Annotated in this window: 51 protein-coding genes and 4 pseudogenes (1 of these 55 running past the window's edge); 32 read left to right on the top strand and 23 right to left on the bottom strand. The window is 71.8% G+C overall.

Annotated elements, in window-relative coordinates; all coding sequences use genetic code 11:
• Window positions 1-141: the 3' end of a family 16 glycoside hydrolase gene (locus ABZ078_RS30905; RefSeq protein ID WP_356580667.1), read on the top strand. Its footprint begins 2,073 nt before the window's first position; only the last 141 of its 2,214 coding nucleotides appear in the window; the start codon falls outside the window, past its left edge; its stop codon occupies window positions 139-141.
• On the opposite strand, the gene ligD is transcribed toward ABZ078_RS30905, so the two are convergent.
• Complete coding sequence (ligD, locus tag ABZ078_RS30900; protein ID WP_356580666.1) at window positions 128-1,162, bottom strand: non-homologous end-joining DNA ligase; 1,035 nt, start codon at window positions 1,160-1,162, stop codon at window positions 128-130. The genes ABZ078_RS30905 and ligD overlap by 14 nt on opposite strands.
• A gap of 122 nt (window positions 1,163-1,284) precedes the next feature.
• On the opposite strand from ligD, the gene ABZ078_RS30895 reads away from it, so the two are divergent.
• Window positions 1,285-1,515 (top strand): hypothetical protein, encoded by a 231-nt coding sequence (locus ABZ078_RS30895; RefSeq protein ID WP_356580664.1) that lies wholly within the window; start codon window positions 1,285-1,287, stop codon window positions 1,513-1,515.
• A 33-nt stretch (window positions 1,516-1,548) separates the two neighbouring features.
• Here the strand turns inward: ABZ078_RS30895 and ABZ078_RS30890 are convergent, their stop codons facing one another.
• Entirely contained in the window at window positions 1,549-2,100 is a 552-nt protein-coding gene (locus ABZ078_RS30890) for a hypothetical protein (protein ID WP_356580662.1), read from the bottom strand.
• A gap of 87 nt (window positions 2,101-2,187) precedes the next feature.
• Between ABZ078_RS30890 and ABZ078_RS30885 the strand changes: the two genes are divergently transcribed.
• On the top strand, window positions 2,188-3,258 hold the full coding sequence (locus ABZ078_RS30885; RefSeq protein WP_356580660.1) for an ATP-dependent DNA ligase: 1,071 nt from the start codon (window positions 2,188-2,190) through the stop codon (window positions 3,256-3,258).
• A gap of 76 nt (window positions 3,259-3,334) precedes the next feature.
• On the opposite strand, the gene ABZ078_RS30880 is transcribed toward ABZ078_RS30885, so the two are convergent.
• Complete coding sequence (locus ABZ078_RS30880; protein ID WP_356580658.1) at window positions 3,335-4,525, bottom strand: zinc-dependent alcohol dehydrogenase; 1,191 nt, start codon at window positions 4,523-4,525, stop codon at window positions 3,335-3,337.
• Between the two features lie 269 nt (window positions 4,526-4,794).
• On the opposite strand from ABZ078_RS30880, the gene ABZ078_RS30875 reads away from it, so the two are divergent.
• A complete protein-coding gene (locus ABZ078_RS30875; protein WP_356580681.1) occupies window positions 4,795-5,754 on the top strand; it encodes a DUF3048 domain-containing protein in 960 nt (319 codons plus the stop codon).
• Between the two features lie 47 nt (window positions 5,755-5,801).
• On the opposite strand, the gene ABZ078_RS30870 is transcribed toward ABZ078_RS30875, so the two are convergent.
• Window positions 5,802-6,266, bottom strand: coding sequence for a MarR family transcriptional regulator (locus ABZ078_RS30870; RefSeq protein ID WP_356580656.1), 465 nt, complete (start codon window positions 6,264-6,266; stop codon window positions 5,802-5,804).
• 209 nt (window positions 6,267-6,475) lie between these two features.
• On the opposite strand from ABZ078_RS30870, the gene ABZ078_RS30865 reads away from it, so the two are divergent.
• From ABZ078_RS30865 to ABZ078_RS30830, 8 genes are all read left to right on the top strand, one after another.
• The gene (locus ABZ078_RS30865) at window positions 6,476-7,255 is read left to right on the top strand and encodes a CoA transferase subunit A (RefSeq protein ID WP_356580654.1); all 780 of its coding nucleotides are present in this window, start codon (window positions 6,476-6,478) and stop codon (window positions 7,253-7,255) included.
• A gap of 2 nt (window positions 7,256-7,257) precedes the next feature.
• A complete protein-coding gene (locus ABZ078_RS30860) occupies window positions 7,258-7,902 on the top strand; it encodes a CoA transferase subunit B (protein ID WP_356580652.1) in 645 nt (214 codons plus the stop codon).
• The gene (locus tag ABZ078_RS30855) at window positions 7,899-9,101 is read left to right on the top strand and encodes a thiolase family protein (protein ID WP_356580650.1); all 1,203 of its coding nucleotides are present in this window, start codon (window positions 7,899-7,901) and stop codon (window positions 9,099-9,101) included. The genes ABZ078_RS30860 and ABZ078_RS30855 overlap by 4 nt, the downstream gene beginning before the upstream one ends.
• Before the next feature lie 28 nt (window positions 9,102-9,129).
• Window positions 9,130-9,903 (top strand): protocatechuate 3,4-dioxygenase subunit beta, encoded by a 774-nt coding sequence (gene pcaH, locus ABZ078_RS30850; RefSeq protein WP_356580648.1) that lies wholly within the window; start codon window positions 9,130-9,132, stop codon window positions 9,901-9,903.
• A 6-nt stretch (window positions 9,904-9,909) separates the two neighbouring features.
• Window positions 9,910-10,515, top strand: coding sequence for a protocatechuate 3,4-dioxygenase subunit alpha (pcaG, locus tag ABZ078_RS30845; RefSeq protein ID WP_356580646.1), 606 nt, complete (start codon window positions 9,910-9,912; stop codon window positions 10,513-10,515).
• Window positions 10,512-11,837 (top strand): 3-carboxy-cis,cis-muconate cycloisomerase, encoded by a 1,326-nt coding sequence (pcaB, locus tag ABZ078_RS30840; protein WP_356580644.1) that lies wholly within the window; start codon window positions 10,512-10,514, stop codon window positions 11,835-11,837. Before pcaG ends, pcaB begins: the two co-directional genes overlap by 4 nt.
• Window positions 11,834-12,961, top strand: a complete 1,128-nt coding sequence (pcaD, locus tag ABZ078_RS30835; RefSeq protein ID WP_356580642.1) for a 3-oxoadipate enol-lactonase — start codon at window positions 11,834-11,836, stop codon at window positions 12,959-12,961. Before pcaB ends, pcaD begins: the two co-directional genes overlap by 4 nt.
• Before the next feature lie 70 nt (window positions 12,962-13,031).
• Entirely contained in the window at window positions 13,032-13,823 is a 792-nt protein-coding gene (locus ABZ078_RS30830) for an SDR family NAD(P)-dependent oxidoreductase (RefSeq protein ID WP_356580640.1), read from the top strand.
• Between the two features lie 50 nt (window positions 13,824-13,873).
• Here the strand turns inward: ABZ078_RS30830 and ABZ078_RS30825 are convergent, their stop codons facing one another.
• On the bottom strand, window positions 13,874-16,549 hold the full coding sequence (locus ABZ078_RS30825) for an AAA family ATPase (protein ID WP_356580639.1): 2,676 nt from the start codon (window positions 16,547-16,549) through the stop codon (window positions 13,874-13,876).
• A 212-nt stretch (window positions 16,550-16,761) separates the two neighbouring features.
• On the opposite strand from ABZ078_RS30825, the pseudogene ABZ078_RS30820 reads away from it, so the two are divergent.
• Together ABZ078_RS30820 and ABZ078_RS30815 are read left to right on the top strand one after the other, a co-directional pair.
• A pseudogene (locus ABZ078_RS30820) lies at window positions 16,762-16,944 on the top strand (hypothetical protein); the annotation flags it as partial.
• A gap of 49 nt (window positions 16,945-16,993) precedes the next feature.
• Window positions 16,994-18,070: a DUF2510 domain-containing protein gene (locus ABZ078_RS30815; protein ID WP_356580637.1), complete on the top strand. Its 1,077-nt coding sequence runs from the start codon at window positions 16,994-16,996 to the stop codon at window positions 18,068-18,070.
• A 205-nt stretch (window positions 18,071-18,275) separates the two neighbouring features.
• Here ABZ078_RS30815 and ABZ078_RS30810 read toward each other — a convergent pair whose 3' ends face one another.
• Window positions 18,276-18,890 carry a TetR/AcrR family transcriptional regulator C-terminal ligand-binding domain-containing protein gene (locus ABZ078_RS30810; RefSeq protein ID WP_356580635.1) on the bottom strand — a complete coding sequence of 205 codons (615 nt, stop codon included), beginning with the start codon at window positions 18,888-18,890 and terminating at the stop codon, window positions 18,276-18,278.
• 366 nt (window positions 18,891-19,256) lie between these two features.
• Window positions 19,257-21,308 (bottom strand): phosphocholine-specific phospholipase C, encoded by a 2,052-nt coding sequence (locus ABZ078_RS30805; protein WP_356580633.1) that lies wholly within the window; start codon window positions 21,306-21,308, stop codon window positions 19,257-19,259.
• Window positions 21,309-21,469: 161 nt separating this feature from the next.
• On the opposite strand from ABZ078_RS30805, the gene ABZ078_RS30800 reads away from it, so the two are divergent.
• Window positions 21,470-22,768, top strand: a complete 1,299-nt coding sequence (locus ABZ078_RS30800) for an MFS transporter (RefSeq protein ID WP_356580631.1) — start codon at window positions 21,470-21,472, stop codon at window positions 22,766-22,768.
• 15 nt (window positions 22,769-22,783) lie between these two features.
• Here ABZ078_RS30800 and ABZ078_RS30795 read toward each other — a convergent pair.
• Window positions 22,784-23,166, bottom strand: a pseudogene (locus ABZ078_RS30795) (substrate-binding domain-containing protein); the annotation flags it as partial.
• A 163-nt stretch (window positions 23,167-23,329) separates the two neighbouring features.
• Here ABZ078_RS30795 and ABZ078_RS30790 point away from each other — a divergent pair.
• From ABZ078_RS30790 to ABZ078_RS30780, 3 genes are read left to right on the top strand one after another with little or no spacing between them, the layout of a single operon-like run.
• Window positions 23,330-24,397, top strand: a complete 1,068-nt coding sequence (locus ABZ078_RS30790) for an aromatic ring-hydroxylating dioxygenase subunit alpha (RefSeq protein WP_356580629.1) — start codon at window positions 23,330-23,332, stop codon at window positions 24,395-24,397.
• Window positions 24,394-24,621 carry a hypothetical protein gene (locus tag ABZ078_RS30785; RefSeq protein WP_356580627.1) on the top strand — a complete coding sequence of 76 codons (228 nt, stop codon included), beginning with the start codon at window positions 24,394-24,396 and terminating at the stop codon, window positions 24,619-24,621. The genes ABZ078_RS30790 and ABZ078_RS30785 overlap by 4 nt, the downstream gene beginning before the upstream one ends.
• Window positions 24,618-25,553 carry a PDR/VanB family oxidoreductase gene (locus ABZ078_RS30780; RefSeq protein WP_356580625.1) on the top strand — a complete coding sequence of 312 codons (936 nt, stop codon included), beginning with the start codon at window positions 24,618-24,620 and terminating at the stop codon, window positions 25,551-25,553. Before ABZ078_RS30785 ends, ABZ078_RS30780 begins: the two co-directional genes overlap by 4 nt.
• Here the strand turns inward: ABZ078_RS30780 and ABZ078_RS30775 are convergent.
• Window positions 25,468-26,319 (bottom strand): IclR family transcriptional regulator C-terminal domain-containing protein, encoded by an 852-nt coding sequence (locus tag ABZ078_RS30775; protein WP_356580623.1) that lies wholly within the window; start codon window positions 26,317-26,319, stop codon window positions 25,468-25,470. The genes ABZ078_RS30780 and ABZ078_RS30775 overlap by 86 nt on opposite strands.
• Window positions 26,320-26,511: 192 nt before the next feature.
• On the opposite strand from ABZ078_RS30775, the gene ABZ078_RS30770 reads away from it, so the two are divergent.
• The 4 genes from ABZ078_RS30770 to ABZ078_RS30755 are packed head-to-tail and all read left to right on the top strand — an operon-like array spanning window position 26,512 to window position 29,859.
• Complete coding sequence (locus ABZ078_RS30770) at window positions 26,512-27,486, top strand: ABC transporter substrate-binding protein (protein WP_356580621.1); 975 nt, start codon at window positions 26,512-26,514, stop codon at window positions 27,484-27,486.
• Window positions 27,483-28,256: an ABC transporter permease subunit gene (locus ABZ078_RS30765; protein WP_356580619.1), complete on the top strand. Its 774-nt coding sequence runs from the start codon at window positions 27,483-27,485 to the stop codon at window positions 28,254-28,256. Before ABZ078_RS30770 ends, ABZ078_RS30765 begins: the two co-directional genes overlap by 4 nt.
• Window positions 28,253-29,032 carry an ABC transporter permease subunit gene (locus tag ABZ078_RS30760; RefSeq protein ID WP_356580617.1) on the top strand — a complete coding sequence of 260 codons (780 nt, stop codon included), beginning with the start codon at window positions 28,253-28,255 and terminating at the stop codon, window positions 29,030-29,032. Before ABZ078_RS30765 ends, ABZ078_RS30760 begins: the two co-directional genes overlap by 4 nt.
• Window positions 29,033-29,052: 20 nt before the next feature.
• A complete protein-coding gene (locus ABZ078_RS30755; RefSeq protein WP_356580615.1) occupies window positions 29,053-29,859 on the top strand; it encodes an ABC transporter ATP-binding protein in 807 nt (268 codons plus the stop codon).
• 50 nt (window positions 29,860-29,909) lie between these two features.
• Here ABZ078_RS30755 and ABZ078_RS30750 read toward each other — a convergent pair.
• The 8 genes and pseudogenes from ABZ078_RS30750 to ABZ078_RS30715 form a co-directional block, all read right to left on the bottom strand.
• Window positions 29,910-30,084 (bottom strand): annotated as a pseudogene (locus ABZ078_RS30750) (LacI family transcriptional regulator); the annotation flags it as partial.
• Window positions 30,085-30,230: 146 nt separating this feature from the next.
• Window positions 30,231-30,935 (bottom strand): GntR family transcriptional regulator, encoded by a 705-nt coding sequence (locus ABZ078_RS30745; protein ID WP_356580613.1) that lies wholly within the window; start codon window positions 30,933-30,935, stop codon window positions 30,231-30,233.
• Between the two features lie 53 nt (window positions 30,936-30,988).
• Window positions 30,989-31,990 (bottom strand): proline racemase family protein, encoded by a 1,002-nt coding sequence (locus tag ABZ078_RS30740; protein ID WP_356580612.1) that lies wholly within the window; start codon window positions 31,988-31,990, stop codon window positions 30,989-30,991.
• 58 nt (window positions 31,991-32,048) lie between these two features.
• Entirely contained in the window at window positions 32,049-32,945 is an 897-nt protein-coding gene (locus tag ABZ078_RS30735) for a dihydrodipicolinate synthase family protein (protein ID WP_356580610.1), read from the bottom strand.
• A gap of 51 nt (window positions 32,946-32,996) precedes the next feature.
• On the bottom strand, window positions 32,997-34,433 hold the full coding sequence (locus tag ABZ078_RS30730) for an FAD-dependent oxidoreductase (protein ID WP_356580608.1): 1,437 nt from the start codon (window positions 34,431-34,433) through the stop codon (window positions 32,997-32,999).
• Window positions 34,426-34,728, bottom strand: a complete 303-nt coding sequence (locus tag ABZ078_RS30725; protein ID WP_356580607.1) for a (2Fe-2S)-binding protein — start codon at window positions 34,726-34,728, stop codon at window positions 34,426-34,428. The genes ABZ078_RS30730 and ABZ078_RS30725 overlap by 8 nt, the downstream gene beginning before the upstream one ends.
• Window positions 34,725-35,876, bottom strand: coding sequence for an FAD-binding oxidoreductase (locus ABZ078_RS30720; RefSeq protein WP_356580605.1), 1,152 nt, complete (start codon window positions 35,874-35,876; stop codon window positions 34,725-34,727). Before ABZ078_RS30720 ends, ABZ078_RS30725 begins: the two co-directional genes overlap by 4 nt.
• 127 nt (window positions 35,877-36,003) lie before the next feature.
• Window positions 36,004-36,666, bottom strand: coding sequence for a hypothetical protein (locus ABZ078_RS30715; RefSeq protein WP_356580603.1), 663 nt, complete (start codon window positions 36,664-36,666; stop codon window positions 36,004-36,006).
• A 223-nt stretch (window positions 36,667-36,889) separates the two neighbouring features.
• On the opposite strand from ABZ078_RS30715, the gene ABZ078_RS30710 reads away from it, so the two are divergent.
• From ABZ078_RS30710 to ABZ078_RS30700, 3 genes are all read left to right on the top strand, one after another.
• On the top strand, window positions 36,890-37,540 hold the full coding sequence (locus ABZ078_RS30710; protein WP_356580601.1) for a helix-turn-helix transcriptional regulator: 651 nt from the start codon (window positions 36,890-36,892) through the stop codon (window positions 37,538-37,540).
• A gap of 39 nt (window positions 37,541-37,579) precedes the next feature.
• Window positions 37,580-38,104 carry a toxin-antitoxin system, toxin component gene (locus ABZ078_RS30705; protein ID WP_356580679.1) on the top strand — a complete coding sequence of 175 codons (525 nt, stop codon included), beginning with the start codon at window positions 37,580-37,582 and terminating at the stop codon, window positions 38,102-38,104.
• Between the two features lie 170 nt (window positions 38,105-38,274).
• Window positions 38,275-38,505 (top strand): hypothetical protein, encoded by a 231-nt coding sequence (locus tag ABZ078_RS30700; RefSeq protein WP_356580599.1) that lies wholly within the window; start codon window positions 38,275-38,277, stop codon window positions 38,503-38,505.
• A 41-nt stretch (window positions 38,506-38,546) separates the two neighbouring features.
• Here the strand turns inward: ABZ078_RS30700 and ABZ078_RS30695 are convergent, their stop codons facing one another.
• Entirely contained in the window at window positions 38,547-39,227 is a 681-nt protein-coding gene (locus tag ABZ078_RS30695) for a 4'-phosphopantetheinyl transferase superfamily protein (RefSeq protein WP_356580597.1), read from the bottom strand.
• Window positions 39,224-40,084, bottom strand: coding sequence for a metallophosphoesterase (locus ABZ078_RS30690; protein ID WP_356580595.1), 861 nt, complete (start codon window positions 40,082-40,084; stop codon window positions 39,224-39,226). The genes ABZ078_RS30695 and ABZ078_RS30690 overlap by 4 nt, the downstream gene beginning before the upstream one ends.
• Before the next feature lie 268 nt (window positions 40,085-40,352).
• On the opposite strand from ABZ078_RS30690, the gene ABZ078_RS30685 reads away from it, so the two are divergent.
• The gene (locus ABZ078_RS30685) at window positions 40,353-41,486 is read left to right on the top strand and encodes an ATP-grasp domain-containing protein (RefSeq protein ID WP_356580593.1); all 1,134 of its coding nucleotides are present in this window, start codon (window positions 40,353-40,355) and stop codon (window positions 41,484-41,486) included.
• Window positions 41,487-41,696: 210 nt separating this feature from the next.
• Here ABZ078_RS30685 and ABZ078_RS30680 read toward each other — a convergent pair whose 3' ends face one another.
• From ABZ078_RS30680 to ABZ078_RS30665, 4 genes are all read right to left on the bottom strand, one after another.
• Window positions 41,697-42,947, bottom strand: coding sequence for an alpha-L-fucosidase (locus ABZ078_RS30680; RefSeq protein ID WP_356580591.1), 1,251 nt, complete (start codon window positions 42,945-42,947; stop codon window positions 41,697-41,699).
• 4 nt (window positions 42,948-42,951) lie between these two features.
• Window positions 42,952-46,005 (bottom strand): glycoside hydrolase family 38 C-terminal domain-containing protein, encoded by a 3,054-nt coding sequence (locus ABZ078_RS30675; protein ID WP_356580589.1) that lies wholly within the window; start codon window positions 46,003-46,005, stop codon window positions 42,952-42,954.
• 97 nt (window positions 46,006-46,102) lie between these two features.
• Complete coding sequence (locus ABZ078_RS30670) at window positions 46,103-47,443, bottom strand: 6-phospho-beta-glucosidase (protein ID WP_356580587.1); 1,341 nt, start codon at window positions 47,441-47,443, stop codon at window positions 46,103-46,105.
• A complete protein-coding gene (locus ABZ078_RS30665; RefSeq protein ID WP_356580677.1) occupies window positions 47,440-48,204 on the bottom strand; it encodes a DeoR/GlpR family DNA-binding transcription regulator in 765 nt (254 codons plus the stop codon). The genes ABZ078_RS30670 and ABZ078_RS30665 overlap by 4 nt, the downstream gene beginning before the upstream one ends.
• Window positions 48,205-48,330: 126 nt before the next feature.
• On the opposite strand from ABZ078_RS30665, the gene ABZ078_RS30660 reads away from it, so the two are divergent.
• The 6 genes and pseudogenes from ABZ078_RS30660 to ABZ078_RS30635 form a co-directional block, all read left to right on the top strand.
• Entirely contained in the window at window positions 48,331-49,350 is a 1,020-nt protein-coding gene (locus ABZ078_RS30660; protein WP_356580585.1) for a carbohydrate kinase family protein, read from the top strand.
• Between the two features lie 88 nt (window positions 49,351-49,438).
• Window positions 49,439-50,725, top strand: coding sequence for an extracellular solute-binding protein (locus ABZ078_RS30655; protein ID WP_356580583.1), 1,287 nt, complete (start codon window positions 49,439-49,441; stop codon window positions 50,723-50,725).
• Entirely contained in the window at window positions 50,725-51,684 is a 960-nt protein-coding gene (locus tag ABZ078_RS30650; RefSeq protein WP_356580581.1) for a sugar ABC transporter permease, read from the top strand. Before ABZ078_RS30655 ends, ABZ078_RS30650 begins: the two co-directional genes overlap by 1 nt.
• 12 nt (window positions 51,685-51,696) lie before the next feature.
• Window positions 51,697-52,536: a carbohydrate ABC transporter permease gene (locus tag ABZ078_RS30645; RefSeq protein WP_356580579.1), complete on the top strand. Its 840-nt coding sequence runs from the start codon at window positions 51,697-51,699 to the stop codon at window positions 52,534-52,536.
• Entirely contained in the window at window positions 52,533-55,454 is a 2,922-nt protein-coding gene (locus ABZ078_RS30640; RefSeq protein WP_356580577.1) for a glycoside hydrolase family 2 TIM barrel-domain containing protein, read from the top strand. The genes ABZ078_RS30645 and ABZ078_RS30640 overlap by 4 nt, the downstream gene beginning before the upstream one ends.
• 53 nt (window positions 55,455-55,507) lie before the next feature.
• A pseudogene (locus ABZ078_RS30635) lies at window positions 55,508-55,886 on the top strand (Tat pathway signal sequence domain protein); the annotation flags it as partial.

Raw genomic sequence — 55,886 nt, 5'->3', positions numbered from 1 at the left:
GGCGGCCTGGACTTCTCCCCGCCCCGCTCGGACGACCCGGGCACGGACGGGCGGCGGTTCGCCTCCGGCTACATCGGGCTCCAGGTGCACGGCACGACGGACGTGGTGTCGTACCGGGACATCCGCGTCAAGGAGCTGTAGGAGGCGCCTCGGGTGCCTTCTTGGCCCGGCTCGGCTGCACCCGCTTGGGTTCCCCCGGCATCTTCGGATACTCGGGCGGGTACGGCAGATCGCCGAGCCCGTGGTCGCGCTCGTCCTGGTTGGCCAGCTCCAGCAGGGCCTCCAGGGAGAAGCGGTGGTCGTCCATGTCCGCGTGCACGTCGCCGAGTTCGGCGAAGCGCGCGGGCATGGTCGCGATGTCGAAGTCCCGGGGGTGGGCCTCGCCGACCTCCTCCCAGCGCAGGGGGGCCGAGACGGGGGCGTGCGGGCGCGGCCGTACCGAGTAGGCGGAGGCGATCGTGCGGTCGCGGGCCGTCTGGTTGTAGTCGATGAAGATGCGCTCGCCCCGCTCCTCCTTCCACCACTTGATCGTCACGTGGTCCGGCATCCGCCGTTCCATCTCCCGCCCCACGGCGATCGCGGCCCGCCGCACCTGGGTGAAGGTCCAGCGCGGTTCGATCGGCACGAAGACGTGCAGGCCGCGGCCGCCGGAGGTCTTGGGCCAGCCGCGCAGGCCGCCGAACTCGTCGAGGACGGCGCGCAGTTCGTGGGCGGCGCGGACGGCGTCGGCGTAGTCGGTGCCGGGCTGCGGGTCGAGGTCGATGCGGAGCTCGTCGGGGCGGTCGACGTCGTCGCGGCGCACCGGCCAGGGGTGGAAGGTGAGCGTGCCGTACTGGGCGGCCCACAGGACGGCGGCCTCCTCGGTGGGGCACATCTCGTCGGCGCTGCGGCCGCTGGGGAAGGTGATGTGGGCGGTGGGGATCCAGTCGGGCATGTTCTTGGGCGCCCGCTTCTGGAAGAACCACTCGCCGGTCAAGCCGTCCGGGTAGCGCTCCAGGGTGGTGGGGCGGTCGCGCAGGGCGCGCAGGATCCCGGGGCCGACGGCGACGTAGTACCGGGCGAGATCCAGCTTGGTGAAACCGCGCTCCGGGAAGAAGATCTTGCCCGGATTGGACAGGCGCACGGTTCTGCCGCCCGCCTCCAGCTCCACCGCTTCTCCCATGCGAGCCACGGTAGGCGGACCGGGTGGACCTCGCATACCGGGCGGCGGCCGCCGTGGGCCGACGGCGTTCCTGCCCGAGCCGCCCGGATGCGGACCGGGTGGCGCCGCATGATCCTGGTGCCATGCAGACGCCGCCCCCGCCTCCTGTGATCGTGTACCCGCCCGCCGAGGACGGCGGCCGGCGGGTCCGTGCCGGTGAGCACTTCCTCGGGATGGCGTACACGCTCCTGGACATCGTCGAGTTCCTGCGCCGCTTCGGCCACGAGGACGTCGAGCCGGAGGACGTCGCGGTGGCCACGTGGGTCGAGTGGCGGGGTGGCGGTCCGGAGGTCTGGACCGGGACCGCCGGGTGAGACCGAACCTTGATCGGCGCGCGGGCCGGCCCGTCAGCCGGTCTTCTCCCAGGTCTGGCACCCGGTGGTCTGGAAAGCCTCGTCACCGGCCGAGATCGTCACGGTGGTCGGACCGGCGGTGTTGCCGTTGGCGATGATCTCGTCGAATTCGCCGGACGTCCCACTGAGCCTCGCCCAGTAGCAGTTCGGTAGGGCCGTCTCCTCAGGGCCTGCGGTGCGATAGGTGCCGGGTTCGATGTCCTGGCCCACGACGTACGTGCCGTCACCAGGGATCTCGTCGGCGGGACCGGCTGGAGTCGTCGTCCTGCCGGCCGTGGGTGTGTCTTCTTCCGGCGCCGGGGCCGGTGCCGTTGTCGTTGCCGTCGCGGTCTCCGTCACTGTTGCGGTGGCCGTGGCCGTGGGCGGGGGCGGCGTGCTCTCGGTGCCGGAGTCGCCCGCGGTGCTCGCCCCGATGACCCCACCGATGATGAGGCCCAGGACGACGGCCAGTGTGTGCGTGAGGGCGCTCCTCGCGGAGCGTGACGTGCGTGGTGCGGGAGCTTGCGGCGGCCCCCACTGCTGACCTGGGGCGTCATTGCCGTTCATGTACTCAGCGTGCGCCTGTGGGACTGACCTCGCTCGGCAACGCTTCCGGGGCAGGCGGGCTTCGGGAACCGCTCGTAGAGTCGGAGCATGGACCTGCCGGTGATGCCGCCCGTGAAGCCGATGCTCGCCAAGTCGGTGGCGAGGATCCCACCGGGCATGCAGTACGAGGCGAAGTGGGACGGCTTCCGGGCGATCGTGTTCCGTGACCGGGACGAGGTTGAGCTGGGGAGTCGGACCGGGAAGCCGTTGACCAGGTACTTTCCCGAGCTGGTGGCGGGGCTGAAGGAGCGGTTGCCGCAGCGGTGCGTGCTGGACGGGGAGATCGTGATCGCGCGGGAGGGGCGGCTGGACTTCGACGCGCTCACCGAGCGCATCCACCCCGCCGATTCCCGGGTGCGGATGCTGGCGGAGAAGACCCCCGCGTCGTTCGTGGCCTTCGACCTGCTGGCGCTGGCGGACCAGTCGCTGCTCCAGACCCCGCTCGCGGACCGGCGGGCGCTGCTCACCATGGCGCTGTCCGGGGTGACGGCTCCGGTGCATGTGGCACCGGCGACGACCGACATCGAGACGGCCCAGGGGTGGTTCGAGCAGTACGAGGGGGCCGGGCTCGACGGGGTGATCGCCAAGCCGCTCACGCTGCGCTACCTCCAGGACGAGCGCGCCATGTTCAAGATCAAGCACGAGCGGACGGCGGACGTCGTCGTCGCCGGCTACCGCCTGCACAAGAGCGGACCGGTCGTGGGGTCACTGCTCCTCGGTCTGTACGACGACCGGGGCACCCTCCAACACGTGGGCGTGTCCGCCGCGTTCCCGATGAAGCGGCGCGCGGAGCTGGTCGAGGAGCTGGAGCCGTTGCGCATGGAGGACGTCCAGGGGCACCCCTGGGCCGCCTGGTCCGACGAGGCGGCACACGAGTCGGCCCGGCTGCCGGGCGCGCCGAGCCGCTGGTCGGGCAAGAAGGACCTGTCCTGGGTTCCGCTCCGGCCGGAGTGGGTGGCCGAGGTGGCGTACGACCACATGGAGAACGGCATGCGCTTCCGGCACACGGCCCGCTTCCGCCGCTGGCGCCCGGACCGCACGCCCGAGAGCTGCACGTACGCCCAGCTGGAGGAGCCGGTGCGCTACGACCTCGCGGAGATCTTCGCGCCGCAGACCTGAGACGCCGCAGACCTGAGACGCCGCAGACCTGAGACGCCGCGGACCTGAGACGCCGCGGACCTGAGCCCGGGGTCGGTCAGGGCTTCATCAGCACCTTGACCGCGCCCTCCTGCTTGCGCTGGAACATCTCGTACGCGTGCGGGGCGTCGCTCAGCGGCACGCGGTGGGTGGCGAAGTCGTCGACGCCGAGGGGGTCCTCGTCCGTCAGGTACGGCAGGATGTCGTCGCTCCAGCGGCGGACGTTGGCCTGGCCCATGCGGATCTGGATCTGCTTGTCGAACAGGGTCAGCAGCGGCAGCGGGTCGGCCATACCGCCGTACACGCCGGACAGCGAGAGGGTGCCACCGCGTCGCACCAGGTCGATGGCGGTGTAGAGGGCGGCGAGCCGGTCGACGCTGAAGCGCTCGGCCATCGGGCCGCTCAGCTTGCGCGGCAGCAGGGCGGACGTGCTCTGCACCAGGCGGGCCACCGCGCTGCCGTGGGCCTCGGTGCCGACCGCGTCGATCACGGCGTCGGGGCCGCGACCGTCGGTCTGGTCACGGATCGCGGCGACGAGTTCCTTCTCGTCGTCGAAGGACCTGAGGTCGTACGTCTCCACGCCGCGCTCGCGTGCCCGGCGCAGCCGTTCCGGTACCAGGTCCACCCCGAACACCCGCCCGGCGCCCCGCACCTGGGCGACCCGGCAGGCCATGTCGCCGATGGGCCCGAGGCCGAGCACGGCGATGCTGCCGCCCTGCGGGACCTCGGCGTACTGGACCGCCTGCCATGCGGTGGGCAGGACGTCGGAGAGGTAGACGAACCGGTCGTCGGGCGGCCCTTCGGGGATCTTGATCGGGCCGAACTGCGCCTGCGGGACCCGCAGGTACTCGGCCTGGGCACCCGGCACCGAGCCGTACAGCCGGGTGTAGCCGAACAGGGCGGCACCCATGCCCTCGCCGCTGACCTGGGTGGTCTCGCACTGGGTCGGCAGCCCGGTCAGGCACATCCAGCAGTTGCCGCAGGCGATCTGGAACGGCACCACGACCCGGTCGCCGACCTGGAGGTCCGGCACCGCGGCGCCGACCTCCTCGACGATGCCGATGGGCTCGTGGCCGAGGATGTCCCCCGGTGTCATGAACGGGGTGAGCACCTCGTACAGATGCAGGTCGGAGCCGCACAGTCCGCTGGACGTGACGCGGATGACCGCGTCCGTCGGCTCCTGGATCCGCGGGTCCGGCACGTTCTCCACGCGCACGTCGCGCTTGCCCTGCCAGGTCACTGCCCTCATCGCCCCGTGCTCCCTCCGTCGCCTGTGCGCGTCCGTTCGTACGGTGGCCCGCCGGGTACCCCTGGGCTCCCCCGCCGAACCGCTCGACGGACCCGATCGGCCGTCCGTGCCGTCGGCCGATAGGCGGACTACCGCGCACAGTCGGGCCCGATCGGGTATGTGCACCTATGAACTGATAAGCGCACAATTGACGACACGGACTGGGCGGGTGGGTGCGGGTGACGACAGTGCACAGGCGACGAGGGGCGCGCACCAGACGCGCGACGACCATGGCGGGCCTGCTGGCCGTCGCGCTGACGGCCTCCCTGACGGCGGGCTGCACCACGTCCGACGGTTCCCGCGACGACGGCCGCGGCCAGGAGCAGCCGGCGTCGCCGGGCGAGCGCGCGAGCGAGTCCCTCGCGAACGGGGAATCGGTGCTCGCCGTGAAGCTCGACAATGCCCGCGCCGCTCTGCCCCACACGGGCCTGAACGCCGCGGACATCGTGTATGTCGAGGAGGTCGAGGGCGGGCTGAGCCGCCTGATGGCGGTGTACGCGCAGAAGCTGCCGAGGGCCGTCGGGCCGGTGCGCAGCGCACGCGAGACCGACCTGGAACTGCTGCGCCAGTTCGACCGGCCGATGCTCGCCTACTCGGGGGCGCAGGGCAAGCTCAAGCCGCTGATCGACAAGGCCCCGTTGCAGGCGAGGCCGGCGCCGGCCGGCAAGACGTCCGGCACGTACTTCCGCTGGTCGAAACGGCCCTCGCCGCACAACCTCTATCTGCGCCCCAAACGGCTGATGCCCACCGCGCCGGGCACGGACGTCCTGACGACCGGCTTCCTCTTCGGTGCGGCACCGCCGGGCGGCAAGGCCCGCGCCTCCCAGACGGTGCGCTACCCGGCGGCCCGGTTCACCTTCACCTGGTCCAGGAGTCAGGACCGGTGGCTGGTCGCCATGGACGGCAAGGCCGCCAGGACGACGGACGGGAAGCGGGTGACGGCAGGGACGGTCATCGTGCAGTACGTGAAGGTGCGCCCGTCCGCCTTCCACGACGCCCTCGGCAACAACACGCCGTACACCGAGACGGTGGGCTCGGGGAAGGCGAGGGTGCTGCGCGACGGGCTCGCCTACGACGTGCAGTGGAAGCGCCCCAGGGCCAGTGCCGGCACGACGTTCACGACCGCCGCCGGCAAGCCGATGAGGTTCCAGCACGGCCAGGTGTGGGTGGTGCTCGCGAAGGCGCCCTGAGCGTGCGGGGCGACGGGCGTCCGGGCCGACTAAGGCCGCAACCGGCCCTAGGGGTGCCCGACGAGGGGTTCCGCCGGGTTGCGGAGCCCTTCGGCCGCGTCGGCGACGCGCCGGATCAGGTCGAAGAACAGGGTCTGCTCCTCGGCCGAGAGCGGAGCCAGGAAGACCTGGTTCATCCGGGCCGTGCGGACGGTCAGCTTGCGGTGGGTGCGCAGGCCGTCGTCCGTCAGGCGCAGCAGGAAGCGGCGGCCGTCCTGGGGATCGCGCACCTTGTCCAGCAGCCCGCGACGGCCGAGCCGGCTGATCACCTCGGCGATGGTGGACCGGTCGAGCCCCACCCGCTCCCCCACCGTCCGCTGGTCCAGTCCCGGCTCGGCGACGAGGGTGTTGAGGACGGCGAACTGGGGCGAGGTGATCTCCTCGGAGACCATCGTGTTCCACAGCAGGTAGTGCGCCTGCTGGAGCCGGCGGGCCAGATGCCCGGGGTGGGTCGTGAGGTCCACGGCGGCCATCCGCGCTCCCAAGGTCGAAATAGTCGGTGCACTGAACGATACCCGACGCCCATGCGGCTGTCCCGGGCATGTACGCTCCGGCAGACCGCTATTTATCGAGGTCTTGACGGCTCTCCGTCGCAGTGGCAGCGTGGGGACCAACCTCGCAGTAATAATCAGTGCCCTGACTAACTCGGGCGCTGACGCTCGGAAGAGATGGGGCTTCTCGGATGGACAAGGTGGTCGCCACGGCCCTGGAGGCGGTGGCCGATGTGGGCGACGGCGCGTCGCTCGCGGTGGGTGGCTTCGGGCTGAGCGGTGTGCCGAACGTGCTGATCCAGGCGCTGTACGAGCGCGGCGTGTCCGGGCTGTCGGTCGTCTCCAACAACTGCGGGGCGATGGAGTCCGGGCTGGCGGTGCTGCTGTCGGCGGGGCGGATCGCGCGGGTGACCGGCTCCTACATCGGGGCGAACAAGGAGTTCGCCCGCCAGTACCTGGGCGGGGAGCTGGAGGTCGAGATGATCCCGCAGGGCACGCTGGCCGAGCGGCTGCGTGCGGGCGGGGCGGGGATCCCCGCGTTCTACACGCCGGCCGGGGTGGGCACACAGGTCGCCGAGGGCGGACTGCCCTGGCGCTACGACGGCTCCGGCGGGATCGCGCTCGCCTCGCCGCCGAAGGAGGTACGGGAATTCGACGGCACCGAGTACGTGCTGGAGCGGGGAATCCGTACCGATTTCGCGCTGGTGCGGGCGGCGAAGGGCGACCGGCACGGGAACCTGGTGTTCAACAAGTCCTCCCGGAACTTCAACCCGCTGGCCGCGATGGCCGGGCGGGTGACGATCGCCGAGGTGGAGGAACTCGTCGAGCCCGGTGAGATCGATCCGGACGCGGTGCACCTGCCGGGGATCTTCGTGCGGCGGGTCGTGGCGCTCACGCCGGAGCAGGCGGCCGACAAGGGTATCGAGCGGCGCACGGTTTCCGCGCCCGCGGCACAGGGGACGGTGAGCTGACGATGGCGTGGACGCGTGAGGAGATGGCCGCGCGGGCGGCCCGCGAGCTGGAGAACGGGCAGTACGTCAATCTCGGCATCGGTCTGCCGACTCTGATCCCGAACTACCTGCCGCCGGGCGTCGAGGTCGTCCTGGAGTCCGAGAACGGCATCCTGGGCACCGGCCCCTACCCCACCGAGGACCAGGTCGACCCGGACCTGATCAACGCAGGCAAGGAGACCGTCACGGTCCTGCCGGGCGCCTCCTTCTTCGACTCGGCGCTGTCCTTCTCGATGATCCGGGGCGGGCACATCGACGTCGCCGTGCTCGGGGCCATGCAGGTCTCCGAGAAGGGCGACCTCGCGAACTGGGCCATCCCCGGCAAGATGATCACCGGGATCGGCGGCGCGATGGACCTCGTCCACGGCGCCCGCACGGTCATCGTGGTGATGACGCACACCGCCAAGGACGGCTCGGCGAAGATCCTCTCCGAGTGCGCGCTGCCGCTCACCGGCAAGGCGTGCGTGAACAGGATCATCACCGACCTCGGCGTGCTGGACGTCACCGCCGACGGACTGCTGCTCGTGGAGACCGCGCCCGGAGTGACCGTCGACGAGATCACCGCCAAGACCGACGCCGAACTCACCGTCACGGGGAGCCTGCTGTGAACACCGTCTACCTCGTCGACGCGGTACGCACCCCCATCGGCCGCTACAACGGCGCGCTGGCGGGCGTGCGCCCGGACGACCTGGCCGCCCACACCATCCGCGAACTCCTCGGCCGTACGCCCGACCTGGATCCCGCGCGCATCGAGGACGTCTACTTCGGCAACGCCAACGGCGCCGGTGAGGACAACCGCAACGTCGCCCGCATGGCCGCGCTCCTCGCGGGCCTGCCCACCTCCGTGCCGGGCGTGACCGTCAACCGGCTGTGCGCCTCCGGGCTGGAGGCCGTCGTCCAGGCGGCCCGCGCCATCGCCGTCGGGGACGCCTCCGTCGCCGTGGCAGGCGGTGTCGAGTCGATGACCCGGGCGCCCTATGTGCTGCCGAAGTCCGACAAGCCGTTCCCGGCCGGGCACGCCGAGCTGTACTCGACCACCCTGGGCTGGCGGATGGTCAACCCGAGGATGGACCCGCAGTGGACCGTCCCGCTGGGTGAGTCGGCCGAACTGATCGCCGAGAAGCACAAGATCAGCCGGGCGCAGCAGGACGAGTTCGCCCTGCACAGCCACCGCAAGGCGGCCAAGGCCCAGGCGGACGGCCTGTTCGACGTCGAGCTCGTGCCGGTGGGCATCCCACAGCGCAAGGGCGATCCGCGGGTCTTCGGCGCCGACGAATGCGTACGGCCCGATGCCTCGCTGGAGGCGATGGCGGGGCTCAGGCCCTCGTTCCGCAAGGAGAACGGCACCGTCACCGCGGGCAACGCCTCGCCGCTCAACGACGGCGCCGCCGCCCTGCTGCTGACCGACGAGGACGGCCTGAAGGCCACCGGCCGCGAGCCCCTCGCCCGGATCTCCGCCACGGGTGTGTCCGCCCTCGACCCGCACTACTTCGGCCTCGCCCCCGTGGCAGCCGTCAACCGGGCCCTCGCGAAGGCGGGCAAGGGATTCGCCGACCTGTCGGTGCTGGAGCTCAACGAGGCGTTCGCCGCCCAGGTGCTGGGCTGTGTCGCCGAATGGCCCGAGTTCGACCCGGCGATCCTCAACCCGCAGGGCGGTGCCATCGCCCTCGGCCACCCGCTGGGCGCCTCCGGAGCCCGCCTCGCCGGCACGGTCGCCCACCAGCTCGCCCGCAAGGGCGGCGGGGTCGGCGTCGCCACCCTCTGCATCGGCGTGGGCCAGGGCCTCGCCCTCGTCCTCGAACGCTGAGACCACCCAGGAACCCGCAGGGACCCCCATGACTCTCACCCAGCACGACATCGACCAGGAGATCGCGGCCGAGCACGCCGCGTACGAGAAGCGGATCGCCGACGGCGCCCCCGTCGAACACCACCCGCGCCGCGACTACGCGCCGTACCGCTCCTCCGTTCTGCGCCACCCCAAGCAGCCGCCGATCGCGATCGACGTCACCAAGGACCCGGAGCTGGTGGAGCTGTCCTCCCCCGCCTTCGGGGAACGCGACATCACCGAGATCGACAACGACCTCACCAGACAGCACAACGGCGAGCCGATCGGCGAGCGCATCACCGTCTCCGGCCGGCTCCTCGACCGCGACGGCCGCCCGATCCGCGGCCAGCTCATCGAGATCTGGCAGGCGAACTCGGCCGGCCGCTACGCCCACCACCGCGAGCAGCACGACGCCCCGCTGGACCCGAACTTCACGGGCGTCGGCCGCACCCTGACCGACGACAGCGGCTGCTACGAGTTCACCACCGTCCAGCCGGGCCCGTACCCGTGGCGCCAGCACGTCAACGCCTGGCGGCCGGCCCACATCCACTTCTCGCTGTTCGGCACGGCGTTCACCCAGCGGCTCGTGACGCAGATGTACTTCCCGAACGACCCGCTGTTCCCGTACGACCCGATCATCCAGTCCGTGACGGACGACGCGGCCCGGCAGCGGCTGGTCGCGACCTACGACCACAGCCTGTCGGTCCCGGAGTTCTCGATGGGCTACCACTGGGACATCGTGCTCGACGGCCCGCACGCCACCTGGATCGAAGAAGGACGCTGACCTGTCATGACGAAGATCGACACGAGCCGTCCGGAGACGGTGCTGCCCACTCCGTCGCACACGGTCGGCCCCTTCTACGGCCACGCCCTGCCCTTCCCCGGCGGCGGTGACATCGCCCCGGTCGGCCATCCGGACTCCATCGCCCTCCAGGGGTACGTGCTCGACGGCGAGGGCGACCCGCTGCCGGACGCCTTCGTCGAGCTGTGGGGCGCCGACCCGGACGGCAACCTGCCCCAGGTCGACGGCTCGATGCGCCGCGACCCGGCGAGCGGCGGCTTCCTCGGCCGCAACGGCGTGGAGTTCACCGGCTGGGGCCGGATCCAGACGGACACCAACGGACACTGGACCGCATGGACGCTGCGGCCCGGGGCGCGCGGGCACAGCGCGCCGTACCTCAGCGTGTGCGTCTTCGCCCGCGGGCTGCTGGTGCATCTGTTCACCCGGATCTACCTGCCGGACGACGAGGCGGCGCTCGCCGCCGACCCGCTGCTCGCCCGGCTGGACCCGGAACGCCGCGACACGCTGATCGCGGTGGACCAGGGCAACGGGACCTACCGTTTCGACATCCGCCTTCAGGGCGAAGGCGAGACGGTCTTCCTGGAGTTCCAGTGACACCACCTGTCGATCCCGTCGAAGCCGAAGCCGAAGCCGAGGCCGACACCGGGCTGCTCGCCCCGGGGTGGGCCGGCTCCCCCGCCGCCACCGCGACGAGCGACGCCGCGTACCTGCGCGCGCTGCTCGACGCCGAGTCCGCGCTGACCCGGGCCCAGTGGGCGCTGGGGCTCGCCCCGGCCGAGGCGGCGACGGCGGTGACCGAGGCGGCCGACGGCCACGTCTTCGACGTGCGGTCCCTGGCCGCTCGGGCCCGCACGGGCGGCAACCCGGTCATCCCGCTGGTCGCGGAGCTGACGAAAGCGGTCGGCGACGCGTACGGGCCCTACGTCCACCGGGGCGCGACCAGCCAGGACATCATGGACACGGCGACGATGCTGGTCGCCGTGCGCACGCTCGACCTGATCCTCGGCGACCTCGCCCGCACGGAGCGGGCGCTGGCGGGGCTGGCCACCGAGCACCGCGACACCGCGATGCCGGGGCGGACGCTCACCCAGCACGCCGTGCCGACGACGTTCGGACTGAAGGCGGCCGGGTGGCGGGCGCTGGTGCTCGACGCGCGGGACCGGGTGACGGCCGTACGGGACTCGCTGCCCGCCCAACTCGGCGGCGCGGCAGGGACGTTGGCGGCCTTCGGGGCGTACGGCGCGAGCGATCCGACCGCGCTGCCGGCGGCGTACGCCCGCGAACTCGGCCTGCGAACGCCCGACCTGCCCTGGCACACCCTGCGGACACCTGTCGCCGATCTCGCCGGGTGCCTCGCCTTCACGGCGGGCGCGCTCGGCAAGCTCGCCGTGGACGTCCTCACCCTCTCCCGCACCGAGATCGCCGAGGTCGCGGAGGGCAGCGGCGGGGGCTCCTCCGCCATGCCGCACAAGTCCAATCCCGTACGGTCCACCCTCATCGCCTCCGCCGCGCGCCGGGCACCTCAGCTCGCGGCCACGCTGTACGGGTCGCTGGCGGCGCAGGACGAGCGGCCGGCCGGGGCCTGGCACACCGAGTGGGAGCCGCTCAGGGACCTGCTGCGGCTGGTCGGCGGTGCCGCCCGGGACGCCGTCGAGCTGGCCGAAGGGCTGCGGGTCCGGGCCGATGTCATGCGGCAACACCTGGACCTCACCCATGGGTTGATCGTCTCCGAGCGGCTGTCCGCCGAACTGGCCCCGGTGCTGGGCCGTGCCCGCGCCAAGGAACTGCTCACCAGGCTGGCGTCCGAGGGAAAGCCGCTCGCCCAGGCACCGGAGTTGGCGGACGTCGACCTCGACCCCACGCACTACACCGGCTCCGCCGGAGCCCTCACCGACCGCGCTCTGGAGCGACGTTGAACCTGCTCAACCACCGTGCCGAAGGGCCCACTTGCGCGCCCCCGCTGCTGCTCGGACCCTCGCTCGGCACCTCGTACGCCCTGTGGGACAAGGTCGCGCCCGAGCTGTCGATCACCCATCGGGTGGTCCGCTGGGATCTGCCGGGGCACGGCGGTTCGGCGGCCGGTCTCATCGCGGCGGGCGCGACGGTCGGTGACCTCGCCGGCCTGGTGCTCGCGCTCGCCGACTCGCTCGGCATCGAGCGGTTCGCGTACGCGGGCGTGTCGCTCGGCGGCGCCGTGGGACTGCACCTCGCCGTGCACCATCCGGAGCGCGTCGCGTCGCTTGCCGTGATCTGTTCGTCGGCCCACTTCAACGGCGCCAAGCCGTGGGAGGAGCGGGCCGCGCTGGTGCGGCGCGACGGGCTGTCGGGGCTCGCCGAGAGCGCGGACGACCGCTGGTTCACCTCCGGGTTCACCGTGCCGGAGCTCGTCCAGGACCACCGGGACGCCGATCCGGACGCGTACGCCGCCTGCTGTGACGCGCTCGCCGCGTTCGACCTGCGTGACCGGCTGCCCGCGATCGGCTCGCCCACCCTCCTGATCGCCGGCCGCGAGGACCCCGCGACCCCGCCCGCCCATCTGCGGGAGATCGCGGACGCCGTACCCGGAGCCGCGCTCGTCGAGATCCCCGGCGCCTCGCACCTGGCGCCGGCGCAGTGCCCGGAGGCGGTCCTCACGGCGCTCAGGGCGCACTTCGACGGTGCCGCCGAGCGAGGCATGGAGGTGCGGCGGGAGGTGCTCGGCGACGCGCATGTCGACCGCGCGCAGGCCCGGCAGACGCCCTTCACCGCGCGCTTCCAGGACTTCATCTCGCGCTACGCCTGGGGCGAGATCTGGACGGACCCGACGCTCACCCGCCGCGAGCGCAGCATGATCACCCTGACGGCCCTGGTCGCGCACGGCCACTACGACGAACTGGCCATGCACGTGCGGGCGGCCCGGCGCAACGGTCTGACCCCGGACGAGATCGGGGCCGTACTGCTCCAGACGGCCGTGTACTGCGGCGTTCCGGCGGCGAACTCGGCGTTCGCGGCGGCCCAGCGGGTGCTCGCCGAGGAGCCCGGGGCGGACGCCGGCGCCTGAGGGTGACTCCGGCGGTCGTACCTCCGGCCGCACCTCGCTCATGCCCGCACCCCGTGCCTACCGTGGAGGCATGTCCACCATCCTGATCACCGGCGCCACCTCGGGACTCGGCCGCCATGTCGCCTTCGAGCTGGTGCGGGCCGGGCACCGCGTCCTCGCGCACGGGCGGGACGCGACACGCGCCGAGGGGCTCGTCGAGGAGCTGCGGGCCGAGGGCGAGGCCGAGGCATTCGTCGCCGATCTGGCCTCGCTGGGGCAGGTGCGGGAGCTGGCGGCGCATGTCGCCGGGGCGCATCCCGAACTCGACGTGCTGATCAACAACGCGGGTGTGGGCGGCGGGCCGCCCGGGTCCGGACGGGAACTCAGTGTCGACGGGCACGAACTGCGCCTGGCCGTCAACTACTTGGCGCCGGTCGCGCTGATCCGCGCCCTGCTCCCGGTGCTGCGCTCCAACGCGCCCGCGCGGATCGTGAACGTCGGCTCGGCCGGCCAGGAGCCCCTGGACCTCGACGACCCCGAGCTGACCCGCGGCTACGACGGCCTCTCGGCGTACTGCCGCAGCAAGTTCGCCCTCGCGGCGTACACGTTCGTCCTCGCCGGGGAACTTCGGGGCACCGGCGTCTCGGTGAACGTGCTGCACCCGGCGACCCAGATGGACACGGCGATGGTCCGCGAGGGCGGCTTCACACCCCGGCACACGGTCGCCGACGGCGCTCGCGGCGTCCTCGCCCTGGCCGTCCGGGACCTCGGGACGGGCCGGTACTTCGACGGCACGCGTCCGGCGCGGGCGCACGAGGGGACGTACGATCCCGAGGTCCGCGAGCGGCTGACCGCGGTCACCGCCCAGCTGCTGGCCCTCTGACCGACCCCCCGCACCCTGCCGGAGCCCGCCTCACACCACTCCCACCGGCCTCACATCAGTCCCGTGGCCAGCGCCGCCTCCGCCTGTGCCACCAGCCCGTCCGCCCCGCAGGACCGCGCCAGCGTCAGTCCGCGCCGGAGCTCCGTGGACGAGCGGGCGGCGATGCCGTACTCGACGCGGGCGGCCGCGTGCTCGTACTGGCAGGGCGATGCCTCCAGATAGGCGACGGCCTGCTCGGCGAGGCGTACCGCGCGCTGACCGGTCTCCAGGGCGGCGGCGCAGCGCAGGGCCTCGCCGATGGCGGTGTCGGTGCCGAAGCGCTCGGCGTGGCGGCGGACGTCGGTGGCGAGCCGGGCGGCGCGCGCCGGGTCCACGCAGGCGAGGGCGCGGGCCAGGTCGACCGCCCAGGGGGCCAGCACCGAATTGTGGTGGACACGGACGGCCGCCGCCTTCTCCGCCTCCTCCAGTTCGTTGATGCCCTCCTGGGTGCGGCCGACCGCGAGGAGCAGACGGCCGCGGACCGAGCGCGGGTCGGGCAGGACGATGGTGGACGGGTACGGCGGGGCGAAGCCGTGCTGCTCGGCGATCTCCCAGGCAGCCTCGACATGGCCGCGGGCGAGCAGGGTGTCGACGAGGTTGCAGCTCGCGGACCAGTGCAGGGGCAGTCGGCGGCCGACGCGCTCGGCGAGCGCCAGCGACTTGCGCAGGGACGCCTCGGCCTCGCGGAGCCGTCCGCGCCTGCGGTGTCCGAGGCCGACGTAGGCGTGGGCCAGGGAGAGGTGGCCGCCGCTCCAGCCGGCGGACTCGTAGGCGTGCAGGGCCTCGTTGTAGAGGGACTCGGCCCGGTCGAGGCGGTCGGTGAACGCGTAGGAGCTGGCCAGCATCATCGGCAGTTCGAGGCCCCACTCCGGGTCGGTCCAGCCGAGTCCGGGCGCGAGGCGGCCGTTGATGAGGACACGGTCGCACAGTTCGACGACCTCCTCGGCGTTCTCGCCGCGGGCCATGGCGTCGAAGCCGCGCAGGATGAGCAGGGCGCGCTCGGAGTTGTCGCGGCCGGTGCAGGTCCTGGCGAGTTCGGCGAGGCGCGCGGAGCGTCCCGGGGAGGTCGCCTCGCCCGCGTGGATGCCCTCCCACATGAACTGCACGGCCTGCAGCCGCAGCTTGGTGGGCCCGTCCGGATGCCGGGCGGCCTCCGCCTCGACCGTGCGGACGGCCTCCTCCAGCTGGTCGTTGTGGAGCAGGGCCTGGGAGAGGCGGTAGACGGCGTCGACGCGTTCGTCGCCGTCGAGGCCCGGCATGGCGAGGGCGGTCTGGAGGTGGTCGATGGTGGTCGCGGGAGCGGTGAGGAGGGTGACGCAGCCGAGTTCGTGCAGCACCCGCGCATGGACCTCGGGCAGGGGCGGCTCCAGCAGGGCGCGCTCCAGGCAGCGGCGGGCCGCGTCGGGGGCGCCGACGGCGAGGTGTTCGCGAGCGGCCTCGCGGAGCTGCTCGACGAGTTCCTCGTCGCTGTCCGGGTGGACCTCCAGGAGGTGGCGGGCGGCGACGGCGGCTCCACGGCCGTTGTCGGTGACGACTCGGGCGGCGATGCCGTGCATCGCGGTGCGCAGGGCGTCGGGGATGGAGTTGTAGACGTCGGTGGCGATCAGCGGGTGGACGAACTGGAGCTCGCCGTCGTCCAGTTGGGCGCCCGCCGGGTCCGGCTCGGTGAGGATGCGGTGGGTGCGCAGCAGGTCGGCGCAGCGCTCGGCGTCGTCGAGGCTCATGGTGGCGAGCTCGGCCACCAGGTCGACCGAGATGCCGGTGCCGAGGATGGCGGCCGCCCAGGCGAACCGGGTGGCGTCGACGCCGAGCTTCTCCAGGCGGGCGACGAGTCCGCCGCCGCGCGCCGTCCGGTTCAGGGCGCGCAGTTCGCCGGCCGCGGACTCGGTGGGCTCGAACTCGCTGTCCCGCACCTTGGCGAGGAGTTCGACGGTCTCGTACGGGTTGCCGCCGGTGACGGCCCAGACCTCGCGGCAGAACGGGGCGTCGGCGTGTGCGCCCAGGGCGGCGCGGGTGAGACCGGCGGTGGCGTCCGGGGTGAGGGCGCTCAGGCTGGCGACGGAGCTGCCCGCGGCGGCGACCGTGTCCAGGTGGCGGGCGCTGTCGCCGCTGACCTCGCCGGGGCGGCGGGCCACCACGACCAGGACGTTCTGCTCGCCGACCCGTTCGGCGAACGCGGCCAGCCAGCGCAGGGTCTCCTGGTCGGCCCAGTGGGCGTCGTCGATCAGCAGCACCAGCGGCCAGTCCCGCCGGGCCAGGCGGCGCACCGCGGTCACCAGGCCGTCGCACACGCCCTGCGGGTCGGCCTGGCGCTCGCCCGGCTCCGTTATGCCGAGGGCGGGTCCGGCGATGTCGTACCAGTCCCCGAGGTACTCGCGTGCCTCTTCGGGCATCAGTGACAGCAGGGCGGGCTGCATCAACTGCCGTACGACGTTGAAGGGGACGGATCTCAGGGTCTCGCTGCCACGGGCCGACCACACCGTGCAGCCTCGGGTTTCGGCCATGCGGCGTGTCTCGGCCAGCAGCGCGGTCTTGCCGAGTCCCGCCTCGCCCCGGAACACCAGGAGGCTGCCCGAGGAGGACCTGTCCGCGCGCAGGGCGTCGAGCGCCCGCTCGACGGCGGCGAGTTCCTCGTCGCGCTCCCACAGGGCAGCCGAGGCGGCCTGCGTGGGCCGTACCTCCGTCATCCCGCTCCCTCCCCAAGTCGCCCGAATGACGTACAGACCTTGAGCGTAGCCGTCCGATTGCCTGAGTGGAGGCCGGTCGGGGCAGCTGTTGCCGTGATGGGTGACGGCGGGTGCGGGCAGGCGACGCACAGGGCCCGCGACCTGCCCCGGTGGAACTTACCGAAAGTCAAAAACCGATCCTCGGAAGGCCCGGGATGACGCCGACTCTCCACCACGGCTTGCCCGGCACCGAGCCGACGTCCACGAGCGCCCGCCACGCGCGCGTACTCGGCTCCCTCACGCCGGGCCAGGCCGGCCTGCGCCTGCCACGGCCTGTTCGGGAGCGGCCGGTACGGCTGGTTCTGGGGTCACTCGGGCCGAATCGGTTGCGGGGAGGGCCGACGTACGCGGGTTGATGCCGGTTCTTCTCATCCGGCTTTCACCGATGCCTCATACGGTGGACCCATGACGCAGGTGACTCCCCCCGGCTGGTACCCCGACCCAGGCCGGCAAAGTGACGGTCCGCCCACCGAGCGCTGGTGGGACGGCAAGGCATGGACGGACCAGGTCCGGCCCGCGGGGTCGGCCGCCGCATGGGCTCCGCCGGGCCGGCCGCCGACGGAGGCGACTCCCCCGGCGCAGCCACCGGCCCCGGGAACTCCTCCGGCGCAGCCACCGGCCCCGGGAACTCCTCCGGGCGCGTTGCCGGCCCAGGGGACCGCTCCGGCGTATCCCGGGTATCCGGTGCACCCGGGGTATCCCGGTCAGGTGCAGTCGGGCGGGCGGCGTGGGCTGCGTACGGGCATAGCCGTGGGCGTGGCCGCCGTAGTGCTCGCGAGCATCGGCGTCGGCGTGTACGCGCTGACCGCCGACGACGGCTCGGGCGGCGGCACCGCCCACTCCGAGCGGCGGGGCCCCGGCGGGCAGGGCGGCCCCTTCGGTGACTCCGGCGGGGGCAGCGGCGGCGGTTCCGGTGGGCAGTCGCCCTCCCCTGACGGGTCCGGGGCGCCGCGAGTGGAGAGCGGCTCGGTGGCGGACCCGGTGAACGGGATCAGCCTGCCCGTGCCGGACGGCTGGTACGGCCAGAAGATCGACTGGGGCGCGCAGGTCGCGTCCGAGGAGACGTACAAGTGCCCCGACGGCACCTCCGACAGCTGCATGAAGGGCGGCGCCTACTCGGCACCCGCGCTCGCGCTCGGCATCAGGGGCGACACGGCCGAGGAGATCGCCAAGGCGGACATCGCGAAGAACGCCGAGCAGTCCTACGGCAAGGGATACGGCGAGATCACCTCGCACGAGGTGCTGGCCTCCAAGGCGGTGACCGTGGCCGGGGAGAAGGGGTACATGGTCCGCTGGAAGGCGGTCACCAGCAAGGGCGCCGACGGCTACGTCGAGTCGCTCGTCTTCCCGTCGCCGGTCACCGAGCAGCAGATGGTCGTGGTCCGGCTCGGTGTGGACGTCGGGGAGGGGCAGGCGGTCCTCGACGAGATCACCAAGGGCATCAAGGTGTCCACCGGCGGCGGCAACGGACAGGACGTCTAGGGCCTGTTGCGAACAGTGGCGTCGCGCGGCAGGCGCCGCTTTCGCAACCGGCCCTAGACGGTCCCGGACGTCAGGCGGCCGGGTGGGGCGCCCCTCCGCTCAAGAGGAACCCCACCCGGCCGGGGGGTGCGCGCCGCCCCCGTCCCCACGGTGCGGCGCGGTCACAGGTCGCCGTCCGGTCATCCCGTGGACGGCGGCCTGAGTCTCAGGTCAGGCCCAGGCACGGCAGCACGGCGGCCTCCACGAAACGGACCAGGTAGGCGGGATCCGCGTCCTCGCCGTCCAGGATGGGACGCGCGCGCAGCACGCCGAAGATCTGGGCCGGGACGTACTCCAGCGCCGGATGGTCGGCGACGACCTCGCCCCGCGCGACCCCGCGCCTAAGGATCTCCTTCAGCGCCTCGATCTCGGGTTCGACGAGCGCCTCACGCAGGGCGCACCGGAGTTCCGGGTCCTGCGTCGCGGCATGGCCGAGCGCCTGCAGGAGCCGGGTGTCCTTGTCCGACCACGCCCCCGCGACCCGCGCGGCCTGGCGCAGGTCCTCGGCGAGGGTTCCGGTGTCGATGCCCTCAAGGCGGCTGCGGCGGCTGGCGCGCAGGGCGGCAGCCACGAACTGCGGCTTCGTCTTCCACTGCCGGTAGAGCGTGGACTTGCTGCAGCGCGTGCTGGCGGCGACGCCCTCCATGGTGACGGCGTCGTACCCGCACGCGCGGATCCGTTCGAGCACGGCGTCGAAGAACTCCCGCTCACGCTCGGGCGTGATCTTGGAGCGGCGCGAGGCGATGACCGTCTCCGGTCCGTCCGCGGCCTGCGACGTCATGACTCTTCTCCTCGCTCAGGTGCGACAGCCGGCCCTCTGCGGCGGGGCCCGTCTTCCAGTGTGGCGTACATCTATCGATACGCGACTGTACCGGCACGCCCACGTATCGGTACCGTAACGTATCGATACAGGATCGTTTCGGTACGCTGCCGTATCGATGAGTTCGGCGAGCCCGCGCAGGACCCTGACACCACCTCGCCCTCCCACGCTCCGGGCGCCACGCCCTCCCACGGGTCCGACGACGAGCACCCCGTGGCCGCCGTGCTGGCGCCGCGGCCCGACTCGGCGGCGCCGGAACCGGCGCTCGTGCCCCGGCGGCCGGAACCGGGGCACCTCACGGCGCGGTGAACGGCCCGTCGGCCCCGACTACTCGGTGATGATCGCCGGGTCGCTCACCCCCGGCCGCCCGTTCTCGACGTGCCCGGCGAACCGCCGCAGGAACGCGGGGTCGGCGTCGGAGGTGACGGTCAGGTCGTACCAGCGCCGGCTCCGGGCCAGGTCGAGGGTCCGGCGGACCGTGGCGCCGGACCGCACCGTCACCGTCGTGGCGCGACCGCCGTAGCCGTTGGTGACCTTCAGGCGGACGCTCGCCGTTGCCTTGTTGGTGAAGGTCAGCTCGACGTCGTCACCGGCGTGCCGGGCGGTGACCTCGGGGCCCGCCGCCTTGTTCGAGCCCTTGAAGGCACGCACGAAGCCGTTCGGGCCGTGCACCGTCAGGTCGTAGGAGCCGCCCGAGTACGCCGAGTTCCAGGTGTCGGCGATGGTCTTGCCGGCCTCGGTGGTGTACGTCCAGGGGCCGTCGGTGCGGTTGCCGGACGTGACGTGGAAGGCGGCTGCGGCCTTGGCGCCGGAGGCGAAGGTGAGCGTGAACCTGCCGGTCGCCGCGTCGACGGAACCGTCCACGTGCGGGGCGTACCGGAGCGGACGGGTGGGTCGCGTGCCGCGCTCCTGCCGGGGCATGTCCGGGTCGGCGGGCGGCGTCGGCCGGTAGTCGGGGTGACGCTCGCGGTCCGGCGGCTCGTACGCGTCGGTCTCCGGCAGCGCGGCCGGGCGGCTGTCCTTGCGGGAGAAGTCGAAGGCCGAGGTGAGGTCGCCGCAGACGGCCCGCCGCCAGGGCGAGATGTTGGTCTCCTCGACGCCGAAGCGGCGTTCCATGAACCGCAGGATCGAGGTGTGGTCGAGGGTCTCGGAGCAGACGTAACCGCCCTTGCTCCACGGCGAGACGACCAGCATCGGCACCCGCGGACCGAGCCCGTACGGGCCGGCCGGGCGCTTGCTGTCGCCCGGGTAGAGGTCGAGGGAGACATCGACCGTGGACTTGCCCCGGGAGGCGTCCTTCGGCGGGAGGGGCGGCACCACGTGGTCGAAGAAGCCGTCGTTCTCGTCGTAGGTGACGAACAGGGCCGTCTTCGACCAGACCTCGGGGTCGGCGGTGAGGGCGTCCAGGACCTGGGCGATGTACCAGGCGCCGTAGTTGGAGGGCCAGTTGGAGTGCTCGGAGAAGGCCTCGGGGGCGGCGATCCAGGAGATCTGCGGCAGCCTGCCGGCCTTGACGTCGGCCTTGAGCCGGTCGAAGTAGCCGTCGCCGTTCTTGACGTCGGTGCCGGTGCGGGCCTTGTCGTACCAGGGGTCGCCGGGCTTGGCCTCGCGGTACTTGTCGAAGTACAGCAGCGAGTTGTCGCCGTAGTTGCCGCGGTAGGCGTCCTCGATCCAGCCCCAGGAGCCGGCCGCGTCCAGTCCGTCGCCGATGTCCTGGTAGATCTTCCAGGAGATACCGGCCTTTTCGAGCCGCTCCGGATAGGTCGTCCAGGCGTAGCCGAGTTCGTCGTTGCCGAGGACCGGGCCGCCGCCCGTGCCGTCGTTGCCGGTGCAGCCCGTCCACATGTAGTAGCGGTTCGGGTCGGTGGAGCCGATGAACGAGCAGTGGTAGGCGTCGCAGACGGTGAAGGCGTCGGCGAGGGCGTAGTGGAAGGGGATGTCCTCGCGGGTCAGGTACGCCATGGTGGTGGTGCCCTTGGCGGGGATCCACTTGTCGTACTTGCCTCCGTTGTAGGCCTGCTGGCCGTCGGTCCAGCCGTGCGGCAGGCCCTCCAGGAACTGCATGCCGACGTCGTCGGCGTCCGGGTGGAACGGCAGGATGTCCTTGCCGCCGTCCGACTGGTGCCAGTTCGACCTGCCGTTGTCGAGCTTCACCGGGCGCGGATCGCCGAAACCGCGGACGCCGCGCAGCTTGCCGAAGTAGTGGTCGAAGGAACGGTTCTCCTGCATCAGGACGACGATGTGCTCGACGTCGTCGATCGACCCCGTGCGGTGGTTGGCCGGGAGCGCGGCGGCACGCTGGATGCTGCTCGACAGAGCCGAGAACGCCGTGGTCGCGCCCGCGAGTTGAAGGAATCTGCGCCGGTTGACTTCGGGCATGAGCGAGGGACCTCTTCCCATTGAGGGTGTTATGACCGGCCGTTGGTGACGGAATGCGCGCGGAAGGAGTGTTCCAGGAGCACCAAACGTCAGGGAAGGGTCCGGTGGCGCTCATGTGAAAGTCGCCGGTACGGGAGGTGTGCCGGGGCCGGAGCGCGGGGATGGTCGCGATCATGACAGAGACGACGCGCACGGACTCCCCGCCGGCGAACCGGCCCGTACGCCAGCTCCTCGCCGCCTCGGTGGGCAACGCAGTGGAGTGGTACGACTGGTACGCCTACACCTTCCTGGCCACCTACATCGCGGCCCAGATCTTCCCCAAGGGCGCGGACAACTCCCTGGTGCCGCTGCTGTCGACGTTCGCGGTCTTCGCGGTGGGCTTCCTCATGCGTCCGGTGGGCGGCCTGCTCATGGGCGCGGTCGCCGACCGCCGCGGCCGGCGGGCCGCGCTGACGGTCACCATCCTGCTGATGGGCGGCAGCAGCCTGCTGGTCGGCCTGACCCCGACGTACGAGTCGGCCGGAGTGCTGGCTCCGGTGATCCTCGTGATCGCGCGGCTCCTGCAAGGTCTGTCGGTCGGCGGCGAGTTCGCGGCGTCGACGACCTTCCTGGTCGAGTCGGCCGGACCCGGCCGCCGGGGGCTGTTCTCCAGCTTCCAGTACGTCTCGACGACCATCGGTCAGCTGGCCGCGTCCGGCGTCGCGGCCTTGCTGGTGGACACGTTGAGCGAGGGGCAGATGAACGGCTGGGGCTGGCGGGTGCCGTTCGTCCTCGGCGCCGTGCTCAGCCTGGTCGGCTTCTGGATCCGGCAGGGCGCGGAGGAAACGCGCAGCGCCGAGCAGCAACAGGCGCCGCGCCCGGGCCTGTTGGAGGCGCTGCGCCGCCACCCGCGCCAGTCCCTGCTGATCTGCGGGATCACGGCGGGCGGCACGATCGCGTACTACACCTGGACGTCGTACCTGCCGACGTACGCCGAACTCAACGCGGGCATCGAGAAGTCCGACGCGCTGCTCGCCGGCACGATCTCGCTGGCCTTCTTCGCCCTGCTCCAGCCCCTCGGCGGCCTCCTCTCCGACCGGTTCGGACGACGCCCCCTGCTCCTCTTCTTCGGTCTGGGCTTCGCCCTCCTCACCGTTCCCCTGCTGCACGCCCTGCGCGACTCCTTCGCGGTGCTGCTGCTCGTGCAGTGCGCGGGCATGGTGCTGCTGACCGGGTTCACGTCGATCAGCGCGGCCGTGAACGCCGAGGTGTTTCCGCCGCGGGTCCGGGCGGCGGGGATCGGGTTCCCGTACTCGCTGACGGTGGCGCTGTTCGGGGGTACGGCGCCGTATGTGGGCACGTTGTTCAAGGAGTTGGGGCACGCGCCTCTCTTCCCCTGGTACGTCGCCGTGCTGTGCCTCGGCTCCTCGCTCGTGTACCTGCGGCTTCCCGAGACCGCGCACCGGACCCTGGAGCGATGACCGCGTCGCTTCGGGTCAGCGGGGCGTGGCGATGGTGCCGCGGACGACGAGCCGCGGGGTGAGGACCACCTCTCGGGGCTCGGTGCGGTCCTGGTCGAGAGCCGGCCACGGACACCTCGCCGGGGACACCCACTCCGGCGCGCGTGAGCGCGGCCAGAACGCCGATGGCGCACTGGTCGTCGAAGGCGAGGACGGCGGTGGGAAGGTCGCCGGAGTCGAGGAGCTCGCGGGCGGCGCGCTCGCCGGCGGCCTCGGTGTTGTCGCCGCGCACCACCCTGATGTGGGCGTCGAGGGTCATGCCGGCGCATGGCGGTGCGGTACCCGCGGCGCCGGTCCGTCGCGATCACGCCCTTGCCGCCGTCGACGTGGGCGATCGCGCGGTGGCCGACGACGATGACGGGGGCCTTGCGGTCCCCCTTCTGACCGAGACGCGCAGCGAGGCGTACGCCGGGCCTTCCGTCTGACGGAAGCCGCCTTGCCGAGCAGCGGGGGGCGTCAGGACGCTGAGTCCAACCACGGCTCGCGGGGCGACGACGCCTCGCTCTCAGAGACGGGAACGCCATGCCGCACATGACCGCCTTCGCCAGGAACCAGTGGTACGTCGCCGCCTACAGCCACGAGGTCGGACGCGAGTTGCTCGGTCGGAAGATCCTCGGTGAGACGCTCGTTCTCTACCGCACGGAGGAGGGGACGCCGGTCGTCCTGCACGACCGCTGTGTGCATCGCCGCTACCCGCTGTCCGAGCCGCCGACCCGGCTCGACGGCGACCGGATCGTGTGCGGGTACCACGGGTTCACGTACGACACGACCGGTACGTGCGTGTACGTGCCGGGGCAGAAGCGGATCCCGCGGACGGCGCGGGTGGCCCCGTACCCCGTCGTCGAGCAGGACTCCCTGATCTGGGTGTGGATCGGTGACCCGGCGCTCGCCGACCCGGGGGGCATCCCGCGGGCCAGGCATCTGGACTCCCCCGGCTGGATCACCGTGCGCGGCATGGAGCCCATCGACTGCGACTACGGCCTGCTCGTCGACAACCTCCTCGACCTGTCCCACGAGACCTATCTGCACGGCGGCTACATCGGCACCCCCGAGGTCGCCGAGACCCCGATCACCACCGAGGTCGACGAGGGCGCCGGCATCGTACGGGTGAGCCGGCACATGGACGACGCCGAGTGCCCGCCGTTCTACGCCAGGTCGACCGGCATCCAGGGCCGGATCACCCGCTGGCAGGACATCGAGTACCACGCGCCCTGCCTGTACCTGTTGCACAGCCGCATCGCCCCGGTCGGTGTGCTGCCGGAGGCGGACGGCAGCGACCCGAACGGCTTCCACACGGAGATCACGTACTGCATCACGCCGTCCGGCGACGGCAAGGTGTACGACTTCTGGGCAGTCTCTCGCGACTGGGCGACGGACGACGACGAGGTCACCGAGTTCCTGCGCGGCAACAACCACACCGTCGTCATGCAGGACGTCACCGCGCTCAACCTGCTCCAGGAGACCCTCGGCACCGAACGTCACGGCTACCAGGAGCTGAGCATCAACATCGACACCGGCGGCCTGGCCGCCCGCCGTATCCTCGCCCGGCTGGTGGAGGAGGGCGCGAAGCCGATGGAGAAGGTCCAGTGACGTCGCCCTCGCCCTTCGGGACCGGAGAGATCTACCGCATCGACTGGCTGCCGGGCACGGACGTCCTGCACGGCACCTGTCACTGCGGCCGCGAGCACACCGCGCAGGACCCGGTGGAGATGTGGGAGTGGATGCTCGCACACCCCCAGGGACACCAGCCGCAAGGAAACCAGCCGCAAGGAAACCAGGCGCAAGGAAACCAGGCGCAAGGAAACCGCTCATGACCGGGTACGAAGCCGAACTGGTCGTCAGCCGAAGGGAAACCGCGGCCGACGGCGTGCTCGCCCTCACCCTGCGCCACCCGCTGGGCGAGCCGCTCCCGGCGTGGGAGCCCGGCGCCCACATCGACGTCGTGCTCGGGCCGGGGCTGGAGCGGCAGTACTCGCTGTGCGGCGATCCGGCGGACCGGACCCGGTGGCGGATCGCCGTGCTGCGGGAACCGGACGGGCGCGGCGGCTCCGCCCATGTGCACGAGCAGTTGGGGCAGGGCGACAAGGTCCGCGTGCGCGGTCCGCGCAATCACTTCCGGCTGGAGCCGTCCACGGCCTACCGCTTCGTCGCCGGCGGCATCGGCATCACCCCGATCCTGCCCATGCTGGCCGCGGCCGAGGCGGCGGGGGCCGAGTGGACGCTGCTGTACGGCGGGCGGTCCCGTCGATCCATGGCGTTCGTCGAGGAGTTGGGGCGGCACGGCGACCGGGTGACGATCGCCCCGCAGGACGAGACCGGTCTGCTGGACCTGGCCTCGGTCCTGGACGACGTGCCGGGCGGCACGCTCGTCTACTGCTGTGGTCCCGGTCCGCTGCTCGACGCCGTCGAGGAGCGGTGCCCGTCCGGGGTGCTGCGCGTCGAGCGGTTCCAGCCGAAGGAACAACCGGCGGGCGAGGAAGGGGAGTTCGAGGTCGAGCTGGCGCAGAGCGGACTGACGCTCACCGTCGCGCCGGGGGTCTCCGTGCTGGACACGGTCCGGGCGGCCGGTGTGGAGGTGCTCTACTCCTGCACCGAGGGCACCTGCGGGACCTGTGAGACCGACGTCCTCGACGGCACCCCGGAGCACCGGGACTCCGTGCTCACGGCTCAGGAGCAGGAGAGCGGCGAGACGATGATGATCTGTGTGTCCCGGTGCCGGGGGAAGCGGCTGGTGCTGGATTTGTGATGCGCAGGTCGGCCTCGATCCGGGCGACGGTCGCCAGCAGGTGCGGCAGCAGATCGCGGCGCACGGAGTCGACGGAGGTGCGGCCGGCGTGCACGGCGATGTTGGCGGCCGCGACCACCTCGCCGTCCCGGTCCCGCACCGGGACGGCGACCGACCTCAGCCCCTCCTCCAGCTCCTGGTCGACGACGGCGTATCCCTGTCGGCGCACCCGGCCGAGCTCCGTCCGCAGGGCGTCCGGCGAGGTGATGGTGCGACCGGTCAGAGGCTTCAACTCGGCTTTGGCGAACCTGAGTTCGGCGTCCTGCTCCGGCAGGTGGGCGAGGATCACCCGACCCACCGAGGTGACATACGCGGGGAAACGCGTGCCGACCGTGATGGACGCCGTCATGATGCGGCGCGTGGGGACGCGGGCGACGTACACGATGTCGTCGCCGTCGAGGACGCACAGCGACGACGACTCCCGTACCTGCGCGACGAGTTGCTCCAGATGCGGCTCGGCGATCTGCGGCAGGGTGTAGCTGGAGAGGTAGGAGTAGCCGAGTTCCAGCACGCGCGGGGTGAGGCGGAACCGGCGGCCGTCGGTGTGGACGTACCCGAGGTCGGCGAGGGTGAGCAGGAAGCGGCGGGCGGCGGCGCGGGTCAGCTCGCAGGCGCGCGCCACCTCGCTCAGCGTCCGCGTCGGATGCTCGGCGTCGAAGGCACGGATCACGGCGAGGCCGCGCTCGAAGGACCGGACGAAATGCGGTGCGCGGGTTTCAGCGGACATCCTGGCCTCCGGGCGTGACGTACGACCGTACGCCCTGCGCACGCTAGGAGTGCGGATCTCGTGATGTCAACGGCCCGTAGGCACACAGGCATTGACCATGAATCGGGCTCGGCCTTACGTTCTCGCTGAGCACAAGCGTGCTGTCTGCGCACAGCCTGTCGGAGCACCAGCGTCGGTCCCACAGGGGGATTCATGCGTCGTCGTCTGTTTCTGGCTCTCACGGCCGCGTCCGTCCTGGTCTCCGCGACGGCCTGCGGCTCGTCCGGCGGCGGGGACGCCTCGGACGCGGGCGGCTCGTCCGGCGGGGTGACCACCGTCAAGGTCGGGCTCATTCCCATCGTCGATGTGGCGCCGCTCTATCTCGGCCAGGAGAAGGGCTTCTTCGAAAAGCGCGGCCTGCAGCTGGAGTTCACCGCGGCGCAGGGCGGCGCGGCGGTCGTGCCGGGCGTGGCCAGCGGTCAGTTCCAGTTCGGTTTCTCCAACGTCACGTCGCTGATGATCGCCCAGTCCAACAACGTGCCGATCAAGGCCGTCGCGAACGCGATCGCCTCGACCGGCGTCGAGGGCGAGGACTTCAGCGCGATCACCGTCGCCGAGGACAGCCCGATCAGGACGCCGAAGGACCTGGAGGGCAAGCGGGTCGCCATCAACACCCTGAAGAACATCAACGAGACGTCCGTGCGCGCGTCCGTGCGCAAGGCGGGCGGCGACCCGGACAAGGTCGAGTTCGTCGAGCTCGCCTTCGACCAGATGCCCGCCGCCCTCGACAGCGGGCAGATCGACGCCGCCCAGGTGGTCGAACCCGCCCTCGCCGGGGTCAAGAGCCAGGGCGGACGCGTCATCGCCTCGCCCCTGGTCGACGTGGCACCCGACCTCACCGTGGCGCTGTACTTCACCTCGACGCGGTACGCCCAGCAGAACCCGGAGGTGGTGAAGAAGTTCCAGGAGGCCACCGCCGAGTCCCTCGCCTACGCCGACGCCCACCCGGACGAGGCCCGCCAGATCGTCACCACGTACACGAAGATCCCGGCGGCGGTGCTGGAGAAGGTGACCCTGCCGAAGTGGCCGGCCGAGCCGAACCGCGCCTCCATCGAGGCGCTGATGAAGCTCGGCGAGGAGGACGGCCTGTTCAAGTCGACGCCGGACCTGGACAAGCTGCTGCCGTGAGGGGCCTGAACGTCGCACTCGGTGCGGCCGGGCTCGCGGCCTTCCTCGCCCTGGGCGAGGCGGTGCCGCGGCTCGGCCTGGTCAAGGAGGCCTACTTCCCGCCGACCAGCCGTATCGCCGAGGCGCTCGCGGACGAGGTCGCCGAGGCCGCCTTCTGGACGGCGCTCGGCGACACGCTCACCGGCTGGGCACTGGGGCTCGCGATCGCGTCCTGCGCGGGCATCGTGGTGGGCGTCGTCGTCTCGGTCGTGCCGTATCTGCGCGAGGTGACGGCCTCCACGATCGAGTTCCTGCGCCCGATCCCCTCGGTCGCGCTGATCCCGCTGGCGGTGCTGCTGTACGGCACGGAACTGCGCTCGGTGCTCCTGCTCGTCGTCTACGCGTCGTTCTGGCAGGTGCTGATCCAGGTCCTGTACGGCGTCCAGGACGTCGACCCCGTCGCGGACGAGACGGCGCGGTCGTACGGCCTCGGCACCTGGGCCCGGATCCGGCATGTGCTGTGGCCGACCGCGCTGCCGTACGTCATGACCGGCGTCCGGCTGGCGGCGGCCGTCGCGCTGATCCTCGCCATCACCGCCGAACTCGTCATCGGGGCACCGGGGTTGGGCAGGCGGATCGGGGTGGCGCAGACCTCGCAGGCCGTGCCCGAGATGTACGCGCTGATCGTGGTGACCGGGCTGCTGGGGCTGCTGATCAATGTGGGCGCGCGCTCGGTGGAGCGGCGGGCGCTGGCCTGGCACCAGTCGGTGCGCGGGGAGGTGGCGGTGTGAGGCTCCTGCTGCTGCGGCTGGTGTTCGTGTGCGCGCTGCCGGCGGTGCTGGTCGCGCTCTGGTGGGTGGCGTCCGCCGGCAGTACGGACGTGTACTGGCCTGCCTTGCGCACGATCCTGGAGACCTTCCCGGACGTGTGGACGGCGGAGCGCCTACGGGAGGACGTCCTGCCCAGCGTGCTGCGCCTGACCGGCGGTTACGCGCTGGCGGCGGTCGTCGGCGTGGCGCTCGGTACCGTCATCGGCTCCTGTCGGCGGGTGCGGGCGGTGTGCGAGCCGGTCCTGGAGTTCCTGCGGGCGGTGCCGCCGCCGGTGCTGGTGCCGGTCATCATGCTGTTCGCGGGCATCGGCGACACGATGAAGGTCACGGTGATCGCGAGCGGCTGCGTGTGGCCGATCCTGCTCAACACGGTGGAGGGCGTGCGGGCGGTGGACCCGGTGATGGCGGAGACGGCACGCTCGTACGGGATCACGGGCGTGGCGCGCCTGAGGCACGTGGTGCTGCGCTCGGCGAGCCCGCAGATCTTCGCGGGCCTGCGGCAGGCCCTGTCCATCGGCATCATCCTCATGGTGATCAGCGAGATGTTCGCCGCGAGCAACGGGCTCGGCTTCACCATCGTCCAGTTCCAGCGCGGTTTCGCGATCCCGGACATGTGGACCGGCATCCTCGTGCTCGGTCTGCTCGGCTTTCTGCTGTCGGTCGTCTTCCAACTGGTCGAGCGGCGGGTGCTCGGCTGGTACCACGGTCTGCGCGCCTCGGCCAGGCGGTCCCCGTGACACTCACGAAAGGGCGATCCATGCTCGACGTACGAGGCCTGAAGAAGGTCTACGAGGGGTCGGGGCGCCGGGTGGAGGCGGTCCGCGATCTCAGCTTCATCGTCGAGGCGGGCGAACTGGTGTGTCTCGTGGGCCCGTCGGGCTGCGGCAAGACGACCTTGCTGAAGTGCGTGGGCGGACTGCTCACTCCGACGGCGGGTGAAGTACGACTGGCCGGGCAGCGGGTCAGTGGTCCGCCGCCCGGTATGGCGTTCGTCTTCCAGGAGTACGGACGCAGCCTGTTCCCGTGGATGCGGGTCGCCGACAACGTCGAACTCCCCCTCAAGCAGAAGGACCTGCGCAAGGAACGACGCCGGGACCTGGTCACCGACGCGCTGGAGTCGGTCGGGCTCGCGGACGCCGCCGGGGCGTACCCCTGGCAGCTCTCCGGCGGGATGCAGCAGCGGGTCGCGATCGCCCGCGCCCTGGCCTACGAGCCTCAGGTCCTGCTGATGGACGAGCCGTTCGCGGCGGTGGACGCCCAGACGCGCGCCGATCTGGAGGACCTCGTACGGGGGCTGTGGCGGGAGCGCGGGATCACGATCCTGTTCGTCACCCACGACATCGACGAGGCCGTGTACCTCGGCCAGCGGGTGATCACGCTCTCCGCCTCACCCACCGTCGTCCGCGAGCAGCTCAAGGTCGACCTGCCCGACGAGCGGGACCAGGTGCACACGCGCGTGTCCCCGCGCTTCGCCGAACTGCGGACCCATGTGTACGAGCAGATCCAGTCGGCGAAGCGCGGAACGACTGCCGTCGCCGAGGCGGACACGCCTCCACCTCACTGAACCGCGCCCGCCGGGCCGACCCGTGTTCCGTCGTGGGGGACCACGTCGGACCGGGCGGCGGCCCGTCCGCGCGCCGAGGGCACGCGGTCGGCCGCCCCGAGGACGAGTCCGACGCGCTCGTGGCCCAGCGAGACCAGGTGCCGCCGGGCCTGCCCACGGCCACCGCGTCGTCGCAGGTCACGCCTGGGAAGCCAGGTGCTCGATGGCCGCGTCGACCAGCACCACCGTTGCGGCAACGGCGCGACGAGGTCGGCCTCGGAGCCTCGTCCTTGGTCCGCGTGCTGACTCCGGCCTCACTCGCCGCCTCAGCCGGTCGTCGCGTCCTGCGCGCAAGAGCAGCGCGAAGAACGCGGACGGCTTGCGCAGGCGCGTCAACGATCTCCGCGCGCTGCCCACAGTCCGCGGACGTGCCCGAGGTGCCGGGTCATGATCTCGCGTACGGCCTTCTCGTCACGCGCGATCAGGGCGTCGAGGAGTTCGAGGTGCTCCTCGGCGGACGCCAGCAGGCGGCCCGCCTCGACGAGCGCGGTGAGCCCGTAGAGGCGGGAGCGCTTGCGCAGGTCGCCGACGACCTCGACGAGGTGGGCGTTGCCGGCGAGGGCGAGCAGGCCGAGGTGGAAACGGGTGTCGGCCTCGACGTACGCGATGAGGTCGGCGGAGACGGCGGCCTGCACGATCTCCCGGGCGGCGGGACGCAGCGCCTCCAGGGAGACCTTGTCGGCGGTCCCGACCAGCGCGACCACCGTGGGGATCTCGATGAGCGCGCGGATGTGCGTGTACTCGTCGAGCTGTCTCTCGGAGACCGCGGTGACCCGGAAGCCCTTGTTGGGGACGGTGTCGACCAGTCCCTCCTTGACCAGGTCCAGCATGGCCTCGCGCACCGGCGTCGCCGAGACGCCGAAGCGGGCGGCGAGCGTCGGCGCGGAGTACACCTCGCCGGGAAGCAGTTCGCCCGCGATCAGCGCGGCCCGCAGGGCGTCGGCGACCCGCTCCCGGTAGCTGCGCTTCTTGCCGCCCAGGGTGGGCAGCGCCGGGGCGGCTGCGGTGGACGGGGCGCCGGTGCGCTGGGCGGCCATGGGTCTCCTAGCTGTGCAATGTCACGCGTTACCCGCCTCATTATCCTCGACGCTCACAGCACGAACCCGGCCGGGAACGGATCGGACGGGTCGAGCAGGTACTGCGCGGTCCCGGTGATCCAGGCGCGGCCGGTGAAGCTGGGCAGGACGGCCGGCACGCCGCCGACCTCGGTGGTGCCGAGGAGGCGTCCGGTGAAGCGGGTCCCGATGAAGGACTCGTTGACGAACTCGGTGTGCAGGGGCAGTTCGCCTCGGGCGTGCAGCTGCGCCATCCGCGCGCTGGTCCCCGTGCCGCAGGGCGAGCGGTCGAACCAGCCGGGGTGGATCGCCATGGCGTGCCGGGAGTGCCGGGAGGTCGCGCCGGGGGCGATCAGATGGACGTGGTGGCAGCCGCGGATGGACGGGTCCTCGGGGTGGACGGGCTCCTCCTCGGCGTTGATCGCCGCCATGAGGGAGAGGCCGGCCTTGAGGATGTCGTCCTTGCGGGAGCGGTCGAAGGGCAGTCCGAACTGGTCCAGCGGCAGGATGGCGTAGAAGTTGCCGCCGTACGCCATGTCGTAGGTCACCGTGCGCCCGTCGGGCAGGGTGATCTTGCGGTCGAGGGCGACGGAGAAGGACGGCACGTTCTGGAGGGTGACCGCCTTCGCGGCGCCGTCCTGAACCGCCACCTCGGCGACGACCAGGCCGGCCGGGGTGTCGAGCCGGATCGTGGTGACCGGCTCGACGACCTCGACCATGCCGGTCTCGACGAGCACGGTCGCCACGCCGATGGTGCCGTGTCCGCACATCGGCAGATAGCCGGAGACCTCGATGTAGATCACGCCCCAGTCGCAGTCGGGGCGGGTGGGCGGCTGGAGGACGGCGCCGCTCATCGCCGAGTGGCCGCGCGGCTCGTTCATCAGGAGCTGCTTGATGTGGTCGCGGTGCTCACGGAAGTACAGGCGCCGCTCGTTCATGGTGGTGCCGGGGACGGTGCCGACGCCGCCGGTGACGACGCGGGTGGGCATGCCCTCGGTGTGCGAGTCGACGGCGTGCAGGACGAGTTCGCTGCGCATGTCCGGCCTCCTTTGCGGTTGCGCGTGCGGGTACGCGAGTGCGACGGCGCCGGTGCGGTTACGCCAGCCCCGCGGCGACGGCCTTCTCGGTGGCGGTGCGGACCGCCGCCTCCTGCTCGGGCAGCAGCGGGACACGCGGCGGGCGGACGGGGCCGCCGTGCCGGCCGACGATGTCCATGGACAGTTTGATGGCCTGCACGAACTCAACCTTCGAGTCCCAGCGCAGCAGCGGGTGCAGCTGCTCGTACAGCTTCTTGGCCGTGCCCAGATCGCCGGCGACCGCGGCGCGGTAGAGCTCCACGGAGGACTTCGGCAGCGCGTTCGGGTAGCCGGCCACCCAGCCCTTCGCCCCGGCGATCGCGAGCTCCAGCAGCACGTCGTCGGCGCCGATCAGCAGGTCCAGTTCCGGGGCGAGCTCGGCGAGCCGGTAGGCGCGGCGGACGTCGCCGGAGAACTCCTTGACGGCGTGGATGTACCCCTCGGCGTGCAGCTTGGCGAGCAGTTCGGGCACCAGGTCGACCTTGGTGTCGATGGGGTTGTTGTACGCCACGATCGGTACGCCCGCCTTGGCGACCTCGGCGTAGTGGGCGAGGACGGAACGCTCGTCGGCGCGGTAGGCGTTGGGCGGCAGCAGCATCACGGACGCGCAGCCCGCGTCGCGCGCCTGCTCGGCCCAGCGGCGGGCCTCGGCGCAGCCGTAGGCGGCGACGCCGGGCATCACGCGCGCGCCGCCGAGTGTCGCGACGGCCGTCTCGACGACCTTGGCGCGCTCCTCGGGAGTGAGGACCTGGTACTCGCCGAGGGAGCCGTTCGGTACGACGCCGTCGCAGCCGTTCTCGACCAGCCAGGCGCAGTGCTCGGCGAACTTGCCGTGGTCGACGCAGAGGTCGTCGTCGAGCGGGAGCGCGGTGGCGACGAGGACGCCGCGCCAGGGACGGTTCTCGGTGGCGGTCATGTGGGTCCCTCTCGATCGGAGCGATACGGTGTGACATTTCACTGCGACATTTCACTGCGACCATTCACTGCGACACTGCCGGTCTGGCTCTCCGGCACGGGCCAGCACCCCGAGGGGCACGGGCCGGGCGAAGGGCCGCCGCGACGGAGTGGGTTCGCACCCGGCGAGTCCCGCCACCGCGGGCCCGCACACCCGGCCCTGGCACCAGCCCATCCCGGCCCGCGTCAGCAGCTTCACGGTCCGCGGATCACCGGCGCCGAGCTCCGCCACGGCCTCCCGGATCGCACCGCCGGTGACCTCCTCGCAGCGGCAGACGACGGTGTCGTCGGTTACCTGCTCGGTCCAGTGCGCGGGCGGCGCGTACACGGAGTCGAGCGCGACGGAGAACGCCCGCAGCCGGCTACGGACCTCGGCGGCCGCCGCCCATGCGCCCGGGTCGGGTTCGGTCCCGAACAGACACGCCGCGGCCGAGCGTCCTGCGATGTGCCCCTCGGCGAGCGCGAGGGCGGAGCCGCCGATGCCGGTGGTCTCCCCGGCGGCCCAGACGCCGGGCACGTCGGTGCGCTGTTCGTCGTCGACGTGCACGGCGAGTCCGTCGAGCCGGCAGCCCAGCGTCTCGGCGAGATCGGTGTGCGGGAGCATGCCGTGCCCGACGGCGAGGGTGTCGCAGGGGATACGGCGCCCGGTGCCGGGCCTGACCCGCCCGTCGCCGTCGAGCGCGGCGACGGTCACCGCCTCGAGCCGCTCGGTGCCGTGCGCCTCGACGACCGTGTGCCGGGCGAGGACCCGCACCCGATGACGCAGCAACCGAGCCGCGTATCCGGCGCCTTCGGCGACCTTCCCGGGCTCCGCTGCCAGCGCGCGGGACCGCCGTACGAGGGTCTTGGGGTCGGCGGACTCGACGAGCGCGGCCACGTCGACGCCGGCCGCGGCGAGTCCGGTCGCCACGGGGAGCAGCAGCGGGCCGGTCCCGGCGACCACGGCGGTGCGGCCGGAGACCGCGAGGGTGCCCTTGAGCATGGCCTGGGCGCCGCCCGCGGTGACGACACCGGGGAGGGTCCAGCCGGGAAACGGCAGCACCTTCTCGTATCCACCCGTCGCCAGGAGCACGGCGTCGGCGCGCACCTCGACCGGGTCCTCCTGCTCCGGGCCGAGGAGCGCGTGCACGGTGAAGCCGTCGCCGCGCCGCTGCGCACACCAGACATGATGGTCCGTCAAGTGCCGTACGGCACCGGCCCGGACGTGGGTGCGCAGCCCTTCGCTGAGTCGTTCCCAGGTGCGCCACTGGTGGTGCAGGGCCTGTGGGCGGCGGGCGCCCAGTTCGGCGGCGGGCTGCCGGTAGAACTGCCCGCCGGCTTCCGTGGCCGAGTCGAGGAGCGTGACCCGTACGCCATGGGCGGCGGCCGCGACACTTGCCGCGAGACCGGCCGGGCCGGCGCCGATCACCGCCAGATGCGGGCGTGCCCCTCGACGGTCCGGGTCAGTCATCGTGGCCCGTCCCCTCCTGCGTGCGGATGGCGTCGCCGGGCCGCACGGGCACGAGGCAGGCCCGCTGGTTCGGCCGGTCGTTGACGGTCACGAGGCAGTCGAAGCAGACGCCGATGCCGCAGAAGACGCCGCGGGGACGGCTGTCGCCCCGGGTGCTGCGCCATGAGGTGACTCCGGCCGCCCAGAGCGTGGCGGCGACGGTCTGGCCGGGCAGTGCCTCGATCTCGCGGCCGTCCAGGGTGACGGTGAACGCGGGGCCCGGTCGGGCGGCGGCCAACTCCACGGGGGATCTCACGCGGCCTCCTCGGCGAAACGGTCGGGGCGGAAGGGCGCCAGGTCCAGGTCGGGACTCTGGGCGGTGAGGGCCTGGGCGATCAAGTGGCCGGTGCCGGTGGCCAGTCCGATGCCCGCGCCCTCGTGGCCGCAGGCGTGGTACAGCCCCGGGGCGCGGGGGTCCGGTCCGACGGCGGGGAGGTGGTCGGGCAGGTACGGGCGGAAGCCGAGGTAGGAGCGCATGGCCCGCACCCGCTCCAGGAACGGGAACAGCCGGGTCGCCCCGGCCGCCAGGGCACGGACGACCGGCAGTGAGAACGTCCGGTCGAAGCCGACCCGCTCGCGGCTGGCCCCGATCAGGATCGGTCCCGCGGCCGTGCCCTCCACGACCGGTGAGGTCTGCAGCGCGGCCGAGTCGCTGGCCACGTCGGCCACGTAGTCGGCGGCGTACACCTTGTGACGGACCCGGCGCGGGAGGGGTTCGGTGACGAGGACGAAGCCGCGCCGCGGCAGGACGGGCAGGTGGACGCCCGCGAGTGCGGCGAGGTCACCGCCCCAGGTGCCGGCCGCGTTGACGACCGCCGGGGCGTGGAGGTCGCCCTGGTCCGTGCGGACCCCGCGCACGGTCCCGTCCGGGGCGCGCAGGACGCCGGTCACGGTGTGGCCGGTGAGCAGGCGGGCGCCGGAGGCGCGGACCAGGTGGGCGGCGGCCAGGGCGGGCATGACCTGGGCGTCCTGGGGGTAGTGGACGGCGCCGGGCAGACCCGGGGCGAGGTGGGGTTCGAGGTCGTACAGGGCGTCGCCCGCGACCGGTTCGGCGACGACCCCGGCGGCGCGCTGTCCTTCGGCGAACCGTTCCAGCGCCGCGAGCCCCCCGGGCGACGAGGCCACCACCACTCCCCCTTTGGCCTCGTACTCGACGGCCTCCCCGAACTCCCGCGCCAGCTCGCCCCACAGCCGGCCGGACAGCAGCGCGAGGTCCAGCTCCGGACCGGGTTCCTTGTCGGAGACGAGGAGATTGCCCTCCCCGGCGCCGGTCGTGCCGCCGGCCACCGGGCCACGGTCGACGAGGATCACGTCGAGGCCCGCGCGGCCCGCGTACAGGGCACAGGCCGCGCCCACCATTCCGGCTCCGACCACCACGACATCGCAGGTCAGTCGCTTGCTCACGTCAGTACTATGTCACATATCCCATCAGCTGGGAATGAAGGGAACGCCACGCGGCCGAGGTGGGACGAGGTGGGGAGACGGCGCTGACGGGGCGCCGCCGGCGACCTGAACGCCGACGGTGCCCCGCTCAGCCTTGAGGGGTGGGCACGACGCGCAGATGGGCCGCGGCGCGGCGGGCCCCACGGACCCTGGGCCGGTCGCGGCGCACCTCGCGCAGGACCAGCGTCAGCCGGGTGCAGCCCATCTCCTGAAGGGTCCTGGGCGTCTCCTCGACGACCCGGCACTCGGTCGCACCCCACCGCGGATCAGGGTGCAGCAGGGGACGTACGGCGCCGTCGTGCGCCACGGCCCGCTCACCGACCGCGCGGACCCAGTGCGGCAGACCCTGCCGGTAGGCGGCCTCCATCAGCGGGTCCTGGGCGATCTCCCGGCGGATGGCCTGCAACCCGTGGTCATGGCCGTGCCGCTCCAGGGCGGCCGCGAACTGGGCCAGCAGCGGTAGGCACCAGCTGGACTCGTGATCACCGAGGACCGTGCTCGCGTCCGGGTGGAAGAGGACGAACCGGAGGAAGTTGTCGTCGGGCATGGCCGTCGGGTGCGGGCCCACGCCGCGGAAAAGTGACGCGAAAGCGGTGTTCGCCAGAACGACGTCCCAGCGGCGGTCGAGGAGGACGGACGGGAACGGCACGGCCTCCAGGAGAGTGGCGTAGTCGCGCAGATACGCCTGGGCCTCGCGACTCTCGGGGACGGGCCGCGGTACGGACCGCTGCCCACCTGCCTGATATGCCATCGGGAGGTCACCCCTCTTGCCTATGCGGCCTTCACGCGGCGCCCTGATCCTGGTGCCCACGCCCGATCGGTGTCAACTATCGTGGCATTTCGTGTCTGTTGACGGCTGAAATTGGCCACAGTTGTGGCGAGACCTGGATGTGAGTTCGAACTACCCGGTAATCTCCACCAAGTTCACGGCAACCGCTTGTGAGAAGCCTGTGAGAGACGTAGGAGATCTGTCGGTGACGGGTGGCTTCGAGGGTCCGGGCGCCACGCAGACGGCTGCGCTGCCGGCCGTCGTCGCTCGTGTCACCGCGCTCGCCGACCGGCTCGGCGTGCCGCACGCGGAGGTCTTCGACACCGGCCGGCTGTCCGTGGCCTCCGGCGTCCCGGAGCCCGTGGTCAGGGCCCTGCTCAGTGGCCGCCCCGCGGGCGAGCCGGACGTCCAGGCCCGCTTCCTCCAGCGCCTGGACCTCCTGCGCCGCACCCGCCTGAAGCCGAACGGCCGCAAGTACACCCAGCAGGAGATCGCCGACGGCGCGGGCATGTCGCGCCAGCAGGCGGGCGCCCTGATCAACGGCGACCGGCGCCCCACCATGGAGCACTGCGACGCCATCCAGCGCTTCTTCCGCGTCCACGCCGGATTCCTCACGGCCGAGGACCCCGAGGCACTCACGGGCGCCCTCCAGCACACCGAACAGGATCTGCTCCAGAAGCTGGCGGAGCGCGAGGCGGCGCAGGCCGCCGCGGACCCGCTGGAGAGGCTGCTCCAGGACCACGGTGTGCGCGGGATCGCCTGGCGGGCCGCCCAACTGCCCACCGACCAGCACCGCGACAAGGTCGCCGAGTGGCTGGACATGCTCCTGGAGAGCGTCAAGCGGCCCGAGTCGTGATCCGGGGAGAACGGGAGACAAGTGGGCATCGGTAGGGAAATGCGCCGCCTGTGCGGCGAGTTGGTCGCGGAGCTGAGCCTTCCCGCACCCGCGGCGCCGGAGAAGCTGTACGGCGCCCTGTGCGACGCGATGAGCAGACGCCGCGGCCGTCCCGTCCACTTCCGTACGGCCGCCTTCCCGGTCGGCACGGCCAGCGGGCTGTGGCTCGACATGGCCGACCAGGACCTGGTCGTGATCGAGGAACGCACCGCGCCCGACCACCAGTTGGTGATCCTCGGCCACGAGCTGTGGCACATGAAGGCGGGCCACTGCAGCCACAGCATCGAGGGCGCCACCGTGGCGGCCCGCCTCCTGAGCGACGACGCCGACCTGCGCTCGACGGTCCTCAAGGTCGCCGCCCGCAGCCACTTCGACCAGGCCGAGGAGAAGGAGGCCGAGACCTTCGGCCTGTTACTGGCCAGCAAGTGCCGGGCGTGGCTGGCGGTGTCGTCGGTGCGGGGCCAGCGGGATCATCTGGCGGGGCGGATCGAGGCGTCCCTGGGGTATCTCGGCCCGCAGGGCTGACCGAGGGCGCGGCGGTGCGCGTACGGCACCTCGGAGGGCGTTTCACCTCCGCTGAGCGGGCGAACCCACACGTGGCCGAGCCCGATTGTCAGTGGTGGGCGGCAAGCTGGTGATGCGCCCTCATATGCGGGGGCGTGACGCGATGACGCCGACTCGGGGAGAGCCGACCGATGCCCACCGCCGTACTGACCGACCGCGAGCGCAGCGCAGTCCAGGCCTATCTGCGGCTGTTGCACACCGTACGAGCCGCGTTCGACGGTCCTCCCGGCTCCCGCCGGCCACCGGTCGTCCCGCCCGCCGTCCTCGCCGAGGCGGAACAGGCGCTGGCGGAAGCGGGACTGGCCGGCAACGAGGAGGAGTTCTTCCGGATGCTGCGCAGCTGGTGTCCCGCACAGCCCTAGCGGATTCCGCACGGGCCCCGGCGCGGGGCGTCCGAGGGGGCTCAGGTGTGCGGCACGCTCACCGCTGTCGCCACCAGCCCCCGCTGGACCGTCCACCGGCCCTCGAAGTGGTCGAGGCGGCGGTCGCCCACGCACGGGCCCGGGACGAGCAGCCGGGCGCGGAAGCCACCGCTGTGCGGCTCACCGGGGTCGGCGAAGACGTCGATGTCGGCCTCGGCGAAGTCCAGCCACTTCCCGGTGAGGGGGAACCACGCCTTGTAGACGGACTCCTTGGCGCTGAACAGCAACCGGTCCCAGTGGACTTCGGGGTGGTCGCCGGCCAGGCGGCGCAGCCGGTCCGCCTCGGCGGGCAGGGCGACGGCGGGCAGGACGCCCTCCGGGAGCGTCTGGTGGGGCTCGGCGTCGATACCGAGGGAGGCCAGGTCGCAGGTGCGGACCAGGGCGGCGGCGCCGTAGCCGTCGCAGTGGGTCATGCTGCCGGCCAGGCCGGCCGGCCAGCCCGGGGCGCCGCGCTCGCCGGGCAGGATCGGCCGGGGCGGCACGCCGAGCTTCTCCATGGCGCGGCGGGCGCAGGAGCGTACGACGGCGAACTCCCGGCGGCGCTTGGCGACCGCCTGGACCACGACCGCCTCCTCCTCGGGGTACAGGCCCGCGTTCGGGGGTTCCTCCTCGCCGTACGCCTCGACGGCGACCACCGTGTCCGGCAGCAGTTCCTCGATCACCGGGCCCCGTCCTCCCTGGGCAGAATCCGGCGCAGCCGTCCGGGTGGTTCCGGTCGCTTGCGCCACTCACGCGGATATCCCACCGACACCTCCTCGAAGCGGACGCCCTCGTGCCAGGTGGTCCGTGGGATGTGGAGGTGGCCGTAGACCATGGTCGCGACGCGGAACCTGCGGTGCCAGTCCGCGGTCAGCCGGGTGCCGCACCACATGGCGAACTCGGGGTACCACAGGACGTCGGTCGGGTGCCGGTCCAGCGGGTAGTGGTTGACGAGGACGGTGGGCAGGTCCTCGGGCAGTGCGGCGAGCCGGCGCTCGGTCTCGGCGACCCGGGCCTCGCACCAGGCCTCGCGGGACGGGTACGGGTCGGGGTGCAGCAGATACTCGTCGTTGCACACGATCCCGGTCCCGTGCGCGTACCTCAGCCCCTCGTCCTTGGTCGCGCAGCCGGAGGGCAGGAACGAGTAGTCGTACAGCAGGAACAAGGGCGCCACGGCCACCGGGCCGCCGGGGCCGTCCCAGACCGGGTAGGGGTCCTCGGGAGTCGACACACCCAGTTCCCGGCACAGGTCGACCAGGTGTTCGTAGCGGGCGACGCCACGCAGGGTGACGGTGTCCTTCGGGTGGGTCCACAGCTCGTGGTTGCCGGGTGCCCACAGGACCTTGCGGAAGCGGCCGGCGAGCGTCTGGAGGGCCCAGCGGATGTCGGCCACGGTCTCCGCGACGTCACCGGCGACGAGCAGCCAGTCGTCGTCCGAGTCGGGCCGCATCTTCTCGACGAGGGCGCGGTTGTCCTCGTAGCCGATGTGCAGATCGCTGATGGCCAGCAGCTGCCCGGCACCGCCGACCGTCGACGTCACCCCTCGCCCCTTCCGATCACCCGAAGGACACCACAAGAACACAGGCTGCCGTGCCTGTACAAGGCGGTATCCCGTCGGCGCACCGCCAGGGCGGTGGAGAATCCGTAACACGTACGTTGCACGGGGCGCCGCTTGAAAGCCGTATGATCGCCCCAACACCACCGCCACAACGTCCCTTCGCACGGGGCGGTTTGGTGTACCTCCATCCACCCTGCCCGGGTACGGGCCTGCTTCGCCCTGCCCGCGAACCCCGAAAGGACGGCCCTGCATGGTCTCTCGCGTACGCGTCTGGCTCAACCGCACGTACGCGGAGAACGTGTTCTTCATGGATCAGCTGCGGAGAAATCCCAGCGATCGGGCGGTCGAGATCCATGCGACGCACGGGGACGCCGACTCCCCCGTGCTGGCCGCCGCCGACACCGCCGAACTGGAGCCGGAGGGCCTGTCCCCGGCCGCCTACGTCGAGTACGCGCTCGACCAGTGCCGGCGGCGCGGCATCGACGTCTTCGTACCCCGGCTGCACCAGTCGGCGATCGTGGCGCACCGCGCGGACTTCGAGGCGGCGGGTACGGCGCTGCTGGCGCCGCCGCCGGAGGCCGTGGCGGTGTTCGAGGACAAGGTGATCGCGTACGAGGCCGTGCAGGCGATCGGGGTGCCGGTGCCGCCGTGGTGGCGGGTGCGCACCGCCGAGGAACTCCTCAGCGCCGTCGAGGAGTTGGAGACCCGCGGGCACAAGGCCTGCTTCAAACCGGCGTCCGGCGCCGGCGGGGTGGGCTTCCGCGTCATCACACGCGCCCCCTTCTCGCTCACGCATCTCAGCGGGTTCCCGACCCCGTACGTCCAGCTCGATCTGGTGCTGGACGCGTTGCGGCGGGCCGACGAGCCGGTGGACTGGCTGGTCATGCCGCGGCTGGAGCAGCCGGAGGTGTCGGTGGACTGCCTCACCGGTCCGGACAACCGGGTGCGGCTGGCGATCGGCCGCAGCAAGAACGGCCGCCGTCGCGGGTTCACGGTGCAGGAGCAGTGGGTGGAGCCGGCGCGGCGGATCGCTGAGGGGTTCGGGCTGCACTATCTGTCCAACATCCAGTTCCGGATGTTCGGTGAGACGCCGGTGCTGATGGATGTCAACACGCGGCCGGCCGGTGGGTTGCATCAGCTCTCGCTGTGCGGGGTCAATGTGCCCTGGCTGGCTGTGCAGTTGGCGCTCGGGGAGGATCCCGGGGAGGTCGCGCCGCCGTTCCTGGGACAGGACTACACGGTGGTCTCGGGGCCGCGGCCGCTGCGGCCGGTGTCCATTCCGCAGCAGCGGGCGGAGGAGACGGAGCCGTTGTTGCCGGCGGTGCCGGCGCCCGCGTCGGTCGATTCGGTCGGGAGTGGGGCGGCTCAGGTCCTGCCGCTCTAGGTTTTTTCCCGGAAGGGTGTATCAGGGCGCCGACCGCGCGCTCATAAGAGTGAAAGGCAACGGGGGAACGCACCACGACGGGGGATGCACCACCACGGGGGAACGCACCACCACGGGGGAACGCACCACCACGGGGGAACACGGGGGCTTCGGGTCGGCCGGCGCTGTCACGGGGGCTGCGGCCGGCCGACTCGAAGGTGAGCGTCGGGGTCAGGAGCGGCCCGAGCCCCGGTACAGCTCCAGCTCCCCGTCCAGTTCGACGGCGAGCACGGTGGCGTGCGGGTCGAGGTCTGCCTCGGTGGGCGGTTCGATCCAGAGCACGCCGGGTGTCTCGTGCAGGCCACCGGTGATCCGGTGGGCCAGTTCGGTGCCGCTGCCGAGCACCGTGACCCGGCGTACCGAACCGAGCAGCCCGCGCACGTTGAGCTCAGCGCGCGGGGCGTCGAAGAGGATCAGGTAGAGGGTGCGACGGTCCTTGGAGAGGGTGCTCGGACCGTAGTGGTGACCGGCCGGGAGGCCGCGTTCGGTGCCGTACACCGCCTCCGCGTGCTTGGCGATCCAGTCGCCCAGCCCCTCCAGGCGCTCCACCTGCTCGGCCGGGATGGTGCCGTCCTCGCGTGGCCCGACGCCGAGCAGCAGGTTGCCGCCCCCGCCGATCGTCTCCGTGAAGTAGCGGATCAGCTGGGCGACCGACTTGTGGTTGCGGTCGTGGTGCTGGTGCCCCCAGGAGTCGTTGATCGTCAGGCACAGCTCCCAGGGGCCGTCGGGCGGGACGACCGGGGCACCCTGTTCCGGCGTGGCGTAGTCGCCCTCGCCGAGCATGCGGGCGTTGAAGACGACGTCCGGCACCTCGGAGCGGATCAGCGCGGCCAGTTCGCGGATGCGCCACTGCTCCTCGCTGCGTTCCCACTCGCCGTCGAACCACAGCAGGTCCGGCTTGTAGCGGGAGGCCAACTCTGTCACCTGGCCGTCGCGGTAGGCCAGGAAGCGCGCCCAGGCCGCCAGGTCCTCGTCCTCGGCCGCCACCTCCGAGTACGGGTTGTCCGCCGGCTCCGGCGGGCGGCCCGGCTTGCGCGTGGAGGCGTAGTCGGGGTGGCTCCAGTCCGAGTGCGAGTAGTACAGGCCGACCTTCAGGCCCTGCTCGCGCAGCGCGTCCGCGTATCCGGCGATCAGGTCGCGGCCCACGTCGAGATTCCCGTGGGCTGTGTCCCACAGGGCCACCCCGTCGTGGTGGCGGCTGGTCAGGACGGCGTACCCGGCGCCGGCCCGCGCGAAGAGTCTCGCCCAGTCGCGCGGGTCGTAGCGGGACGCCGTGAAGCGGTCGAGCTGGGACATGTACCGGTCGTACGGGACGGTGCCGTCGTAGAACGACCAGGACTCCGGCACACCGTCGACGGCGTAGATGCCCCAGTGGACGAAGATCCCCAGCTTGGCGTCGGTGAACCAGGGCTGCATGGGCATCCGGTCAGCTCCCCTCGGTGCGCCGCAGGCGGAGCGTGAGGACCTGGAAGGGGCGCAGCGCGACGGCGACCTCGCCGTCACCTGTGATGCCGGCGTCCTCCAGCGGTCGCTCCAGCAGGTCGGTCACCTGGGCGCCCGCGAGCGGGAAGCCCGTGCGCACGGTGCCGGTCGCGCGGCCGCCGCGGGACTCGTAGAGGCGTACGACGACGTCGCCGGACCGGTCGTCGGCCAGCTTGACCGCCTCGACGGTCACGCCGTCGCCGTCCACGGAGACGACCGGCTCGGGCGCGCCCGCGGAATCCGCCACCCGCAGGGGGAGGTTGAGGGCGTACCCCTCGGCGACGGCGTCGGCGATGCTCGCGCCGGGCAGCAGGGAGTAGGTGAAGCGGTGCCGGCCCTGGTCGGCCTCGGGGTCCGGGACGCGCGGGGCGCGGACCAGGCTGAGGCTGACCCTGGTCGTCGTACCGCCGTCCTCGCGGACCGTGCGGGAGACGTCGTGGCCGTACGTGGAGTCGTTGATGACCGCGACGCCGTAGCCGGGCTCGGCGATGTGCACCCAGCGGTGGCCGGAGACCTCGAAGCGGGCCGCCTCCCAGCTGGTGTTGGTGTGGGTGGGGCGCTGGACGTGGCCGAACTGGATCTCGGCGGAGGAGTGCGGCGCCCGGATGTCCACCGGGAAGCCCGCCTTGAGGATCTTCTCGGCCTCGTGCCAGTCGATGTCGGTCTCGATGTCGATGCGCGGGCTGCCCGCGCGGACCGTGATCGTCTGGGCGATCCTCGACCCCTTGCCGAAGGCGCGCTCGACGCGGATCGCGCCGACGAGCGGGCTGTCCTCGACGACCGTGACGGACTCGGCGTCCAGCAGGTCCGTGTAGCGGTTCTTGTAGTGCTTGTCGATGTCCCAGGCGTCCCAGTAGTTCGGGAGGTCGGTGTGCAGGCGCAGCAGGTTGCCCTTGTCCGCGAGGACTTCGCGGTTCGCCCGCAGGTCGAGGACGGACGACAGCGTGCCGTCCGCCGCCACGTCCACCCGGACCAGGCCGTTGTCGAGCACCCGGCCGGTGACCGTCACGGGCTGCGGGGGCGCGGCGTCGCTCAGGGGCGCGCTGCCGCTCGCGGGCACCTCGACGTACGCCGGTGCGCCCTCGGCCGTACGGACCACCTCGGCCCGGGCGTAGGGGCTCGTGTTGAACACCCGCGCGGAGCCGCCGCCCAGCGCGGCGACCGCCTCGGCCGTGAGCGCCTCCAGTTCCTCGGCGACGCGTGCGTACTCGGCCTCCGCCTCGCGGTGCACCCAGGCGATCGAGGAGCCGGGCAGGATGTCGTGGAACTGGTGCAGCAGGACCGTCTTCCACAGCCGGTCCAGCTTCTGGTACGGGTACGTGTAGCCCGGCGCGTGCAGTGCCGCGGTCGTCGCCCACAACTCGGCCTCGCGCAGCCGGTGTTCGCTGCGCCGGTTGCCCTGCTTGGTGCGGGCCTGGGAGGTGTACGTCGCCCGGTGCAGTTCCAGGTACAGCTCGCCGACCCAGACGGGGGCGTCGGGGTACTCCTCGCGGGCCTTGGCGAAGAAGTCGTCGGGGTGTTCGACGACGACCTTCGGCGAGCCCTCCAGGTCCGCCAGCCGACGGGCCCGCTCCATGATCTCGCGGGTGGGGCCGCCACCGCCGTCGCCCCAGCCGAACGGCGCGAGGGAGCGCGTGCCGGCGCCCTTCTCGGAGTAGTTGCGGACCGCGCGGTCCATCTCCTCGCCGCTGAAGCGGGCGTTGTAGGTGTCGACCGGCGGGAAGTGGGTGAAGATGCGGGTGCCGTCGATGCCCTCCCACCAGAAGGTGTGGTGGGGGAACTTGTTGGTCTGGTTCCAGGAGATCTTCTGGGTCAGGAACCACTCGTTGCCGGCGAGCTTGGCGAGCTGCGGGTAGGCGGCGGTGTAGCCGAAGGAGTCGGGCAGCCAGACGCCCTTGGTCTCGACGCCGAAGTGCTCGATGAAGAACCGCTTGCCGTGGATGAGCTGGCGGGCGATCGCCTCGCCGCCGGGCAGGTTGCCGTCGGCCTCGACCCACATGCCGCCGACCGGCGCCCACTGGCCCTTCTTCACCGACTCCTGGATCCGGGCCCACACGTGCGGGTAGTTGTCGCGCACCCACTCGTACTGCTGGGCCTGGGAGCAGGCGAAGATGAAGTCCTCGTACTCGTCGGCCAGGGACGTCACGTTGGAGAAGGTGCGGGACGTCTTGCGCTTGGTCTCGCGGATGGGCCACAGCCAGGCGGAGTCGATGTGGGCGTGGCCGACGCCGGAGATCACGTGCGCGCTGGCGTGGGCGGGCCTGGCCAGCGCCGGGGCGAGCACCTCGCGGACGGCGGCGGCGCTGCCGGAGATGTCGTCCAGGTCCAGGGCGTCCATGGCCCGGTCCAGGGTGTGCATGATCTCGTGGCGGCGCGGCTCGTGCTCGCCGAGGTGGACCATGAGCCCGCGCAGCACCTGGAGGTCGAGGTCGAGGTGCCAGACCTCCTCGTCGAGGACGGCGATGTCGGCGCGCTGGAAGGTGTAGAGGGGCTTGTCGCCGGCCGTGAGCACGTCGCCGAGGGGGGTGGGGGCCGCGAAGTTGTTCGCCAGGATGTCCGGGTTGGAAGCCGCCTCGACCAGGTACTCGATCACCTCCCCGCCCGTGGCCGGGTTCGCGATCGGCACGTACTGGTTGAGCGGGTTGACCGCCTTCAGCGGGGTGCCGTCCAGCCGGTGCACCAGCGCCTCGGCCTGGTTGCCCGGCCAGTCGCCCACGAAGCCGAGGTCGATGACGGCCTCGACGCGCCGGCCCGCGAACTCGGCGGGCACCCGGCCGCGCATCCGGAACCAGGTGGTGCCCCAGGGCGGGCCCCAGGGGGTGTCCATGGCGAAGGGCTCGTACGGCGCGGCGGCGGCCTCCGTGAAGGGGACCGGCTCCCCCGGCGCCTGCCAGGCCTCGACCTCGAAGGGGACGGTGGCCGCGTAGATCGCGGGCTTGATGCGCTGGTCGTGGAGGCGCTCGACGCGTTCCTCGATCCGTCGGCGTTCGTCGTGCATGGGGGTTCTCCAGGGAGCCAGGGAGGGGACGGGAGCTCGGGGGCAAGGGAGGCCGGGAGGCCGGACAGCCTGTGGGAAAGCGCTTACCCGCAGGCGCTCACCTAAGGTACGCCAGGCCAGGGTGCACGGCCGTGTACCCCTCGACCAGCCTGCGGGCCACGTTGACGGAGTCGACGAGCGGGTGCAGCGCGAAGGCCTTCACCGCCGTCGTACGGGAGCCGGACCCGGCGGCGTGCAGCACCTCGCGCTCGACCGCCTTGACGGCGCACACGAGCCCGGTGGCGTGGTCGGGCAGCGGGGCGACCGCGACCGGGTGGGCGCCGTTGGCGTCGACCAGGCACGGGACCTCGATGACGGCGTCGGCGTCGAGGACGGACAGGGTGGCCTGGTTGCGCACGTTGAGGATCAGGGTGGTGCGCTCGTCCCGGGCGATGGCCCGCATCAGCGCGAGCGCCACCTTCTCGTAGCCGCCGGAGAGGTCGTCGGCGTCGCGTTCGCCGGCGCCGGCCGTCTGACGGTTCTCGGCCATGTAGGTGGCCTCGCGCTCGGCGCGGGTGCGGTCCCAGACGTCCAGGGCGGAGACGTCGGCACGCCGGGCCTCCTCGTAGAAACGGGCCTGCTGGTCGCGCAGGAAAGCGCCGCGCGTCTTGGCGGCCTGCTGGTAGGCGCGGACGGCTTCCCGGTTGAAGTAGTAGTAGTGCAGGTACTCGTTCGGGATCGCGCCGAGCGAGCGGAGCCAGTCGACGCCGAAGAGTTTGCCCTCCTCGAAGGAGCCGAGCAGGTCGGGGTCGGCGAGCAGCCGCGGGAGTTCGTCGCGCCCGGCGACGCGCAGGCCGCGCACCCAGCCGAGATGGTTGAGGCCGACGTAGTCGATCCACGCCTCGCCCGGGTTCTTCACGCCGAGCACGCGGGCGATACGGCGGCCGAGGCCGACCGGCGAGTCGCAGATGCCGATGACGCGGTCGCCGAGGTGGCGGGACATGGCCTCGGTGACCAGGCCGGCGGGGTTGGTGAAGTTGATGACCCAGGCGTCCGGCGCCAGGCGGGCGACCCGCTGGGCGATGTCGACGGCGACCGGCACGGTCCGCAGGCCGTAGGCGATGCCGCCCGCGCCGACCGTCTCCTGGCCGAGGACGCCCTCGGCGAGCGCGACCCGCTCGTCGTTCGCCCTGCCCTCCAGACCGCCGACGCGGATCGCCGAGAAGACGAAGTCGGCGCCGCGCAGCGCCTCGTCCAGGTCCGTGGTGGCGGTGACCTCGGGCGCGTCGGGCACGCCGGCCGCCTGCTCGGCGAGCACGCGGGTGACCGCCGAGAGCCGCACCGCGTCCAGGTCGTGCAGCACGACGTGGGTGACCCGGCCCTCGGCGCGGTCGCCGAGGAGCGCCCCGTACACGAGCGGCACGCGGAATCCGCCGCCGCCCAGAATCGTCAGTTTCACGCTTGCACCTTTCCTGCCACGACCACCTCGACGCCCGCCTCCTCCAGGGAGGACCGGGTCGCCGCGTCGACCGGCGCGTTCGTCACCAGCACGTCCAGGTCTTCCGGACCGCACACCTTCGCCATCCCCGTACCCGGGAACTTCGCCGCGTCGGCGAGCAGCACGACCTTGTCGCCGGCCTTGATCATGGCCCGCTTGACCGGCACCTCGACGACCGTCGTGTCCATCACCTGACCGCCCGGCCGCACTCCACTGGTGCCCAGGAACAGCCAGTCGGCATGCAGCTGGCGCAGGTTGTCCTCGGTGAGGAAGCCGACCAGGGAGCGGTACTCACGGCGGACCATGCCGCCGAGCAGCACCAGCTCGATGCCCTCGTCGTCGGCGAGTTCCTCGTAGACCACCAGGTTGCTGGTGATCACGGTGAGGCGGCGGCCGTGCAGCTGGCGGGCCAGCCGGAAAGCGGTGGTGCCGATGTCGAGCAGCACCGACTGACCGTCTTCGATCATCGCGGCGGCGCGCGCGGCTATGGCGTCCTTCTCGCGCACGCGCACCTCGGCGACCTCGGCGAAGGGCTGGTCGCCCTCGTCCACGACCGCGCCGCCGTGCACCCGCGTGAGCAGGCCGTCCTCCTCCAGTTTGACCAGGTCACGCCTGATGGTGGCGGGACTCACACCCAGCTGCTCGGAGAGATCGGTCACGGCCGCGGGACCGCCGGAGCGCAGGGCCCGCAGGATGAGTTGGTGTCGTCGTTCTGCCAGCACGACGTGCACACTACTCGTCATCTTCACTCATCGCCATGCTCATTTCTGCTCAGGTATTGACCAATCCAGCGGAGCGGCGCACGATTCCCGTCACGAAATGAAGAGTTTTGACGAGAGGACGTTGCCGTGGACGACGACCGGCCCGATGTGCTGCTGACCGGGCTGCTCTTCTACGACCTCGTTCTCACGGGGCTCGGGAAGCCGCCGACACCGGGCGAGGAGATCTGGACGGGCGGGATGGGCTGCGGCCCGGGCGGCATCGCCAACCTGGCGGTGGCCGCCGCCCGCTTCGGCCTGCGCACCTCGCTGGCCACGGTGTTCGGCGACGACCTCTACGGCGAGTACTGCCGGGACATCCTGTGCGACCAGGAGGACATCGACCTCTCGCTCTCCCGCACGGCGGACGGCTGGCCCACCCCGGTCACCGTCTCCCTCGCCTACGGCCACGACCGGGCCCTCGTCACCCACGGCCAGGAGCCCCCGTACTCGCAGGACACGCTGATGGGCGACCCGCCCCAGGCGCGCACGGCCCTCGTGCACATCGAGGCCGAGCCCCGCGCATGGCTGGCCAAGGCCGCCGCGAACGGCACACAGATCTATGCCGACGTCGGCTGGGACCCCACCCAGCGGTGGTCGACCGACCTCCTCGACCAGCTCTCCCTGTGCCACGCCTTCCTCCCCAACGAGACCGAGGCGATGGCCTACACCCGCACCGACAGCGCGGGCTCGGCCCTCGGCGCGCTCAGCGAGCTGGTGCCGGTGGCCGTGGTGACGCGCGGCGGTGCGGGCGCGGTCGCCGTCGACCAGACGACCGGCGAGTACGCGCAGGTTCCCGCCCTGGACCTCGACGTCCTCGACGCCACGGGCGCCGGGGACGTGTTCGGGGCGAGCTTCGTCGCCGCCTCGCTCGGCGGCTGGCCGCTGGAGGAACGGCTCCGGTTCGCCGTGCTGGCCGCCGGGCTGTCCGTACGGCAGCCCGGCGGGGCCCTCGCGGCCCCCGGCTGGTACGGCGTCGACCGCTGGTGGCGCTCCCTGACCGATCCCGAGCTGAGGCGGACGTACGGCTTCCTGGCGGACCGGCTCCCCGACAACCCGGGACCGCCCGTCGCGCACGCCCCCGTCACCCCACCCGCACGGCCGCACTGACTCCCCCACCTGGCCCTCCTCCACCGGTCCTCCCCCACGTGTCCCTCTCATGCGAAGTCCCGAACAGATCCGAAAGGCGGTGGGAGCTGTGCGGCTCTCACGAAGAGGCCTGCTGCGCGCGGGCCTGGCCGGTACGGCCGCCACGGCCCTCGGCGGCCTGGCGTCCGGCTGCGCCGTACCGACCGGCTCGACCGGCCGGAACATGGTCCTGTGGTACTGGAGCGGCGGTCTGAGCGACACCGTCGTGAAGAACGCCAAGGCCCGCTACGACAGCTCCGTGAACCTCCAGGCGATCCAGATCGGCGGCTACTACCGGTCCAAGCTGATCACCACGATGGCCGGCAACGCCCACATCCCCGATATCGCGGGCCTCAAGGGCGAGGACATGGCGTCCTATCTGCCCAACGCCGACCAGTTCGTCGACCTGCGCACGCTCGGCGCGGACAAGTACAAGGACCGGTACCTGGCGTGGAAGTGGGACCAGGGCATCGCCGACGACGGCTCGATGGTCGGCTTCCCGATCGACTGCGGGCCGGTCGCGCACTTCTACCAGTACGCCGTGTTCCGGAAGGCGGGACTGCCCTACGAGCCCGACGAGGTGTCGAAGGAACTCGACACCTGGGAGAAGTTCTTCGCGGCGGGTGAGCGGCTGAAGCGGCGCATCCCCGGGACCTTCCTGCTCACCGACGTCAACGCCGTCTTCGAGAACGTCGTGAACCAGGGCACCAGGCGCTACGTCGACAAGGACCGCGCCTTCATCGGCGATCAGGAGCACATACGGGACGCCTGGGCGCTCGCCGTGGAGGCGAAGCGGCGGGGCATCGTCTCCAGCATCGTCAACGGCACCCCGGACTGGCTGTCGGCCGTCGAGGGCGGCAAGCTGCCCAGCCAGCTCAACGCCTCCTGGGCCGCCGGCGACCTCAAGAACGGTGTCCCGAAGACCAAGGGCCGGTGGCGGGTGGCCCAGATGCCGGTGCGGCCCGCCAACAACGGCGGTTCGTTCCTGTCGATCACCAAGGCGTGCCGGGAACCCGAGCGGGCCTTCGAGATCATCACCTGGCTGCTCAACGCCGACAACCAGGCGCAGGGCTTCGTCGACGCGGGTCTGTTCCCCTCCACGCCCGCCTCGTACGGCATGAAGAAGCTGCGGGAGCCGGACCCGTTCTTCGGCGGCCAGGTCACCATGGACGTCTTCGGGCCCGCCGCGCAGAAGATCGCGGTCGCCTACAACAGCCCGTACGACGTGGCGTTGGGCCAGCCCATCAAGGACGAGATCAAGAACGTCGGCGTCCTCGGCAAGGATCCGAGGAAGGCCTGGGAGGACGCCATGAGCAAGTGCCGGCGTATCGCGAAGCACCTGGGGGTGACCTTCTGATGGCCGTCATCGAGCAGACCCCGCCCGCCGTGAACCGGCCCCAGCCCGCCACGGCCCCGCCGAAGAAGGGCCTGCGCGAGCACTGGCACCTCTATGCCGCGATCTCCCCCTTCTACCTCCTCTTCCTCGCCTTCGGCCTGATCCCCGTCGGCTTCTCGCTCTACCTGTCCTTCCACCGCTGGGACGGCCTGGGCTCGATGGAGTGGGCGGGGCTGTCGCAGTACCAGTACCTGCTGAGCGACAGCGACTTCTGGCAGTCGATCGGGAACACGCTTGTCATCTGGGCGCTGGCCACCTTCCCCATGATCTTCCTGGCGATGGTCACGGCCGTGATGCTCAACTCGGCGGTCCGCTTCAAGAACGCCTACCGGTTCGCGTACTTCCTGCCCAACGTCACCTCGGTCGTCGCCGTCGCGATCGTCTTCGGGTCGATCTTCTCCACCAACTTCGGCCTGGTGAACGCCCTGTTGCAGGCCGCGGGCCTGGATCAGGTGGCCTGGCTGAACACCCTCTGGGGCATCAAGGTCGCCATCGCCACGCTGATGACCTGGCAGTGGACCGGCTACAACGCGATCATCTTCCTCGCCGGGCTCCAGACCATCCCGGGCGACCTGTACGAGGCGGCCCGCATCGACGGCGCCGGTCCCGTGCAGACCTTCTTCCGGGTCACCCTGCCCCTGCTGCGGCCGACGCTGCTGTTCGTGCTGGTCGTCTCGACGATCACGGGACTGCAGAGCTTCTCCGAGCCGCAGGTGCTGCTCCAGACCACGGCCAACGAGTCCACGTTCTCGGGCGGCCCCGACCACGCCGGCCGGACCATGGTCCTCTACTTCTTCCAGCAGACCTTCGACAACAACGACTTCGGGTACGGCGCCGCCGTGGCGTGGGGCATCTTCCTGGTCGTCGTCCTCTTCTCGATCATCAACTGGCGCCTGGTGCAGCGCCGGGGCGAACAGTAGGAAGGCCGCATCATGGCATCCATCAAGGGCTCCGGACGCCGGGGCATCGCGCTGCACGCGTCCCTGATCATCGGTGTGCTGCTGTCGGCCTTCCCGTTCTACTGGGCCGTGGTCATGTCGACGCACACCTCGTCGGAGATCTTCTCGTACCCTCCGAAGCTGCTGCCGGGGTCGCACTTCCTGGAGAACGTCCGCAACCTGCTGGGCTCGATCGACTTCCTCGGGTCGATGGGGAACTCGCTGCTGGTCGCGACGACGGTGACCTTCCTGGTGCTGTTCTTCGACTCGCTGGCGGCCTTCGTCTTCGCCAAGTTCGAGTTCCCGGGCAAGAACGTGCTGTTCGCGCTGCTCATGCTGATCTTCATGGTCCCGGCCCAGCTCGCGGCCATCCCGCAGTTCGTGATCATGGCGAAGATCGGCTGGATCGGCTCGATGACCGCGCTGATCGTGCCGGCGGCGGCCAACGCGTTCGGCATCTTCTGGATGCGCCAGTACATGCGGAGCGCCATCCACGACGAACTGCTCGACGCCTCGAAGCTGGACGGCGCGAACTTCATGCGCCAGTACTGGCACGTGGCCCTCCCGGTCGTCCGACCCGGGCTCGCCTTCCTCGGCATCTTCACCTTCATGGGCCAGTGGAACGACTACGCCTGGCCGCTGATCGCCCTGACCAACCCGGACAACGTCACCCTCCAGGTCGCGCTGTCCCAGCTCAACGGCACCCACGGCACCACCGACTACGGCATGGTGATGACCGGCGCCGTCCTCGCCCTCATCCCGCTGCTGATCGTCTTCGCGATCGGCGCCCGGCAGATCATCGGCGACCTCGCGAAGGGGGCCGTCCGCGAATGACGAGCGATCCCCTGATCGCCCTGCGCCCCTGGGCGGCACCCGAGGTGACCTCCTGGGGGCGGCTGCCCATGAACGCCGTCGACCGGCGCCCCGGGGCGCTCCCCCTCGACGGCGACTGGCGCTTCCAGTTGCTGCCGGCACCGGACGCACCGCTCGGCGGTGCCTGGTCCACGTCGTACGTCCCCGGCGCCTGGACCACGCAGGGCACGGACGACCTGCCGCGGTACACCAACGTGCGGATGCCGTTCGCCGAGTTCCCGCCCGGGTCGCCCGCGGCCAACCCGACGGGCGTGTACGAGCGTGAGGTGGCCGTGCCCGCCGAGTGGGCGGGACGCCGGATCGTGCTCCAGGTCGGGGCCGCCGAGAGCGTGCTGCTGGTGCATGTGGACGGGCGGCCCGTCGGCATCTCCAAGGACTCCCGTCTGGCCGCCGAGTTCGACCTTTCCGGTTTCGTACGTCCCGGTGCCCCCGCGTGTGTCCGGCTGACGGTCGTGAAGTGGTCGGACGCCTCGCACATCGAGGACCAGGACCAGTGGTGGCACGGCGGGATCACCCGCTCGGTGCTGCTGTACGCGACGGACTCCCTGCATCTCGCGGACGTGACGGTACACGCCCGATACAGCGGTGCGCTCCAGGTCGACTGCCGGGTGCGGGACGCGGCCGGCGCGCTGCCCGAGGGGTGGTACGTCACCGGGGAGCTGGACGGTCGACTCCTCGCGCAGGACGGGGAGTTCGACCGCGCGAACGCCGAGGACGAGCGGGTCTCCGGCTTCCTCGGCGAGGCCCGGCTGCTGACCACCGTCCCCGAGGTGCGCACCTGGAACGCCGAGACGCCCGAGCTGTACGACCTCACCGTCCGCCTGCACCGCGCCGACGGCACGGTCGCCGACACCTCGCGGCACCGCGTCGGCTTCCGCGACGTCGACATCGTCGGCCGGGACCTGCTGGTCAACGGCGAGCGGGTCTTCGTCCGGGGCGTGAACCGGCACGACTTCCATCCGCTGACCGGGCGGACGGTGTCGTACGACGACATGCGCGCGGACCTGGTTCTGCTGAAGCGCTTCGGCTTCAACGCGATCCGCACCGCCCACTACCCGAACGACCCCGCGCTGTACGACCTCGCCGACGAACTCGGCTTCTACGTCGTCGACGAGGCGGACATCGAGTCCCATGACCACGCGCACGAGATCGCCGACGACCCGCGCTACCTGAACGCCTTCGTGGACCGGGTCTCGCGGATGGTGCTGCGCGACAAGAACCATCCGTCGGTCATCATCTGGTCGCTGGGCAACGAGTCGGACTACGGCGCGAACCACGACGCCGCGGCGGGCTGGGTGCGGCGGCACGATCCGACGCGGCCGATCCAGTACGAGGGGGCGGCCAAACGCGGCTGGGCGGACCCGGACACGGCCTCCGACATCGCCTGCCCGATGTACGCGCCGCTGGAGGACTGTGTCGCCCACGCCCTCTCCGGCGAGCAGACCAAGCCGCTCATCCAGTGCGAGTACTCGCACGCCATGGGCAACAGCAACGGCACACTGGCCGACCACTGGGCTGCCATCGAGGCCACCCCAGGTCTTCAGGGCGGGTTCATCTGGGAGTTCTGGGACCACGGGATCCTGCAACGCGTGAGCGACGGAAGACCGGTCGGGCGTGGGGGCGCCGGGCTCTATGACAACGGTGTCGCCGCGCCCGGCCATCGGTGGGCGTACGGCGGCGACTTCGGCGAGACGACCCATGACGGCGCGTTCATCGCGGACGGCATGGTCTTCCCCGACCGGACGCCCAAACCCGCGATGTACGAGCACCGGGAGATCGCGGCGCCGGTGCGCATCGAGTGCTTCCGGCACGAGGGGATCGTCCTCTCCAACCACCAGCATTTCCGCGGGCTGGACTGGCTGGCGGGCGAGTGGGAGCTGGTCCTCGCCGACGGCACGACGTCGACCGCGCCGGCCGAGCTGCCCGATCTGCGTCCGGGCGAGACGGCCGCCGTACCGCTGCCCTTCGAGGTGCCGCGCGACGGTGGCGAGGCCTGGCTGACGCTGCGGGTGACGACGGCCGAGGACCAGCCGTGGGCGCCGCGCGGCACCGAGGTGTGCCTGCCGCAGGTCCGGGTGCGCGAGTCCGCCGTGATCCCGGCCGCCTGCGTGGACCGGCGGGTCGAGGTCGACGGCGAGGGCCTGCTCGTCCATCCGCTGCTCACGGCCGCCCCCACGCTCTCGCTGTGGCGGGCGCCCACCGACAACGACGAGCTCGGCGGGATCGCCCGGCGCTGGCGCACGTGGGGTCTCGACGCGCTGGTCCGCAAGGTCGTCTCCGTACGCCGGGAGGGCGGCCGGGTGACCGTGGTCGCCGAGTACGCCGGCGCGACCGGTGTCGTGCGGCACCGGCAGGTGTGCACGCCGGTCGAGGGCGGGGTCCGGGTCGACGAAGAGGCCGAGCTGCCCGAGGAGTTCGACGACGTGGCACGCGTCGGCTCGGTGTTCGAGACGGTGGCGGGGCTCGATCTGCTGGAGTGGTTCGGGCAGGGGCCCTGGGAGTCGTATCCCGACCGGAGCGCGGGCGCGCCCGTGGGCCACCACTCGGTGCCCGTCGACGACTTGTTCACCCCGTATCTGCGGCCCCAGGAGAGCGGCGGGCGGCACGGGGTACGGCGCTTCAGGCTCTCGGCGCCGGACGCCACCGGCCTCTCGGTCGTCCTGGACGAACCGCGTCAGGTCTCGGTCACCCGCTGGCGCGCCGACGACCTGACGGCCGTCGCCCACCACGACGAACTGGTGCCGCGTGCCGGCTGCGTGGTGCACATCGACGCGGCACACCGGGGCCTCGGCACGGCCTCGTGCGGCCCGGACACCTTCCCCTCCTATCGCGTTCCGCCCGGCATTCACCGCTGGAGCTGGACCCTGCGCGTTCTCTGAACCCCCTTCTTCTCCTCTCTTCTCCTCTCTTCTCCTCTCTTCCCGGAGCACACGTGTGTACTTCGCATGACCACCCCCAGGGCGAAGCCCCGCAGGCCGGTGCCGGACGACGCGGCTTCCTCAGGGCCACGGCGCTGCTCGGCGCCGCCGCCACCGCCTCGGTCGCGCTGCCGACCGCGGCGGAAGCGGCATCGGCGGACCGCCGGGGGCCCGACCCCGACAGCCGGCGCTTCACGCTCGCCGTGATGCCGGACACCCAGTACCTCTTCGACGGGCCGAGCATCGACAAGGCACCGGTCGAGGCGTCCCTGCGCTATCTGCTGGAGCACGGCCGGGAGGAGAACATCGTCTTCCTGTCCCACCTCGGCGACCTCACCCAGAACGGCACCCGGCCCGAAGTCGCCGCGATCAGCGAGGCGTTCCGGGTCCTGG

The organism is Streptomyces sp. NPDC006385 (assembly GCF_040612485.1).
In the GTDB taxonomy this organism is placed as follows: Bacteria; Actinomycetota; Actinomycetes; order Streptomycetales; family Streptomycetaceae; genus Streptomyces.
The sequence above is the reverse complement of the archived record's forward strand: the minus strand, read 5'-3'. Positions and strand labels throughout refer to the sequence as shown.

Coding starts and splice junctions, on each gene's coding strand:
- ligD (WP_356580666.1), bottom strand. CDS start 1,162: ATGGGAGAAGCGGTGGAGCTGGAGGCGGGCGGCAGAACCGTGCGCCTG.
- ABZ078_RS30730 (WP_356580608.1), bottom strand. CDS start 34,433: ATGACTGACCCGGACCGTCGAGGGGCACGCCCGCATCTGGCGGTGATC.
- ABZ078_RS30745 (WP_356580613.1), bottom strand. CDS start 30,935: ATGGCCGCCCAGCGCACCGGCGCCCCGTCCACCGCAGCCGCCCCGGCG.
- ABZ078_RS30880 (WP_356580658.1), bottom strand. CDS start 4,525: ATGAGGGCAGTGACCTGGCAGGGCAAGCGCGACGTGCGCGTGGAGAAC.
- ABZ078_RS30805 (WP_356580633.1), bottom strand. CDS start 21,308: ATGCCCGAAGTCAACCGGCGCAGATTCCTTCAACTCGCGGGCGCGACC.
- ABZ078_RS30830 (WP_356580640.1), top strand. CDS start 13,032: ATGTCCACCATCCTGATCACCGGCGCCACCTCGGGACTCGGCCGCCAT.
- ABZ078_RS30640 (WP_356580577.1), top strand. CDS start 52,533: ATGACGAGCGATCCCCTGATCGCCCTGCGCCCCTGGGCGGCACCCGAG.
- ABZ078_RS30715 (WP_356580603.1), bottom strand. CDS start 36,666: ATGGCATATCAGGCAGGTGGGCAGCGGTCCGTACCGCGGCCCGTCCCC.
- ABZ078_RS30700 (WP_356580599.1), top strand. CDS start 38,275: ATGCCCACCGCCGTACTGACCGACCGCGAGCGCAGCGCAGTCCAGGCC.
- ABZ078_RS30810 (WP_356580635.1), bottom strand. CDS start 18,890: ATGACGTCGCAGGCCGCGGACGGACCGGAGACGGTCATCGCCTCGCGC.
- pcaG (WP_356580646.1), top strand. CDS start 9,910: ATGACGAAGATCGACACGAGCCGTCCGGAGACGGTGCTGCCCACTCCG.
- ABZ078_RS30870 (WP_356580656.1), bottom strand. CDS start 6,266: ATGGCCGCCGTGGACCTCACGACCCACCCCGGGCATCTGGCCCGCCGG.
- ABZ078_RS30895 (WP_356580664.1), top strand. CDS start 1,285: ATGCAGACGCCGCCCCCGCCTCCTGTGATCGTGTACCCGCCCGCCGAG.
- ABZ078_RS30775 (WP_356580623.1), bottom strand. CDS start 26,319: ATGTCCGCTGAAACCCGCGCACCGCATTTCGTCCGGTCCTTCGAGCGC.
- ABZ078_RS30645 (WP_356580579.1), top strand. CDS start 51,697: ATGGCATCCATCAAGGGCTCCGGACGCCGGGGCATCGCGCTGCACGCG.
- ABZ078_RS30780 (WP_356580625.1), top strand. CDS start 24,618: ATGACCGGGTACGAAGCCGAACTGGTCGTCAGCCGAAGGGAAACCGCG.
- ABZ078_RS30650 (WP_356580581.1), top strand. CDS start 50,725: ATGGCCGTCATCGAGCAGACCCCGCCCGCCGTGAACCGGCCCCAGCCC.
- ABZ078_RS30815 (WP_356580637.1), top strand. CDS start 16,994: ATGACGCAGGTGACTCCCCCCGGCTGGTACCCCGACCCAGGCCGGCAA.
- ABZ078_RS30680 (WP_356580591.1), bottom strand. CDS start 42,947: ATGCCCATGCAGCCCTGGTTCACCGACGCCAAGCTGGGGATCTTCGTC.
- ABZ078_RS30865 (WP_356580654.1), top strand. CDS start 6,476: ATGGACAAGGTGGTCGCCACGGCCCTGGAGGCGGTGGCCGATGTGGGC.
- ABZ078_RS30770 (WP_356580621.1), top strand. CDS start 26,512: ATGCGTCGTCGTCTGTTTCTGGCTCTCACGGCCGCGTCCGTCCTGGTC.
- pcaH (WP_356580648.1), top strand. CDS start 9,130: ATGACTCTCACCCAGCACGACATCGACCAGGAGATCGCGGCCGAGCAC.
- ABZ078_RS30800 (WP_356580631.1), top strand. CDS start 21,470: ATGGTCGCGATCATGACAGAGACGACGCGCACGGACTCCCCGCCGGCG.
- ABZ078_RS30890 (WP_356580662.1), bottom strand. CDS start 2,100: ATGAACGGCAATGACGCCCCAGGTCAGCAGTGGGGGCCGCCGCAAGCT.
- ABZ078_RS30885 (WP_356580660.1), top strand. CDS start 2,188: ATGGACCTGCCGGTGATGCCGCCCGTGAAGCCGATGCTCGCCAAGTCG.
- ABZ078_RS30875 (WP_356580681.1), top strand. CDS start 4,795: ATGGCGGGCCTGCTGGCCGTCGCGCTGACGGCCTCCCTGACGGCGGGC.
- ABZ078_RS30825 (WP_356580639.1), bottom strand. CDS start 16,549: ATGACGGAGGTACGGCCCACGCAGGCCGCCTCGGCTGCCCTGTGGGAG.
- ABZ078_RS30705 (WP_356580679.1), top strand. CDS start 37,580: ATGCGCCGCCTGTGCGGCGAGTTGGTCGCGGAGCTGAGCCTTCCCGCA.
- ABZ078_RS30740 (WP_356580612.1), bottom strand. CDS start 31,990: ATGCGCAGCGAACTCGTCCTGCACGCCGTCGACTCGCACACCGAGGGC.
- ABZ078_RS30735 (WP_356580610.1), bottom strand. CDS start 32,945: ATGACCGCCACCGAGAACCGTCCCTGGCGCGGCGTCCTCGTCGCCACC.
- ABZ078_RS30755 (WP_356580615.1), top strand. CDS start 29,053: ATGCTCGACGTACGAGGCCTGAAGAAGGTCTACGAGGGGTCGGGGCGC.
- ABZ078_RS30675 (WP_356580589.1), bottom strand. CDS start 46,005: ATGCACGACGAACGCCGACGGATCGAGGAACGCGTCGAGCGCCTCCAC.
- ABZ078_RS30860 (WP_356580652.1), top strand. CDS start 7,258: ATGGCGTGGACGCGTGAGGAGATGGCCGCGCGGGCGGCCCGCGAGCTG.
- ABZ078_RS30790 (WP_356580629.1), top strand. CDS start 23,330: ATGCCGCACATGACCGCCTTCGCCAGGAACCAGTGGTACGTCGCCGCC.
- ABZ078_RS30685 (WP_356580593.1), top strand. CDS start 40,353: ATGGTCTCTCGCGTACGCGTCTGGCTCAACCGCACGTACGCGGAGAAC.